The sequence below is a fragment of the Ruegeria sp. N11 genome (genome assembly GCF_056531525.1).
This window is the reverse complement of sequence record NZ_JBQFLX010000015.1, coordinates 57,672-113,593: the sequence shown is the minus strand read 5'-3', so window position 1 is coordinate 113,593 and position 55,922 is coordinate 57,672. Positions and strand designations below refer to the sequence as shown.

The following is a 55,922-nucleotide window of genomic DNA, read 5'->3' as shown; positions in this document are numbered from 1 at the left end:
AGGCACGCGACGTGCAAACCCGCGATCTGTCCCTTTCGCCGGTTTGGTCCAACCGAAACAATGTGCCGGGGCAGAACCCGGAAATCACAGGTTTTGCTGCGTCGAACCGGGTTTTTGTTCGGGTGCGTGACCTGACCAAGCTGGGTGAGATCATGGATGCGGTCATTCAGGACGGTGCCAATGACTTTGGCGGCCTGAGTTTCGATGTTCAGGACCCCAAGCCGCTTGAAGCAAAAGCTCGAGCGCAAGCTGTCGCCGAGGCAACCGCCAAGGCCGAGCAACTGGCCCAGGCCGCGGGCGTGACACTTGGCCCGGTTCAGTCAATTGACGAACAGGGCGGAGGTGTGCAGCCCATGCCACATATGCGCCAGATGAGCATGGCCGAAGCAGGAAACGTTCCGGTTGCCGGCGGTGAAGTTTCAATCTCGGTTAATGTGTTGATGGAATTCGAAATTTCCGAATAAAGTCAGACCTCTGCGCGGGCTTGCAGCGGTTGTCGTTGCTTGCCCGCAGCGTCGAAATTCTCGGGTAGCAACCAGGCTTCAAAGGCATTTCGGATGCGCGGCCATTCGCTGTCGACTATCGAATACCATGCCGTGTCACGATTGCGCCCTTTATAGTGGGTCGCCTGCCGGAACACGCCTTCAAAAGTGAACCCAAGGCGTTCGGCCGCGCGTCGTGACGGTGCATTCAACGCATCGCATTTCCATTCGTAGCGGCGATAGCCAAGCTCATCGAAAACGCGGCGCATCATCAGGTACATCACCTCGGTCGATTGCGGCCTGCGCTGCAAAAGGGGCGAAAAGTGGATGTGCCCGACCTCAATCGATCCGGCAGCGGGCGTGATTCTCAGGTACGAGGCCATGCCGACCGGGACGTCATTGGCATCCAGAACCGAGTGAAACATAGGATCGGCATCGGAACAATTGTTCTGTGCCCATTCGATAAAGGCGGCTTCGGACTCAAAGGGTCCATAGGGCAGGTAGGTCCAGTTGTGGCCGTCCGCGTCGGTTGCAAACGCCCGGTACAAACTGGGCGCGTGCCTGTTGATATCCAGCGGTACAACGGAACAGAGCCTTCCTTGCATCGGCGTGTAAGGCGGTGTCGGACGCGGGAAGTCACCCGAGACGGGCCAGCCAATCGGCTGGCCAAGGTCGTTCGTTTCGCTGCCGGTTGCCATGGATCAGGCGCTTGCCTTGCTGAGCGCCTGGTCAAGATCGGCAATCAGGTCGTCGGCATCCTCGATCCCGATCGACAGACGTACCACGTTCGGGCTGGCACCGGCGGCTTCCTGTTGTTCGGGCGTCAGCTGCCGGTGTGTGGTCGAGGCCGAATGAATGATAAGCGAGCGTGCGTCACCCAGATTGGCCACATGGCTGAATATCTCCAGCGCATTGACCAGTTTGATGCACGCGTCATAGCCGCCCTTGACCGCGAAGGTGAACAGGGCACCGGCCCCGCGCGGATAGCACTTCTGGACCCGATCATAATAGGGCGACGACGGCAGGCCAGCATAGGTGACATATTCCACGCGATCATCTGCTTCGAGCCACGCGGCGATTTTCTGGGCGTTCTCTACGTGGCGCTCCATTCTCAGGCTCAGGGTTTCGATCCCCATCAGCGTGTAATGCGCAGCCTGCGGGTTCATCGTCATGCCCAGATCACGCAGCCCGATGGCAATTCCGTGGAAAGTATAGGCCAGCGGGCCAAAGGTCTCGTGAAATTTCAACCCGTGATAAGCGGATTCCGGTTCGCTGAGCGACGGGAACTTGTCATTTGCGGACCAGTCGAACTTGCCTGAATCCACGATGCAACCGCCAGTGACAGTGCCGTTGCCCGTCAGGTACTTCGTGGTCGAATGAACCACCAGCGTCGCACCCTGTTCAATCGGGCGGCACAGGTAGGGCGTGGCCGACGTGTTGTCGACAATCAGCGGAATGCCAGCGGCGTCCGCCACATCCGCAAGCGCGCGGATATCGGTGACATAGCCGCCCGGATTGGCGATGGATTCGCAGAACACCGCCCGAGTGTTTTCGTCGATGGCGTCCTTGACGGCGTCCAGATCGTCGGTGTCGACGAACTTGGCGGACCAGCCGAAGCGTTTGATGGTCTGGCTGAACTGCGTGACGGTGCCGCCATATAGGCGTGTCGATGCAACCACATTGCAACCCGGTCCCATCAGCGGAAACAGCGCCATGATCTGCGCGGCGTGACCCGAGGAACAACAAACCGCACCCACACCGCCTTCAAGCGTCGCGACACGCTCTTGCAAAACAGCCACGGTAGGGTTGGTCAGCCGGGAATAGATGTAGCCGACCTCTTGCAGGTTAAACAGCGCGGCGGCGTGGTCCGCGTCGCGGAATACATAAGCGGTTGTCTGGTAGATCGGCGTCTGGCGCGCTCCGGTCGCCGGGTCGGGCCGGGCACCGGCATGAATTTGCAGCGTGTCGAAACCATAAGTGGGTCCATCAGACATCTGGAACATCTCCTGTTGGTATTTGTGTTGCAGAATCTCTAGGGCATTGGCCGCGTGCGCACAACGATCCAGTCAGCGCATCCACAGTCCTTTGCTCTTGATCTGGTTGCGGATGACCTGCTCGCGCTGGGGCAGGTTCTCGCGGTCGAACATATTGCGGATCTTCTCGCCCTTGCGCTGAATCACCAGCTTTTTCAGCGGGTCGTAGTTCTTCAGAACCTTCTTGATCCGGTTCGGCGCGGTTACTGTTTCCAGAACTTCGATGACATGATCCGGCTCGCGCGCGTAAAGCAGCGGGAACAGCCGGTAGTGGCAACTTACGGTGCCATCCAGCAATCCGTCCGGCAGGGCGTCGCGCCCGCCGCCAAGCGCGTGGATCACCAGCGGCAACGCGGCCTGATCCAGCCAGGGGTCAAGGTTCTGGCCAACAAGCTCTGGGATATCCTCGTCGCGGATGGCGAGCGCGTATTCCAGAAACCGTTTTCCGAAAGCGTGTGGGCAGGAATAGAAAAAATACCCTGCATTGAAGTACAGATAGCGCCGCCAGTGATCCAGCGGTTGGTCTGTGTCGATCGAGCTTTCGAAGTCCAGCCCGAACCGTTGATAGAGCGCGCGCCAGATGCCGTCGAAACCGGGGCCATACAGCGTAGGTTTTGGCCATGTTCCTTCGACCTTCAATGAAGCGCCGGGGCGGTCGAAATCGAACGGTACTGTGTTCAGATCGCCCGTGATTAGGGTGTCGCTGTCAAAGAACACAAATGGCTCACCCTCGGGCATGGCCAGCAATGCTTCGATCTTGTTGCCAAAAGGATAGCTTTCGCCGAAGGCATGGTTGTCAAAGGGCAGAATCTCGGCGTCCAGTTGTCGCAGAACTTTGAGAACATCCTCGTTCTGAATGCTGGGGTTTTGTTGCCAGCGTGGGCCGGGTTGGGGAATCGCAACAAACAGTCGGCCTGTGAATCCCGGTGAACAATGTCGAAGCGAGGCGGCAAACAGCACAGCCTCGTATTGCAGGCGGTTGTTCTGTCCGATGATGACAATATTGAACTTGGGGGCCTTGGCCTGCATCGATAAACTCACGGATTTTCGCCGTTGTCCGGCGCTGCTCTGGTTCTGGTGCCGCACTGTAAGCGGCAGACGACGCCAAAACCAGATGCGAGTTTGGAAAACCGCCGCGGCGCGCCCAATTCTGAACGCGACGCAGGAACTCAAACAGGCCTGGACATGTTTGTCATCAATGGCGGCTGGTAGGAAGCCGTCGAGTCATTTGGCGCCTGGGACTGGCCGCGCTGTCCGTCGAATACCCGCTGTCCCACCGCTGCAGGTGATTATTGGACCATGCACGGAGTTTAACTCGAAGATTTTCTCGAATAGTTTAATTTGACCAAAAGCAAATAAAAACAAAAAATTATACGGTGAAGTTGAGGTCGTTCCCTCAGCTTTTTCGACTTTTTGGTGATTTTATAAATTTTACCAATTGATAAAAAATTAGTTTGTGGCAAGCTGAGGTCACAATAAACATATCTACAGGGAGTAGAGTGATGGCACAGGGCCAGATGGTCCCCGGTATTGTCGCCGGGCGGCTTTCCAGCGATGAGCTGACCTCGAATTTCACAGATCTGCACCCGCCGCTGGCCGCGCATGAGGCGGCTGTGGCGGCGGATCGGTGCTATTTCTGCTATGACGCGCCATGCGTTACCGCTTGTCCCACGGACATCGATATTCCGTTGTTCATGCGCCAGATTCAGGCCGGTCAGCCGGAAGCGGCAGGCCAGACCATTCTGGAACAGAACATTCTGGGTGGCATGTGCGCCCGGGTCTGTCCGACCGAAACATTGTGCGAGGAGGCCTGCGTACGCGAAACCGCCGAAGGGTCGCCGGTCGAGATTGGTCGACTGCAGCGTTATGCCACGGACAGCGTCATGGCGACCGGGGTGCATCCATTCGAAAGGGCGCCATCGACCGGCAAGACAATCGCCGTGGTTGGCGCGGGCCCTGCGGGACTGGCTTGTGCCCATCGTCTGGCCATGCATGGCCACGACGTGGTGATCCACGACGCCAGGCCCAAGCCGGGCGGGCTGAACGAATATGGTATCGCGGCCTACAAATCGACCAACAATTTTGCTCAGGCCGAGGTGGACTGGCTGCTGAAAATCGGCGGTATCGTGATCGAGACGGGTTCCGCACTGGGTGACACCATCTCGCTGGACGGGCTGCGCCAAAATTACGACGCGGTTTTCCTGTCGATCGGTCTGGCCGGGGTGAACGCACTTCGCGCACAAGGGCATGATCTGGACGGAGTGCGCAATGCGGTCGACTTCATCTCGGACGTGCGACAGGCAGATGACCTTGCGCATTTGCCGGTAGGGCGCAATGTCGTAGTGATCGGCGGCGGCATGACTGCCGTGGATGCGGCAGTGAAGTCCCGCCTTCTTGGCGCCGAACATGTGACCATCGCATATCGTCGCGGTCGCGACGCGATGGGAGCCAGCCGGTATGAACAGGATCTGGCGGCCTCTCATGGTGTTCGAATTCTGTGCAACGTTCAGCCTGTGGCCATTCATGGAAATGGCTCAACCGCCGAGATCGAGCTTGAATATACCGAATCCCGAGAAGGCAAGCTGAGCGGAACCGGCGAAACCATTCGTGTTCCGGCGGATCAAGTCCTCAAGGCAATTGGTCAGACACTGGAAGGGGCACCTGAAGGTTTGGATCTGGACGGCAACAAGATCGTCGTTACGGGCGCGGGCCGCACATCCATCGAAGGTGTCTGGGCCGGGGGCGACTGTGCAACCGGTGGCGAAGACCTGACCGTGACCGCGGTGGCCGAGGGCAGGGATGCCGCGATGGACATCCATGCAACGCTTGTTTCGTGATATAGTGAGGCATTGATCTTTCAATCGCATTGCTGAGGTGTTGCCATGTCCCGGATCGAAGAAGCCGTTGCCCGCCACTATACGACAGGTGAACTGACAGAACGCGTTCGCGATGCGCTACGGCAGAGCGGTATCGACCCGGACGCGGCCACGGTTGCCGATCTGAAAGCGGGCGACGAATTCCACACAGGCGGAGTTGCTGCGACGGATCATCTGTTCGCGCAGCTTTCGCCGACCCACGCAACGCAGGTGCTGGATATCGGTTGCGGTATCGGTGGAACGTCGCGCTACATTGCGGACCGCTACACCTCGACCGTTACGGGCATCGATCTGACCCCTGAGTTCGTCGAGACGGCAACCGCCCTCAGTGCAATTGTCGGTCTTGAAGGCAAGGTGCGTTTTCTGACCGGAAGCGCTTTGGACATGCCGGTGCCGAACGCCAGCTTTGACCTTGCCGTTATGCTGCATGTCGGTATGAACATTCAGGACAAACAACGCCTGTTCGCCGAAGTGGCTAGGGTGCTGGCAAAAGGTGGCACCTTTGCGCTGTTTGACGTGATGGGCGGTGCGGTGGATGAACCGATGGTCTTTCCATTGCCCTGGTCGACGACGCCCGACACCTCGTTCGTGGACACGCCTGGTGCGTACAAAGACGCGGCCTCGGCTGTTGGATTTGAACTGATCACGGAAAACGACCGCTCGGAATTCGCGAAAGCGTTCTTTGAAGAGGTCTTTGCCCGCACGGCCGAAAGCGGCCCCGCACCGCTGGGGATCCATCTGATGATGGGTGATACTGCCCCTGAGAAGTTCAAAAATTATGTCGCAAACCTTGACGCCGGGCGCATCCGCCCGACCGAGATGATTTTCAAGAAAACCGGTTAACCCGGTAAGGAGAACCCATGGCCAATCTGACAACTGACTTTCTGGGAATTTCCAGCCCCAACCCTTACTGGCTGGCATCCGCGCCGCCGACGGACAAGGAATACAACGTACGACGCGCATTCGAGGCTGGATGGGGCGGTGTCGTGTGGAAAACGCTTGGTGCCGAAGGGCCGCCGGTCGTGAATGTGAATGGTCCGCGCTACGGGGCCATTTACGGCGCGGATCGTCGCCTGCTGGGCCTGAACAACATCGAACTGATCACCGACCGCCCGCTTGAAGTAAACCTCGAGGAGATGGCGCGGGTCAAAGCAGACTATCCTGACCGGGCGCTGATCGCCTCGATCATGGTGCCGTGCGAGGAAGAGGCATGGAAAGCCATCCTGCCGCGCGTCGCAGAAACCGGAGCGGACGGGATCGAGCTGAACTTCGGTTGTCCACACGGGATGAGCGAGCGGGGAATGGGGTCGGCCGTCGGACAGGTTCCGGAATATATCGAGATGGTTACCCGGTGGTGCAAAAAATACTATGACCGCCCGGTCATCGTGAAGCTGACACCGAATATCACCGATGTCCGCAAACCCGCTGCTGCGGCAAAGAACGGTGGTGCGGATGCCGTATCGCTGATCAACACGATCAACTCGATCACCAGCGTCAATCTGGACACGTTCAGCCCCGAACCCTCGATTGACGGTAAGGGCAGCCACGGTGGTTATTGCGGGCCGGCGGTCAAGCCGATTGCCTTGTCGATGGTGTCCGAGATTGCGCGCGCAGAGGCAACCCATGGGCTGCCGATTTCAGGCATCGGTGGCGTGACCACCTGGCGCGATGCTGCGGAATTCATGGCGCTGGGGTGCGGCACTGTTCAGGTCTGCACGGCGGCGATGACCTATGGGTTCAAGATCATCGATGAACTGACGGCCGGTCTGTCCAAATGGATGGATGAAAAGGGCTATTCCGACGTGTCCGAAATCGTTGGTCTGGCGGTGCCGAATGTCACGGACTGGCAATACCTGAACCTGAACTACGTCGCCAAAGCCAAGATCGATCAGGACCAGTGCATCAAGTGCGGCAGATGCTATGCCGCCTGCGAGGACACCAGCCATCAGGCGATTTCGATGTCCGCCGATCGCGTTTTTGAAGTGATGGATGATGAATGTGTGGCCTGTAACCTGTGCGTCGATGTCTGTCCGGTCGAAGGATGTATCTCGATGGAGCCGATGGCAGCAGGGGAGATCGACCCACGCACACAAAAGGTCGTTGAGCCCGGTTATGCGAACTGGACCACGCATCCGAACAACCCAATGGCTAAAGCGGCTGAATAATCCAGTATCTTTTGGACGAAAACCTGATCCGAGAAAACGCATCGAGTTTCTTCGGATCAGAAAATCGGTCGGCCCATTGTGACAGGTAAAGGTTCATTGGTTGGCGGTGCGGATAAGATGATACCCGCACCGCCTAATTTCTCCTACAAACCACGCACGGTCAGCTTGTCGTTCAATTCAGAGATCTGCCTTCGGTCTGGTTGCAAGAACAAAACCATTCATCCAATCGGTTAACTTCTTCTCAAGGGGTTAACAGTTTGCGGTACAAGGTTTCCATAAAGGGCGCTGCGCCTTCGAACGGGTCCTCCTCACCAAGAATTGCCCGGACCTGCACTTCAAAATCGGCGTAGTGCTGGGTCAGGGACCAGATGGAAAATATCAGATGATAGGGGTGAAGACGGGCAATTTTGCCCTGATCCATCCAGGTAGTCAAAACAGCAGTTTTTTGGTCGACCAGAGACTTCAGGTCATTGGACAGATTATCCCGGATACGAGGCGCGCCCTGAACCAGTTCATTGGCAAACAGGCGGCTTTCACGGGGTAACTCCTGGCTCATCTGGAGCTTGCGGTTGATGTAAGACAGGATCTCTTCCAGCGGATCGCCGTTTTCGTCCAGATCGTGAAGCGGGGCCAGCCACACGTCCAGAAGCCCGGACAGAAGGGCGGTGTGAATCGCCTCCTTCGAAGGGAAGTAATACAGAAGGTTCGGTTTGCTCAATCCGGCTTCGGCTGCGATTTGGTCCACCGTCGCACCGCGGAATCCATGGGCTGAAAAAACGTTCAGCGCCGCCTCGAGAATCGCTGCGCGGTTCTTTTTCTGAATTCGGGTAGGCGCACGGTCTTTTGGCATTGATCCCAGTTACCCCAATTTTTGTCCGACGGGTGCTGATTATGCTTAAATTTCCGTCGACGCGATGCAATTTCTTGACTGATGTCGAACCCGTGATAGCGTGAGTTTGACCAGATGGTCAAATCAAGACACCAAAAGCGAGCCAAATCGCAAGCAACAGGGGAAAACAGATGGCAGCTCCGGCGCAGAATCTCAGAATTAATGGAGACAGGCTGTGGGATAGTCTGATGGAGATGGCAAAGATCGGCCCCGGCGTTGCGGGCGGCAATAACCGCCAGACATTGACGGACGAAGATGCCGAAGGGCGCGCGCTGTTCCAGAAATGGTGTGAGGAGGCCGGTTGCACCATGGGACTGGATCAGATGGGCAACATGTTCGCCCATCGCGAAGGCTCTGACCCTGATGCTCTGCCGGTCTATGTTGGGTCGCACCTGGATACGCAGCCGACCGGCGGGAAATACGACGGTGTGCTGGGTGTGCTGGGCGGGTTGGAGATCATCCGGACACTCAATGACCTGGGGATCAAGACGAAGCACCCGATCGTTGCGACCAACTGGACCAACGAGGAAGGCACCAGATATGCGCCGGCCATGTTGTCCTCGGGCGTGTTTGCGGGAATGCACACGCAGGACTGGGCCTATGACCGGGAAGACGCGGAAGGCAAGAAGTTTGGCGATGAGCTGAAACGCATTGGCTGGCGAGGAGACGAGGAAGTCGGTGCGCGAAAAATGCACGCCTTTTTTGAACTGCATATCGAACAGGGCCCCATCCTGGAGGCCGAGGAAAAGGACATCGGCGTTGTCACGCATGGCCAGGGCCTGAGCTGGACCCAGATCACGGTTACCGGCAAAGACGCCCATACTGGCTCGACCCCGATGCCGATGCGCAAGAATGCGGGTCTGGCCATGGCGCACATCCTTGAGAAAGTGGACGAAATTGCGTGGTCCCACGCGCCCCACGCGGTTGGGGCGGCAGGGCATATCGACGTCTACCCCAATTCCCGAAATGTGATCCCGGGCAAGGTGGTGTTCACGGTCGATTTCCGCTCGCCCGAATTGGACGTGATCACCGACATGGAAAACCGGCTGCGTGTTGCTGCCGAGGACATCGTGGATGAAATGGGGCTTCAGATCGAATTTGAGAAAGTCGGCGGTTTTGACCCGGTGAAGTTCGACGAGACCTGCGTTGCAGCGGTTCGAAGCGCGGCTGATCGTTTGGGGTATTCCCATACAGATATCATATCCGGCGCCGGGCACGACGCCTGCTGGATCAATCGCGTTGCCCCGACGGCGATGGTGATGTGTCCGTGTGTAGATGGCCTGAGCCACAACGAGGCCGAAGAGATCAGCAAGGAATGGGCTGCTGCCGGGGCGGATGTTCTGTTTCACGCGGTCGTCGAAACTGCGGAGATTGTGGAGTAGGGGGCTCTGCCCCCGTCGCCCGCTGGGCGTCTCCCCCGGGATACTTTTGGCCAGATGAAGCAAGCGGCGCAGACCGCAACAGGGAGTTTGACATGAGCACTGTTATCAGGAACGGAACAATCGTCACCGCCGATTTGACGTACAAGGCTGACGTAAAGATCGAAGCCGGTGTAATCACGGAAATTGGCCCAGATTTGAAAGGCGACAAGGAACTGGATGCAACCGGGTGTTATGTCATGCCCGGTGGAATTGACCCGCATACGCATCTGGAAATGCCGTTTATGGGAACCTATTCCAGTGACGACTTCGAAAGCGGCACGCGGGCGGCGCTGGCCGGCGGGACCACCATGGTCGTCGATTTCGCATTGCCGAATCCAGGGGAAAGCCTGCTGGATGCCCTGAAACGCTGGGACAATAAATCGACGCGTGCAAACTGCGACTATTCCTTCCACATGGCAGTAACATGGTGGGGCGAGCAGGTCTTTGACGACATCAAGACCGTGATCGAGACGCGGGGTATCAACACGTTCAAGCACTTCATGGCCTACAAGGGCGCGCTGATGGTGAATGATGACGAGTTGTTTGCATCCTTCAGGCGTCTGGCCGAACTGGGCGGGACTGCGTTGGTGCATGCCGAAAACGGTGATGTAGTCGCGGAACTCAGCGCCAAACTGCTGGCTGAAGGAAATACCGGCCCCGAGGCGCACGCCTATTCCCGACCGCCTCAGGTCGAAGGCGAGGCGACCAACCGTGCCATCATGATCGCCGACATGGCGGGCGTGCCGCTCTATGTCGTGCACACCTCGTGTGAAGAGGCGCATGAGGCCATCCGCCGGGCCAGAATGCAGGGCAAGCGCGTATGGGGCGAGCCGCTGATTCAGCATCTGACGCTGGATGAAAGCGAGTATTTCAACCAGGACTGGGATCATGCGGCGCGCAGGGTGATGAGCCCGCCGTTCCGCAACAAGCAGCATCAGGACAGTCTGTGGGCGGGTCTGCAATCGGGATCGCTGAGCGTGGTGGCAACCGACCATTGCGCCTTTACGACCGAGCAGAAGCGGTACGGTGTCGGCGATTTCACCAAGATCCCCAATGGGACCGGCGGGTTGGAAGACCGGATGCCGATGCTTTGGACCCATGGTGTTGAAACAGGGCGGCTGACGCCGAACGAGTTTGTGGCGGTTACATCAACAAACATCGCCAAGATATTGAATTGCTATCCGAAAAAGGGTTCGGTTCTGGTGGGCGCGGATGCCGATCTGGTGGTCTGGGATCCCGAAAAGACCAAAACCATCAGCGCGGGCACGCAACAATCCTCGATCGACTACAACGTCTTTGAAGGCAAAGAGGTCAAGGGTCTGCCACGTTTCACGCTCAGCCGTGGGCATGTCGCGGTGCATGATGGCGAGATCAGGACTCAGGAGGGGCACGGTCAGTTTGTTGCGCGTGAGGCGAATACCCATGTGAACAAGGCGCTGAGCACCTGGAAAGACCTGACTGCCCCACGACCGGTGGAACGCACGGGTATTCCGGCGACAGGTGTGTGATTTGCGCGGACTACTTTGTTCAATGGCTTCGTTGCTATGTAGCGGAACTGTCGCGTATGCGCAGTCAGGTTTTCCGGTATATGGCAACAACTCGGGATGCGACGTTCACTTTGAACGCAGCACCGCCGAGGCAACAGACATGGCCTTGTTGAAAGAAGGGCGGTTGCTGTTTTACGAAACCGCCTGCGATGTCTTGGTTGTTGGAAATCAAGATGGACAGATATCGACACTGACGGCGAAATGCATCGGCTATGAAGAAACCTATGACTTTACATGGGATTTCTACAGTGATGGACACGAGGGGTTTGTCCTTGCAAACCCTGACCAGACCTACGCGACGGTTTTGAGCGTTTGTCGGTGAAAGGACAAAAATGACAAGTAATGAACAGCCCGTCATTCAGGCAAAACAGCTGGACCTCACCTTCCAGACAAATGACGGGCCGATCCACGCCCTGAAAGATGTAAACCTGTCGATCGACAAGGGCGACTTTGTCAGTTTCATCGGCCCCTCGGGCTGTGGCAAGACCACCTTCCTACGCTGTATCGCGGCGCTTGAAACCCCGACCGGGGGAACCCTGACAGTAAACGGCATGACCCCGGATGAAGCGCGGCGGAACCGGGCCTATGGCTATGTGTTTCAGGCGGCGGGGCTGTATCCCTGGCGGACCATCGCCAAGAACATCAAGCTGCCGCTTGAGATCATGGGGTACTCGGCGGCCGAGCAGGATGAGCGTGTGAAGAACGTTCTGGAACTTGTTGATCTTGAAGGGTTTGGTGGCAAGTTTCCTTGGCAGCTATCCGGTGGGATGCAGCAACGTGCCAGTATTGCCAGGGCGCTGGCTTTTGATGCCGATATCCTGCTGATGGACGAACCTTTCGGCGCTTTGGACGAAATCGTGCGCGACCACCTGAACGAACAGCTTCTTGCGCTGTGGGCGCGGACGGAAAAGACAATCGGGTTTGTGACCCACTCGATCCCCGAGGCGGTGTATCTGAGCACCAAGATCGTAGTGATGAGCCCGCGTCCGGGACGGATCACGGATGTGATCGACAGCCCGCTGCCCAAGGAACGGCCTTTGGACATCCGGGATTCTCCGGAATTCATTGAGGTGGCCCACCGCGTGCGCGAGGGGCTGCGTGCCGGTCACGGGGATGACGTCTGATGCCGGGTGAATCTATCAGACGGGCAGAGCGGGACGATGTCCCGGCCTGCGCACAAGTAATCTCGACTTGGATGAAGGCAACATGCTGGATGCCCGAAGAACTGCCCGTGGAAAAGCTTGCCGGATTGATCAATGAGGCCTTTCCGCAACGCGAAATCTGGGTCGTGGGCGACCCGGTAGACTGCTACATGTCCGTTGATCCCGTGGCGTGCAAGGTCGGCGCATTATACTGCCTGCGAACCGGCAAGGGGATTGGTAAGCGGTTGTTGGACAAGGCCAAGGAAAATCGCGATTTTCTGTGGCTGACAACACATGAGCCGAACAAGGCAGCGCAAAGGTTCTATCGCCGGGAAGGGTTTGTCGAGGCCGGAACGGAGCCGCCCGTGCCGCCCGAAACCCTGCCAGTGATCCGGATGGAGTGGCGTGCATGAAGCAGATTGTTGCCGTGTTGACAGTCGTGGCTGCTATCGTTGCCATTTGGTACGCCGCCTGTGTTCCGATGAACATCAAGGGTGTGCTGTCCGAGCTTGAGCGCGGCGGGGCCGAGGTTCAGCCGCCGACCGCCAGCGCGCGCCGCGACATGGGAGAGGCCAGGCTGGTTTTGAGCAACAGCTTTGCGATCCCCGCCACGTGGGAGCAGAAAAAACCGCGCCTGCCATCCCCGCACCAGGTCGCGATCGAGCTGTGGGAGACCACGATAGGCAAGAATATCACCTCCAAGCGGTCGCTGGTGTATCATGGTTGGGTAACCTTAAGCGCCACGATTCTGGGTTTTGTCATTGGTACCGGGCTTGGCATTTTGCTGGCCGTTGGGATTGTCCATAGCCGGGTCATGGACCTGTCTGTTATGCCCTGGGCCATTGTCAGCCAAACGATCCCGATCATTGCGTTGGCACCGATGATCATCGTCGTTCTGTATTCGGTGGGTGTTCAGGGGATTATTCCCAAGGCGATCATCTCGGCCTACCTGAGCTTTTTCCCGGTTGTTGTCGGCATGGTCAAAGGCTTGCGCAGCCCGGATGCCATGCAACTTGACCTGCTGCGGACCTACAATGCCAACACGTCGCAGGGGTTCTGGAAACTGCGCCTGCCCGCATCGATGCCGTACCTGTTCGCTTCGCTAAAAATCGGCATCGCAGCATCGCTGGTCGGCGCAATTGTCGGAGAACTGCCGACAGGTGCGGTTGCCGGTCTGGGCGCGCGGCTGCTGGCAGGCAGCTACTACGGTCAGACGGTTCAGATCTGGTCAGCCCTGTTCGCGGCGGCCATTCTGGCGGCTTGCCTAGTGGGTCTGTTGGGTCTGATTGAACGGGCGGTACTGAAACGCATGGGGATGGCGCAATGATACTGGTTTTTGGTGCAGTCCTGTTGTGGGTGTTCGGCTGGTGGCTGAACAGCCGGCTGGCCAGTGGTCCCTGGGCCGACACGCGCATGGTCAGGTTTCTGGCCCCTCTGGTTTTCGGGCTGACGGTTGTTGGCATCTGGGAAATGCTGGTGCGTGGGCTGGATGTTCCTCTGGTCATTCTGCCCGCACCGTCGGTTATCGCGCTGCGGTTTGCGGACAGTTTGCCGATCCTCTGGGCCGATTTCGTGCAGACGATCATCAAAGGCGCCTTCAGCGGATATGTGATTGGTTGCGGCGCGGCGTTTCTGATGGCGATTGCCGTGGACCGGTGGGATTTCCTGCGCCTGGGTCTGCTGCCGGTTGGTAACTTCGTTGCTGCGCTGCCGATCGTGGGCACCGCACCCATTCTGGTGATGTGGTACGGGTTCGACTGGCATTCCAAGGCCGCCGTCGTGGTTGTGATGGTGTTCTTTCCCATGCTGGTCAACACCGTGGCTGGCCTGCGCGAAGCGACAACCATGCAGCGCGACCTGATGGAGACCTATGCGGCGACCTATTGGCAGAGCTTTGTGAAACTCCGCCTTCCTGCGGCGATGCCATTCATTTTCAACGGACTAAAGATTTCTACCACCTTGGCCCTGATCGGCGCTATCGTGGCCGAGTTCTTTGGTTCGCCCATAGTCGGGATGGGCTTTCGAATTTCGACCAGCGTCGGACAATTGTCGCTGGATATGGTCTGGGCCGAGATTGTCGTGGCCGCGCTGGCTGGAACGGCTTTTTATGGGCTGGTGGCTATGATCGAAAAGGCGGTGACATTCTGGCATCCGTCACAACGAGGATAACGCAGGAAAGAATTCAACAGACCCCGAAAACGGGGCACCAATAGCAACTAGGAGAAATGAAGATGAATAAGCTACTCAGCGGGGCGGTTACAGCCTTCAGCCTGGCAGCCACTACGGCGCTGGCGGCGGACGAGGTGACGCTACAGTTGAAATGGGTCGGTCAGGCGCAGTTCGCGGGCTATTTCGTGGCCGAAGCAAAAGGCTATTATGACGAAGAAGGGCTGGATGTCACGATCAAGCCCGGCGGCCCGGATATCGCGCCGGAACAGGTCATCGCAGGGGGCGGGGCTGACGTCATCACCACATGGATGGCAGCCGGACTTGCGGCGCGTGAGCGGGGTGTACCCTTGGTCAACATCGCGCAGCCCTTCAAGACCGGCGGATTGCAGGTCAACTGCCTGAAGTCGACCGGGGTTGAATCTCCGGAAGATTTCCCGGGGCGGACGATGGGTGTCTGGTTCTTCGGGAACGAGTATCCGTTCTATGCATGGATGGCATCTCTGGGAATCGAGACGGACGGTGCGGATGAAAACGGTGTTACGGTTCTGAAGCAGGCGTTTTCGGCAGATCCTCTGATTCAGGGGCAGGCTGATTGCATTTCGACCATGACCTACAACGAGTACCGCCAGATCCTGCAGGCCGGTATCACCCCGGAAGAACTGGTGACCTTCAACTACCTGCAGATGGGCTTTGGTATGCTCGAAGATGGTCTGTACGTCATGGAAGAAAACCTGGACGACCCGGCCTTTGTCGACAAGATGGAGCGCTTTGTGCGGGCTTCGATGAAAGGGTGGAAATACGCTGCCGAGAACCAGGAAGAAGCAGCCGAGATCGTGCTGGAGTTTGACGAAACCGGCGCACAGGAACTGGATCATCAGGTCTATATGATGGGTGAAATCGCAAAGCTTATCGAAGGATCGGATGGCGCGCTTGACCCCAGCGATTATGAGCAGACCGTGAAGACGCTTCTGTCGGCCGTGTCCGCGGAAAACCCCGCCATCACGAAGGAACCGGAAGGGGCATGGACTCATAAGATCACGGATGCAGCATTGAACTGACAACCGGATTACCCGAAACAAAGAAACGCGGCTCGGAAACGAGCCGCGTTTTTGGTTTGAGGTGCCGCAAAAGTGTCTGTACTTACAATCATTTCCGATTAGTATTTCGTTGTGAATCGATGCAATTCGTACGAGTTGGCGTTCAAGTGGGATGAAATGCAGGATTTTGCATCAGAATTCAGCAAGGCGATGGCTCTGATCCTGAACGGGGATACAGAGCTTTGGGCGATCGTCCTGCTATCCCTGCGCGTTTCGATCTTTGCCGTGTTGATTTCAGCCGCCATCGGCATGCCCTTGGGTGCTGCTCTTGCCGTGGCTCGGTTTCCGGGACGCCGAGTGCTGATTGTTCTGATGAACGCCCTGATGGGTTTGCCGCCCGTGGTGGTGGGGTTGCTTGTCTATCTGATGCTGTCACGCTCGGGGCCATTAGGAGTCTTGCAGCTGCTTTACACACCAACCGCGATGATCATCGCGCAGGTGGTTCTGGTCACGCCCATCGTCGCAGCATTGACACGACAGGTGGTCGAGATGCTGGCCGAAGAGTATTCGGAGCAACTGCGCTCGCTTGGCGTGTCGCGACTGGCCTCGGTTCCGGTCTTGTTGTGGGATGCCCGGCTGGCACTTGTCACGGCGTTGCTTGCGGGCTTCGGGCGGGCCATTGCCGAGGTTGGCGCAGTGATCATCGTCGGCGGCAATATCAATCACGTGACGCGGGTCATGACGACCACCATCGCGCTTGAGACATCCAAGGGCAATCTGGCGCTTGCGCTGGCCCTTGGGGCGATCCTGATCGGAATTGCGGTAGCGGTAAATGCAATGGTCAGCGCGCTGAGCCTCAGGGCTGAGCGGGAAGGATTACGCCATGCGTGATCTGGCTAGTGAAATGTATAGAAAACTGCAGGTAAAGGATCTCAGGATCGCGCGCGATGGCAAAGATCTGCTGAACGTGCGGGAACTGACTTTGGACGGGCCTGGCCCGACGTTGATCCTCGGGCCGAACGGGGCGGGTAAAAGCCTTCTTCTCAGGTGCCTGCATGGGTTGATCGCGCCGGACGGCGGCCGGGTGTTTCATGACAACGTGCCGCTGAATGCCGAACACAAGGCGCGTCAGGCGATGGTCTTTCAACGGCCGGTTCTGTTGCGCCGCTCTGTTGCGGGCAATCTGGGCTTTGTGCTGAAACGACAGGGGCTGAACCACGCTCAGCGCAGGGACCGAATTGCAGAGTTGCTGACCGAGGGCGGGCTGGAAGCCAAGGCGCGTCAAGCGGCACGATCCCTTTCCGGAGGTGAGGCGCAGCGATTGGCCATTCTTCGGGCACTGGCTACATTGCCCGATACCTTGTTTCTGGACGAACCGACCAGCGCACTTGACCCAGGCGCGACGCAGAAAATCGAACAAATGATCTTGCGGGCTTCCATGCGGGGCGTTCGCATCGTGATGGTGACGCACGACATCGGTCAGGCCCGGCGATTGGCGGCAGATGTGGTCATGATGCAGGCCGGTCATGTGGTTGAACATGGCGCCGACAATCAGGTACTTGAGGCGCCGACAAGCGAAGCCTCGCGACGCTACCTTGATGGCGGACTGGTCACTTGAAAACTCGACGGAGAACTGAATGATCCGAAACTTCATTCGGGCAGCGGTTGTAGCGTTTGGCCTGCAGCTTGCCCCCGCGCAGGCGGAAGCGCCGTTTATCATCGTTCAATCGACCACATCGACGCAGAACTCGGGCCTGTTGGATTACATCCTGCCGGGTTTTGAAGCGGAAACCGGAATTGATGTTCGGGTCGTGGCAGTCGGCACAGGGCAGGCGATCAGGAATGCGATCAATGGGGACGGCGATGTCCTTCTGGTGCACTCAAAGCTCGCCGAAGAGCAGTTCGTTGCTGACGGCTGGGGCGTCGAACGCTTTGACGTCATGTACAATGACTTTGTGCTTGTAGGCCCCAAGTCGGATCCGGCCGGTATTCGCGGCGGCTCCGATGTTCTGGCCGCCCTGTCTGCGGTGGCCGAGGCCGAGGCCCCTTTCGCCTCGCGCGGGGATGACAGCGGAACCCACAAGGCCGAAATGCGTCATTGGGCCAGTGCAGGGATTGATCCGACCAAAGCGTCGGGTAGGTGGTACAGTGAAACGGGATCGGGAATGGGGGCCACGCTTAATGTGGCAAGCGGGTTGCAGGCCTATGCGCTGACGGATCGGGCCACCTGGCAGTCATTCGGAAACAAGGGCGACCTTGAAGTACTCGTCGAAGGTGATCCGCGCCTTTTCAACCAATACGGCATCATTCTGGTTAACCCGGAAAAGTATCCGGGTGTCAGGGCCGCTGCCGGGCAGCGTTTTATCGACTGGTTGACAGGGCCTGACGGGCAGGCCGCCATCGAGTCCTACCAGTTGGACGGACAACAGCTGTTCTTCCCAAACGCCAGATGAAAGCAGGCGCTCAGCCGCTGGCCCCGTTATGATGGACTGTTCCCATGCGGGACAGATCGTATCCGCCGAATTCGGTTGCTCGAGTGGAAAATCGTTCTGATCGCAGGAATCCCAGCAGCTTTTGCAGGGGAGCGTCAAAATAAGCGCGTCGCCAGATTGCAAGGTCCAGCCTCTCGGTATGCGTCGGGACAAAACCAAGATTGTAAAGCCCGGCCAAGGCCCCCAATCCGAATCCGACCTCGGCTTTGGCATCGTGCAGGGCCACAGCCAGTTCTTCCTCGGTTCGGGCGCAGGATGGCAGCGCGTCCAGATCATCCCGAGTGAGGCCGCAGGCGGACAGTTGTACGTCGAACAGATGTTGGCTTGCCGCACTATCCTGACGGAGTATGACCCGCCGCGCTTTCAGGTCACCAAATTCCCTGATGCCCGACACGCCTGGGGCCAGCAACAGACCGCGCTGTCTTTGCGCGATCTCGATAAGGACAACCGGTGCTTCGCCGAAGGTGTTGCGCATCGCCTGGGTGTTGAACCCGTTTTCTTCGTGGATATGCAACACGGCAGCCTGCGCGCTGCGACCTTTCAGGCGGTTCAGGCCGTCGAAAGACCCATCGTAATATGTTGCCAGACCCGATCCGCTTTCCCGCAAGGCCCAGTCCAGTAGGGGATCGTGACTTCCTGCGACAATCGGGGGAAGCGGCGGTTCCGCGACCTGCGGCCCGGATCGCGACGCGTTCAGCCAGGCGATGACCTCGGCCCGGGGGAACAGCAGCTTGCCCATCGCGCGCACGCAAGGCACTTCGCCCGAGGAGGCCAGATCATAGGCCTTCCGCTCACCAATGCGCAGCAGGTCGGCCAGTTCTTTTGTGGTCAGGTAGTGGGACATTCAGTCGAGGCGCACCGCGGAACCGGACCCTGCATCCGCAGCACTGAACCCGGCCTGTTTCAGAGCATAAGGCGCGCTGACAGTGATAACGACCATCGCCGCAACAGCGGCAAGAAAGGCTTTCATGGTTCCCTCCGGCTCAGTTTTCCGGTGCGGTGGCGTGGCGCAGAAAGTCGATCAGATCCACTCTGTCCTGTGACCCGGCGATCCGTTGCATCGGCATCTTCGATCCCGGAATGTAATGGTCCGGACCCTGATCGAACAAGGCATTAATTGTGTCCTCATTCCAAACGATATCAGAGTCTTGCAGCGTGTCCGAGTAGAAATATCCGGGCAGGGTGCCTGCCTGCCGGCCAAACACGCCGTGCAAAGTCGGTCCGGCCCGTCGTTCACTGTCGGGGGTCAAGCTGTGGCAGATCGAGCATTTTCGGGCAAACTGGCGTTCGCCATTGCTCATCTCATCCGGGTTTTTTAGGAAGCTGGGTTCGGCTGCCGCCATTTGTTCCTGATCCCCAAGGGCGGCGACGGGCCAGCTGTACATCGCCTCGTCAATGCCGCCGGCATGGATGTTCTGACCGTCCGACGAGAAGGCCAATGCCCAAACCGGCCCGCGCAAGGTTGCACGGAAATCCTGTGCGATGCGCCATTCGACCGTGTCGATCACCATGATGTAACCTTCGCCGTCGCCGACCGCCAAAAGGTTGCGATCGGGACTAAGCGCCAGCGCAAGGATTGGACGGCGGTCGAGCGTAAAGTCGCGTTCTTCGTCGGTTGTCAGGTCCAGGATGCGCGTCACACCGTCCACGGCGCCATAGGCGATCCAGTTGTCAGTGGAGTTCAGAACCAGTTCGTTAATACCGAACCCGTGTTCGACCATCCGGTCAGTTTCCTGTCCACTGGCAACGTCCCAAACGCGCAATGTACCGTCCATGCCCGCCGAGTATAACGTGGCCCCATCCGGCGAAAAGGTAACGGCATTCACACCGCTTCCTGCCTGAAGTGTCAGCGAGGCCGAACCATCTTCTGGCCAAATCCCGATGGTTCCGTCCCAACTGGCCGTGGCCACATGCGTCTTCGAGGCGGCAAGCCCAACGATCTTGCCTTTGTGTTGGCCGACGATCTCTCCGTCTGGCCACCGACGCAGCGTGAAATCGTCCCCGGCGGAATAGACAGCACGGCCGTTGAAGGCGACGGAATTGACGGCGGCCTCGTGCCCTTCAAGCCATTCCGGCTTGCGGTCCGACCACAGCCCGACCGAGTTGTCGAAACTGGCAGTCGCAATCCGTCCGTCCGGCGCAGTGGCGATCCCCATGATCGGCCCGCCGTGACCCTTGAGCGTGAAAAACTCGGCCAAAGCCGGGAAGGGGATCAGGGCCAGTGCTATGACCAGCTTGCGCATCTATTCCGCGGGCGAGGCCGCTGCCTTGCCAGCCTCTTTTTCCTGGACGTCTTCCAGCCACAGCGAATGATGCTCGCGGGCCCATTGTTCCTCGACCTCGCCCGTGCCCATGGCGTCGAATGCGCCCTCCATGCCGACCGAGCCCAAGTAGATATGGGCGATGATGATGGCGATGAACACATACGCGACCATCACGTGCCAGACTTGGGCATACTGCATTTCTTCCTGCGGGGACATCTGCTCGGGCAGGGTCAGGCCCAGCATTTGCGGAAGCCCGGTCGCGTTGGCGACCGAGAAGGTCTTTGCGAACATCGGCAGTTCAAAGGGGAACAGAAGCGACAGACCGGACAAGCTGATTGAGACGCCAAGCAGGATACAGGTCCAGAAGATGATTTTTTGGCCTGCGTTGAACTTCCAGGCGGGCGGGTGACTGCCTTTGGAAAACAGGCCTCCTCCGGCAGCTAGCCATTTCAGGTCGGTCCGGTTGGGGATATTGTGGGCGATCCAGTTCACCGTGACGATGATCAGGCCAAGCATGAAAGCCCAGGCGAGGTTGTTGTGCAGCCATTTGCACCCTTGAGCAATCGTTGCAAACCCTTCCTTGCCGACAAGCGGGATCAGGAAGTCGCGGCCATATAGAGTCAGCAGACCCGTAACGCCAAGGATCAGGAACGACCCGGCAAACAGCCAATGGCCAAACCTTTCAAATCCATTGAAGCGCGTCACCGTGCGGCCGGTCCTTTCGCCGTCGATGCGGATTTTCCCGCGGATCAGGAAAAACAACACGATGACCGCCAGCATTCCGCCCACGATATAGGTTCCGTATTCGCGCAGCGGTCCGGTTCGAAAGTTCAGCCACCACATACCGCCGTCCTGGATCAGTACTCCGGCTGCAGGCCCTTTGGACGACACCGTCACGTCTGCCGACCCATAGCGAAGGGCGCGATAAACATCGCTGTCCGAGGCGACGCCGCGCGTTCCCAACTGGCCAAGCAAGCCTTCGGCGTTGCCTTGGCCGGTATTGTCCGAGCGATAGCTGTTATCCACCTTTTCACCGCGCTGACGCGCCAGGATGTCTTCAAGCGTTGTCGCGCCGCCAGTCTCTGACCTGTCGGCAGGGGCAGGGGCTTCGGTTTCACTTGATTGGGCGACGACGATCTGGGCCATCGAGAATGTCAGCAGCAATACGGTGAGCAAGCGGAACATCTGAACCTCGGTCAAAATCCCTAGTCAGACGACCCGGCGCAGCGGGTCGTCTGTTTGGTTCAAGAAAACGGTTTTATCCGTCTTTCTGGTCGTAGGCCGTGCCCCAACCCCAGGCGCCCGAGCCAAAGCCACGGGCGACGACGCGCTCGCGGTAGATGGCCGAGACCACATCGCCGTCACCGGCGAGCAGGGCCTTGGTGGAACACATTTCGGCGCAGATGGGCAGTTTGCCCTCGGCGATCCGATTGCGACCGTACTTGGCGAACTCTGCGGTCGAGTGCGTTTCCTCGGGGCCGCCGGCGCAGAAGGTACATTTGTCCATCTTGCCGCGCGATCCGAAGTTGCCAGCCTGCGGGTATTGCGGCGCGCCGAACGGGCACGCGTAGAAGCAATAGCCGCAGCCGATGCACAGGTCCTTGGAGTGCAGGACGACGCCTTCCTCGTTCTGATAGAAGCAGTCGACCGGGCACACCGCCATACACGGTGCATCCGAACAATGCATGCAGGCAACCGAGATCGAGCGTTCGCCCGGATTACCGTCATTGATCGTCACCACCCTGCGGCGGTTGATGCCCCACGGCACCTCGTGTTCGTTCTTGCACGCGGTCACGCAGGCGTTGCACTCGATGCAGCGTTCAGCGTCGCAGAGAAACTTTGCTCTAGCCATTATCGTCCTCCTTACGCTGCCCAGATCTTGCAGAGAGTACACTTGGTCTCCTGCATCTGGGTCACTGAATCATAGCCATAGGTCTGGGCGGTGTTGGAACTTTCACCCAAGACATAGGGATCGGCACCAGCAGGGTATTTCGCCCTGAGGTCTTCGCCCTGGAAATGGCCGCCGAAGTGGAAAGGCATGAAGGCCACGCCGGCACCGACTCTGTTGGTCAGCATCGCCATAACCTTGACCTTGCCACCTTCGGGACCTTCGACCCAGACCTGTGATCCGTCACGAATACCAAGGTTGTTGGCATCGCGCGGATTGATCTCGACGAACATGTCCTGCTGCAGCTCGGCCAGCCACGGATTCGACCGCGTCTCATCACCGCCGCCTTCATATTCGACAAGACGACCTGACGTCAGGATTATCGGGTAATCCTTTGAAAAGTCGTTCTTCTGGATCGAAGCATAAAGGGTGGGCAGGCGATAGGCATGCCGGTCTTCGTAGGTTGGATAGTCCTCCACCAGATCGCGCCGGTTCGTATAGAGTGGCTCGCGATGCAGCGGGATCGGATCCGGGAAGGTCCAGACGACAGCGCGGGCCTTGGCGTTCCCGAAGGGCGCACAGCCATGAGCGATCGCGACCCGCTGGATACCGCCGGACAGGTCGGTCTTCCAGTTGGTCTCTGGTCCCGCAACGGCGTCGATAGCCGCGCGTTCCTCAGCGGTGAGGTCACCGTCCCAGCCAAGGTCCATCAGCATCTGCATCGTGAACTCGGGATAACCGTCCTGGATTTCCGATCCAACGCTATAGACACCTTCGGCCAGCAGGTTATCGCCGTCGCGTTCTACGCCAAAACGGGCGCGGAAGGTCAGGCCGCCTTCGGCCACCGGTTTGGACATATCATACAGGTTCGGTGTCCCCGTATGACCCATTTCCGGTGTTCCCCAGCAGGGCCAGGGCAGGCCATAGTACTCGCCGTCGTTGGGTCCGCCAATGGCTTGCAGCGTGGTTCTGTCGAACGTGTGCTGGTTGGCCATATGGCTTTTCAGACGTTCCGGCGACTGACCGGTGTAGCCGATGGTCCAGAGGCCCGAGTTGAACTCACGGGTGATGCTTTCAACATTCGGCGTTTCCGGGTCTTCCATCTCGATATTGCGGAAGAACCGATCCGCCCAGCCGAACTTGTTGGCGAACTTGGCCATGATGACCTCGTCCGGAAGGCTTTCGAACAGCGGATCAACCACCTTGTCGCGCCACTGCAGCGAACGGTTCGACGCCGTGACCGAGCCACGGGTTTCGAACTGCGTGCAGGCGGGCAACAGGTAGACCCCATCGGTGCGGTCATGCAGAACGGCCGAGACGGTGGGATACGGGTCGATCACGACCAGCATGTCCAACTTCTCCATCGCCGTTTTCATCTCCGGGCCTCGCGTTTGCGAGTTCGGAGCGTGACCCCACAGAACCATGGCACGGACGTTGTTGTCCTGATCCATGTTCGCCGGGTCTTCCAAGACACCGTCGATCCAGCGGGAGACCGGGATGCCACGTTCGTTCTGAAGTGGTTTGTCCTTGCCTTCCTTGTCCTTGATCGTGGCGAACTGGCCAGCCAGCCATTCCGGTTCTTCACCCCAGACGCGGGCCCAATGGCCCCAGGCGCCGGCTGACAGGCCATAGTAGCCGGGCAGGGTGTGTGACAGAACACCCAGGTCCGTCGCGCCCTGCACGTTGTCATGGCCGCGGAAGATGTTGGTCCCACCACCCGAGGTGCCCATGTTACCCAAGGCAAGCTGCAACACGCAGTATGCGCGTGTGTTGTTGTTGCCGTTGGTGTGCTGCGTACCGCCCATGCACCAGATCACGGTGCCGGGACGGTTGTTGGCCATGGTCCGCGCAACGCGCTTCAACTGCGAGCCCGGAGTACCGGTGACGCGCTCGACCTCATCCGGGTTCCACTTGGCAACCTCTTCACGGATCTGGTCCATGCCCCAGACACGGGTGCGGATGAACTCTTTGTCTTCCCAGCCGTTGTCGAATATGTGCCACAGGATACCCCAGATCAGCGCAACGTCTGTGCCGGGGCGGAAGCGGACATATTCATCTGCATGCGCCGCGGTGCGCGTAAAGCGCGGGTCGCAGACGATCAGCGGCGCGTTGTTCTGCTCTTTCGCGCGCAGAACGTGCAGCAGCGAGACTGGGTGCGCCTCGGCCGGGTTGCCGCCGATGATGAAGATGGCCCGGGAATTATGGATGTCGTTATACGAATTGGTCATGGCGCCGTAGCCCCATGTATTCGCAACACCCGCAACAGTGGTTGAGTGGCAGATACGGGCCTGATGGTCCACGTTGTTCGTGCCCCAGTAGGCGGCGAACTTGCGGAACAGATAGGCCTGTTCGTTGTTATGCTTCGCGGACCCCAGCCAGTACACGCTGTCCGGCCCGGATTCCTCGCGGATGCTCATCATGCCGTCGCCGATCTCGTTGATCGCTTCTTCCCAGCTGATGCGCTTCCACTCGCCGCCTTCCTTTTTCATTGGATACTTGAGGCGACGCTCGCCATGGGCATGCTCGCGGACCGAGGCCCCCTTGGCGCAGTGCGCACCCAAGTTGAACGGGCTGTCCCAACCGGGTTCTTGCCCGATCCAGACACCGTTCTGCACTTCGGCGACGACTGTACAGCCGACCGAACAGTGGGTGCATACGGATTTGATATTCTCAACGGCCTGGTTTGCCGCTGTCTGGGCGCTGGCTGGCGTCACGGTTCCACCCGTGGCGCTGATCGCGGCAAGGCCGCCGATCGTCAGGCCCGAGCCACGCAGGAATGCGCGGCGATCGACGGTTTTTTCGCCGACCTGGGACAGGATACTTGTCCGCTGGGGGCGTCTCGCAACCCCGTTGGTCTTTTTCCTAAGCATTGTTTTCCTCCCTTGCTGGCCATGTGAGCCATGGCTGGCTTGGTACTGCTGAAGCCGACGTCAGGGCCAATCGCAACCGTCAGTCGGGTGTGACGTCGTCCGGATCAGACCCGGGCGCTGTCGTCGCGGCTCAGAAGCGCGCGCTTTTCAAGTATGCGCGCGTATGCGCTGTGTCCTGAATCCGGGTCTCGTCCGTCGGCAGCTCGGCTGCCTCGGCTTTCCCGGTCAAGCTGGCGGCGGCAACGGCAGCGGGTGCTGCGGTACCAGCCAGTTTCAGGAAATCGCGGCGTGTGGCGCCGTCTTCCTTGGTCTTGCTCATGGGCTCCTCCTTCCCAATTGCGATTTAGCGCCGTTTGGGGCGCTGGCGAATGGCAGCAAGCTACGCCGCCATCATCCGGAAAGCCTCCCGCTCGATCTCCATGAAAATCCGGCCGGCTGTCCCGACCGAGGCATAGAGAACCGAAGCTTCGGCGGCTTCGAGATCCGAATAGAAATGCATGGCCCATGGGCCGATGTGCTTGTTCCAGAACACCTTCTGGTCCTCCAGCGTGGCGGGCGCGCCAAAGCGTCCGACAATCATGCCCGCCATCATCTCCATCAGCGACGCGATGTTGTCTTCGGGTTCAAACACATTTTGCGCCCGCGTAATCCCACGCGCTGCCATGTCGTTGCGCAAATGGGCCAGTGGTTTTTCGTTCAGGAAACCTGTCAGATAGAAGCTGGCATAAGGCAGCAACTCGCCCCGACCCAACCCGATGAACAGCGCATTGAACTCCCGTTCCGCCGCTGCGGGTTTGGTGACTTTGGCAACCCTTGCCATGGCCTGAATGGCCTTGCCCAGTTCAGTGTCGTCGCCACCCAATCCGGCCATCTGATCCAGCAGCAACTGATCCGGCGGGCCCGCCAACAGCAGACCAAGAAAGTTGTAGAAATCCGCGCGCAGTCGGTCTTCGGCCGAGACATCCAGGTTTTGCGCGTTGCTTGCGGTCATTGGGTTATCCTTCGAATTCAAACGTCATACGGCGCGGGGCAGGGGTTAGTTCGGCATCGTCGGGCGTATCGCTTTGTGCGATCTGCACAGGTTCCGGTCGCGTGTCGTCATCGAATGCGGGTTCGTCCCGGACCTCGGTGATCACCTCGTTCTCGCCTTCGGGTGGACGTTCTTCTTCTTCATCATCTTCGGCGGCCAGCGCCTCGACATGGGCCAGCATACCTTTGCCGACCTGATAGGCCGTCTGAATATTCTCGATGACGCATGCGGCGTCCGTATAGTCCTCACCGTAGTCGACCAGCCCGTCCACATTGGCCAGAACCGGATTCAATCGCCACAGGCGTCGCAATGCACGTCGGCGGAGGCGGTCGGGGACGGCCTGGGCCATGAACCCTGAAATGTCGTCACCGGGTTTCAGATCATCCGGGTCCGGCAGATCGAATGCGGCAAGAATCTCCGCATCTGACTTATCTTCCAGCTCTGCCTGCTGTTCTGCCACTTTCTGCGCTTCGGACGAGATGCGTTCAGCCTCGGCTTCAGCCTGAACGGCAGCCTTGCGGCGGGACCAGAAATCGCGCACTTCCGTCATTGCACGATCCTCCGCGGCGCACGATACACGTCCGAGGCCTGCCGAATGCGCGCATCCCCTTTTCCATCTTCCACCAGATCGGTCCGTTTCTTGTCGCGGCGGCGTTTGACGAACACCTCATCCCGGTGATGTTGCAGCGTAAAGTCGCGCACCCACGCAATCAGACCCTCGCTCATGGGGATTTTTTCGACGATCTCTTCTCCGGTATCTGCATAGTCCTGACCTTCAAAAGGAGAAGCCGTGATCAGAACCGCATTCAACGGATGATCTCCGTCAAGCTCGTCCCGCAAGACCAGATAGACGGACGGTTGAATGTCAGACAGGTTCACCATGTAGGATTCGGTTTCGTCTGCCCAGAGCGTCAGCGGAAGGGTGGCTGCGTGGTACTCCACTGCTTCCCCCTCGCGGCGCAATTCCTTCCAATCTGCAGGTCCTGCTCCGGGCAAAGCCGCCACAGCACGCCAACTCCACCGCGCCCAACGGGTCACACCCGGTGTTTTGCGCACAACAACGCCAACCGGCATTTCGATCTGATTTGCGGCCCTGGCCACCTAATCCTCCCCGAAAGGCTCTCCCCTGCCTTCCTTGGTGTCCACTATGGTACACAATACGGCTTTTCGCCAAGCATCTTATTGGAGCGAAACATGACAATTGATCACCACAAGTCTATTTTTTAACCAATTGGTAATGAATTTTGGTGTCCGGGCGAGGTTTATGCGGGGTCGATCCGTCGAATAAACCTTTCTTTGGTGCCGTGGACGTTGCCTCACTGCGCATACGGCTTAATGTGCTGAGGGTGGGAAAGCGATGGGGATGGACATGGCCATAAAGATGCTGCTTTGCGATTGCGCGAGAACCCAGTCGCTGGATGCGGATAAGGTGGCCTCGGCCTGCGATGTGTCGTGTTCCAAAATTCACAGCGCGCTGTGCACGCGGGAACTGGAAGCCGCCGCCTCTGCGCTGAAAGGCGACGATACGACAATCATAGCCTGCGGGCAGGAGCAGGACGTGTTTCGTGACCTTGCCGACGATCTGGGTGTTGAAACGCCCGGCTTTGTCGATCTGCGCGATCGCGCAGGATGGTCCGAACAGGGGCAGGATGCGGCACCCAAGATGGCCGCGCTGGCCGCCGAAGCACTGCTGCCGCAACCGATCACTCCCAGCGTCGATGTCGTTAGCGAGGGTACCTGCTTTGTCATTGGACCGGGCGAGGCCGCTTTTGCGCTGGCCGGGCGCTTGTCAGATACTTTGGCGATCACGGTGTTGGCCACCGATGACGCTGTACCGGTCTCCAGATCGTTTGACGTCGTGCATGGGGAATTGCGCACGCTGAATGGGGCGCTTGGTGCGTTCTCGCTGAAGCTGGACAGGTTGAGGCAGTTGAAACCCGGCGGGCGGGGCGCGTTCGGTTGGACCGACGCAAAGGATGGCGCGCGATCGGTCTGCGACATTGTGATCGACCTGACCGGCGGCACCCCATTTGTTCAGGCCCCGGCCAAGCGCGAAGGCTACCTGCGCGCCGATCCGCGCGATGCGCTGGCCGTCGAAAGGGTGGCGTTTGATGCGGCGCAATTGGTTGGAACGTTCGAAAAGCCGCTCTATGTTCGTCTCGATGAAACCCTTTGCGCCCATTCCCGGGCGGAACAGGTGGCTTGCACGAATTGTCTGGACATTTGTCCGACGGGTGCAATTACTCCGGCCGGAGAACACGTCGCAATAGATCCGATGATCTGCGCCGGATGCGGCGAATGTTCATCGGTTTGCCCGTCGACGGCGATCACCTACGAGGATCCGCCCCTGGCCGCTTTGCTGTCCCGGATGAATGTCCTGGCGCGCACCTACCGAAGGGCCGGAGGCATCGCTCCGCGTTTGCTGGTTCACGATGCCCATGGGGCCGAGATGATCCGGCTTGCTGCCCGGTTCGGTCGGGGCTTGCCTGCGGATGTGATCCCGCTGGAACTGAACGTGATCTCGGGCTTTGGTCATGCGGAAATGCTGGCCGGTCTGGCCCACGGTTTTGCACGAGTCGATGTCCTGCTTTCGCCAACGACCGAAAAGGACGCGCTGGACAAGGAACTGATGCTGGCGCAGGCCATTGCCGATCCCGAGTGTCTTGGTGTGATTGATGAAGCTGACCCGGATGCACTGTCTGACCGTCTTTACGATCAGCATGTCCCGCAGGCTTTGACCGATCCGGTCCTCCCCTTGGGAAATCGTCGGCAGGTCGCGCGACTGGCAGCGCAGGCGCTGAACCCTGGCGCCGATGAGCCGATCACTTTGCCACAGGGCGCGCCATATGGGGCCATTGCTGTTGATACGGATGCCTGCACGCTGTGTTTGAGCTGCGTGTCGCTGTGCCCGTCCGGCGCATTGGTCGACAACCCGGATATGCCGCAACTGAATTTCCAGCAGGACGCGTGTTTGCAGTGTGGCCTGTGTCGGACGATCTGCCCCGAAAAAGCGATTGCTCTGGTCCCGCAGCTGGACCTGAGTGACAAGGCCCTGTCTCAGCAGGTGTTGAACGAGGAAGAACCCTTTGCCTGCGTCGAGTGTGGAGCGTTGTTCGGTGTGAAGTCCACGGTCGAGCGTATTATGGACAAACTGTCGGGAAGCCATCCGATGTTTGCCTCATCCGAACAGGCGCGGATGATCCAGATGTGCGACAATTGCCGTGTAAATGCGCAGTTTCAGCACCAGGACAATCCCTTTCAATCCAGCCCAAGGCCGCGTGTTGTCACCACCGAGGACTACTTCTCGAAGCGAAAGGATCACTGATGCTGCAGTGGCGCGCCCAGATCGGCCGCGCGGATGTTCGATACGAAGGCGAGGATGGCCTCCAAGTCCTCCAGCGTGATTTCGACCGGGTGAATGGGCGAGGGCCGGGTCGGATCGAAAGGAGGTGTCAGCCCTGCGATCTGGGTGAACGAAGGGTGCGGGTTCAGCGCAAAGAAGGCTTCGAACCGCTCCGACCAGTCGGGCATGGCGCGCAGAACCGCAAAGGACGGAGTCGAGCCCAGACCGTTCATGCGGTTGCGCGGACCAATAACATGACACCTTCCGCAATGGGTAAACGACAGCTCGCGCCCGATTTCAGTGTTCGGGTTCGTTGCCTTTTCTTCTGCAGTTTCAACAGTGTCAAACTGCGTATCGAAAGGAGAGCCCTGATCCGGCACAAAGCTTTCGATCGTGCGCTTTCCAATGTCCGACAGCATCCAGTCCTCAAACCGGACCTGGCGGGGGTCATCCTGAATAAGAAGATGGTAGGTGACGCCATCCCGGGCAAAGACGGGCTTACCCGGCGGGGAGGCCGCCACAGACATTATCCCGTTTTCATCGGCGATAACCCGGATTCCGGTCTTGAGGGAAAAGCGCGGAAGAATATGTTGCAGTAGACCCGAGTCCCTCACCTGATCCGGAGCCGCAAGCCCAAGCGCCTCCTGCGATAACGAAGGGGTGGCAGACAGCGACAGGCTCAGGCACAAAAGGATGGCACGCATTCCCCAAGCCTAGCGGCGACAGGCGGATAGCGTCAAATAAACTGAAAAAGACGGAGACACATGCAATGACAGGCGATACCCACACTATGGGGCGGAACAAGGAAACAGATGCATGAGTGTTCGTGACGCGGTTCTGGCGAACCTGAAAAAGATCACAGATCCGGTTTCGGGTCAGGACATCGTCAGTGCAGGTGTGGTGCGTGCCCTGAATGTCGAAGGTGAAACCGTTCGTTTCGTGCTGGAGATCGACCCGAAACAAGCCGAGCGGATGGAGCCGGTGCGTGCCGCCGCCGAACAGGCCGCAAAGATGGTCGAGGGTGTTGAAAAAGTATCCGCGATGATGACCGCGCATTCCGAAAAGGCGCCGCCGGATTTGAAGCCGAAACCCAAGCCTTCGCAAACGGGGCCACAGCCGGTTGCGGGTGTTGACCGGATCATCGCCGTGGCATCGGGCAAGGGCGGGGTCGGTAAATCGACGGTTTCCGCCAATCTGGCCTGCGCACTGGCCGCCGAAGGTCGCCGTGTTGGACTGTTGGATGCGGATGTTTACGGGCCATCGCAGCCGCGTATGCTGGGGGTTTCCGGACGACCGGCAAGCCCTGACGGAAAAACGATCCTGCCGTTGCGCAATCACGGTGTCACCATGATGTCGATCGGCCTGATGACCAACGAAGGGCAGGCGGTCGTGTGGCGTGGTCCAATGCTGATGGGCGCGCTGCAGCAGATGATGAACCAGGTGCAATGGGGTGCACTGGATGTGCTGATCGTCGATCTGCCGCCCGGCACCGGCGACGTGCAACTGACGCTAAGCCAGAAATTCCGGGTGGATGGCGCCATCGTAGTGTCAACTCCGCAGGATGTGGCGCTGATCGACGCCCGCAAAGGCATCGACATGTTCAATCAGCTCAAAACGCCCATCGTGGGGATGATCGAGAACATGTCGACCCATATCTGCTCGAATTGCGGACATGAGGAGCATGTATTCGGACACGGCGGAGTGGCCTCCGAAGCCGCGGCGCTGGGCGTTCCGCTGCTGGGGGAAATTCCGCTGCATCTGGATATTCGCGTCGCAGCCGATGGCGGTGCGCCGATCGTGGTCAGCAAGCCAGACAGTCCGCAGGCCGAGGCGTTCCGCAAGATCGCTCGCGACATGATCGCCAAGGGCCAGGCATGACCGAGCCGGTCTTCCCCCCATTGCTGACCGGACATCCGGTTCAGGGCGGGGAAGACCCGTTTGAGCGCGCGCAGGCAATGGCTGCGCTGGGCTGTGACGCAGGCGCGGTCGTTTACAATATTCAGGAAGACCGTCTGCGGGTTGCGATTGTCTTCGCGCCCGAGGTGCCGCTGCTGGACGCAATGGCAATGCTTCCGTTGTGCGCGGTGGGTTTTCAGAACGCTTTGGGCGCGCTGGCCCCGCCCGAGGTTGCCGTACATCTGGGCTGGGACGGTTTGGTCTGCGTGAACGGGGCCCGGTGTGGACAGTTCCGGGCCGCTGCTTCTGCCAATAGTTCGGAAGAAGTCCCTGACTGGTTGGTGATAGGGTGGGAACTAGCCTTGTTGCAGACAAGCGATGCACCCGGGGAAAATCCTGATGTCACCGCGCTGTATGACGAAGGCTGTGCCGAAGTCGGCCCGGTGCAGTTGGTCGAAAGCTGGTCGCGTCACATGCTGACATGGCTCAATCGCTGGCAAGAGGACGGCAACGGCTCGTTGCACGCAGAATGGATGGGACTTCTGCGCGGCGTGGGTGAGTCGATTGAAGAACAGGGCGTGTTCCTTGGCACGGATGAAAGGTTCGGTATGCTGATCCGCAAGGGTTCGGACACTCAACTGCGCCCACTGACTGAGTTGCTGGAGGCATCCTGATGAAATTGGCCCGTGCCATTCACTTTGACGAAAGTGACATGAATGTCTTTCAGTCGCCTGCGCGCACCGGTGAATGGTGCATTTCGGGCGGGTTCGAGTTTTCGAACTGGGGGTCGGCTGATCTGGCAGGCAAGGCGCGGCAGGCCTTTGCCAACGGCTGGCTGGGGCTTGAGACATTCGGACGGGTGACATTCGTCGCCGTTACCAAGGTCGAACCATCCGAACTTGAACAGATCGCGCAGAGCCTCGCGGATCATTTCGTTCGTTTCTACGGAGCCCCGTCAATCGATGCAGCCCTGGGCGTTGCACAGGCCGAAATTGACCATATGTCCGGCCTGTGTGAAGAGCACGCGCCCAACACGCTGCTTACCGTTGCACGCGAGCTGACCGATTCAAGTGTTCATGAAGCGTTTCGCGTCATCGTTCCCCAAGATGCTGAACTTGAGGCGCTTGCCGTTCATGGGTCTCTGGACGAATAGCGTTCAGATCGTATCGACAAAACCACCGAACTGACCGCGTTTGAAAATCAGGCCCTGACCGGTCCGGTACATCGCGGTTTCGACGCGGCCCACCAAGATCAGGTGATCGCCCGCTTCGTGCCGGTCATGCAGATGGCAATCAAACCGCGCCAGACAGCCGTGCAGCTGGGGACGACCTGCAGGATCCGCGCTCCAGTCTGCGTGCGAGAAATCAAAGCCGTTTCGGGCAAACTTCAAAGCCTGATCCTGCTGCTCCTGCGCCATGACGTGGATCGAATAGTCCGTGCACGTGCTGAAGGCGTCAAAGCGGTTGGAATCCTTGGCAAGGCACCACAGAACCAGCGGGGGATCCAGCGACACCGAGGAAAAGGAATTCACGGTAATGGCGCGCGGCCCTGCGGCCTTGTTGGTCGTGATGACCGTCACACCTGTGCCGAAACAGCCCAACGCCTGGCGAAAGGCGTTGCTGTGATCCGGGCCGGGGGTGAAGGTTCTATCCGTCATTGCGCGCTCGTGTTTCAGACGCGCATCAGGTGCCATGAGCGGTCGGGTTTGTCCATGGAAAGGTGAAAATGGCGTGAATATTTACGCGTCAGTTCAGATCTTCCAGCAATCGCCCATGTTTGCGTGTTTCGACCAGAACATCGCCAAATGTCACCATCCCGCGTGCCCGAAGCATGGGCAGCATCTTGACCAGAGCCTCGGCCGTCGCGACGGCGTCGCCCAATGCCGTATGGCGCAGCGCCTCCGGGATTGTGATGTCCAGTCGCTCGCATAATGCATCCAGGGTGTGTGTGTCGCTGGCACCGAACAGCACAGCCGACAGCAGGACCGTGTCCAAAATCAGGTGGTTCCATTCCACACCCATGCGTTTCTCATGCCGGCGCATAAACGCCATATCGAACGGAGCGTTGTGGGCCACAATGACCGCATCATGAGCGAACTGATGAAAGACACGCCCAGCCTGGGCAATGTCCGGAGCCCCCTGGACCATGTGGTCGCTGACCTTGTGCACCTTGGTCGAAGCCAGAGGGATCGGAATTCCGGGGTTGACCAGCAAATCCAGATGCTCACCTTCGACGATCCGGCCCTTAACCACCCGGACTGCGCCGATCTGCACAACTTCATCCTTGTGCGGCAGCAGGCCCGTGGTCTCGGTATCGAACACCACGAAACACAGATCGGTCAGGGCGCGATGTTCGAATTCTACATCGGTGGCTCCGTCCAGCAGATCGAAATTGAAAACCAGCGGGCGGGCGGCCTCGGGCGGGATATTGGCGGCGCTGTCGTCGAAGATCAGCATGTAGCCGGGCGCATGGCCCAAGGGTTTCATACGCGCGGCATAGCTTTGGTTGCCATCAATGCTGGTCAGCGTACATGCGACCTCGAGCCCGGTCTTGCACATCTTCTCATACGCCGCTGTCAGCGGGTTCGGCTGCAGATACTCGAAAAGAGAGGCGTTCAGCCTAGGATGGGAAATCTGGGCCAAAACCTCGGCGGCCTGCGCGTCGTAGAGAACGATTTTATGGGTCGGACCAGCCAGCAGCATTGCCACCGGAATTTCCGTCAACAGCGCCGTAAGCTTCTGCTTTTCAGCCGCGAGATGAGCAGTTTCTGCAGCGACGGCTTCGGCGATATCAAGGGTTTTGTCAGTGAGCCGATCCGCAAGTCCTGCCGCTGCCGGGGCCAAATCCCCCAAATACCGCGCGGCCTGAAGGTCAAGGTCGCTGCTGACACCGGCATGCGCACGGGCGCGCAGCTCAGCCGACAAGCGCTCGATCGGTTTCGCGACATTGTCGTCAAACAACAGCCAGACGCCGACACTTAGCGCCAAAAGGCCAAAGGCGATAAGAATACCGGCAAAAACAAACGCATTGGCCAGGTCCGGGTTGCCCGTTCGTGCGTATCCGACCCACAGGGCTGCAATGCAGACGGTCAATCCGCCAAGTGCCAGCAGACAGAAGAACAGGAATACTCTCAGGCGCAGGCTCAGCCGGGTCAGCATGATCAGACCTCGCAGGTGGCTTCTATGACCGGGTCTCCGGAACCCGCCGCGATCCAGGTGGCATTCAGCAGCCGTCCGTCATCGGCGAATTCTGCACCGTCTGCCAGGTTGGCGCGGCTGTTTTCGGCGCAATTGACTGCAACGGGCAGTTTCGAAACCGGGGCCCAGCGACCGAAGAAGTATAAATCCACCAGGCGTTGCTCGGGAACCTGCGCGTTGGTGCGTACCGATACGGTATCGATCGCGGCAAAACGATCCACGAAGGGCACGGCATAGGTCCAAGGTCGATAGAAGGCGCGGCTTTCGACCACCTGCACGATTTCCATTCCTTCAGGCAAGGTTTCAAGCTGGCGCCCATACCACGAATATTCGCTGGCGATGGTCACTCCGATCATCCCGGCACCGGCGGCAACCGGCGCGGTCCAGCGGGGCAGACGGCCACCGGAAAGCTTGTTCAACAGCATTGCGATGCCTGCAAAAGCAAAACCTGCAAAAACCGTACCGATCAATTCAAGAAACATGGCTAACCTTTCTGACTCAGGCGCGTCTCGCCTCTTCTTCTTGTTCCAAATACGGTCGCCGAAAGCGATCCCATCGTACTCGTCTAACTACACTTAACCCAACATGCCCTTGCCGTGGCCTACCGCCGACTGCATCGTTTTTACCACGACAAAGGCATCGCGCAGATGACTTCGCTCAAAGTCGGACAAATCCGACGGGGGCAGGTAATTGTCGGGATCTTTCGCAGCCTTGATCTGCCGAACCTGATGTTCAAGCCGGGTTTCGGCAATCAGATCGTAGGCGTCCAGTAGATCCCGCGCACCAGCGGGGCTCAGCACGCCGCCGGCCTCGGCGGCTTTCAGGCGTGCACGTGTGTTGGCTTCGGTGAATTGCCCCTGCAGACTGTAAATCCGGGCCAGATCCACCACAGGCACGACTCCGTTGTGTTTCAGATCCAGCGTGTTTCTATGCTCGCCCGAACGGATCGTCGCAAAGCCGCGGAGCAGGCCCAATGGCGGCGTGTGCTTGAGCGAGTTGGAAATCATGTGGGCGACAAAGATTGAATTTGCGCTGGCCGCGCCGAGCGTATCTGCCTGAAGATCCGAGAACAGCTCGAACGCGCCGCCGATGGGGCGCAGGTCGAACATAACCGAGGCCAGCATCTGTGCCTCGGGGTTGGGTTTGGCGATCCAGCCCTTGAAATAGTCGCGCCAGACGCGGACTGGCTGACACCAGCGCGGGTTGGTGGCCATCATGTCGCCGGGGCAATAGAAATACCCGCAGGTGTCCAGACCGTCCGAAACAAATTTGGCCAGATCAGCAAAATATGGCATCTGCGCGTCCGTCACCTGATCATCCAACATCAGGCAGTTGTCCTGATCTGAAACACCCGTCTGTTCCTGCCGCCCTTGCGACCCGCACGCCAGCCACAGATAGGGAACGGGTGGCGGCCCAAGTTTGCCTTCGGCCAATACCAGCAAGCGCCGGGTGGCAGTATCGGCAATGTCGGTGATCAGACGGGTCACGATCTCGTGCCGGTTCCCTCCGGCAACCAACTGCACCAGAAGTTGAGGGATTTCGGCCGTCACCAGCGCCATCTCCTCGGCGGATTGGGCGCGGGCGATCCGACGCACGAGTTCGGCGGAATTGACGGCCTGATAGTGGGTCAGGTCCGTTTGCGTGACGATGCCGACAAGACGTCCGCCTTCGGAAATGGGAATGTGGCCGATGCCGCGCTCCATCATCACATGCAGAACGTCCGAGCCGATATCCGAGGGCGAAAGTGTGACCGGATTTACCGTCATGATCGACGAAACCGGCGTTGCTGCGGGCATTCCGTCTGCCACGAACTTGCTTGCAATGTCCCTAAGCGTGGCAATGCCCAGAAGGGTCTCGCCTTCGGTTACGCAAAGCGACGAGATATGCCTTTCCCGCATCAACTGCGCTGCCTTTTGAACCGGGGTGGAAGGTGGGCAAGTCGCAGGATCGCGTGCCATCAAAACGTCAATGGCGGTGGTTGCCAGACTTTGCGGAGTGGAGCGGTTGCCCCGGGTTCGGTTGAAGAATCTCGAGACCACATCATGATCGTCGATCAGTTGGCGCACCAGGGCGGGCGGCAGCAGAATCAGAACAGACGGCGTGTCCGCGCGCGCATGCGTTGCTGCCTTGCCGTCTTTCAGCAGCCCCCGCTCGCCGAAGGAGTTGCGTAGACCAAGGTGGGATACGACCGCGCCGTTTTCATCCGTGATTTCGACCTGTCCTTCGTAGATTACGAAAACACCAGGCAGGTGGGCGCCCAATGCGTAAACCGGGCTATTTGCTTCGACCTCATGAACCTCGATCTGCCGGGCAACGGCGTCCAGCGTATCCGAGGGCAAGGCGTCATAGGGGTGAACGGATTTCAGAAACCGGGTGATCTCATCATGGGACAGGGGCATAGGGTCGTCCTTGGCTTCTGAATGAAAAGCCCCGCCCGGTGGAATGCCGGGCGGGTACAGTGGATCGAAAGATGTGGTCAGCCATGGAGGGTACCGACCACATCAGGCTCACTTGTTCTGAGCTGCGCCCGCACCACGGGGAATGCGCACGCTTTCGACCAATTCGACGATCTCCGGCGGAGTCTCTTTGGTCATACCGGCGACGACGTAGGCAACGCCGAAGTTGATCATTGCACCAATGGCACCGAACGATGTCGACTTGATCGGACCCAACAGCGGGTCAGCATCGGTGAACGAGTTGGTGTCCGGAATGAACAGCCAGCCCTTGTGCAGGAAGATGTAGACCAAGGTCACGGTCAGACCTGCCAGCATACCAGCAACTGCGCCAGTGTTGTTGATGCGGGTCGAGAAGATCCCCATCATCAGTGCCGGGAAGATCGAGGCCGCCGCCAGACCGAAGGCAAGTGCCACGGTTTGCGCTGCAAAGCCCGGTGGGTTCAGACCCAGATAGGTTGCAACGACGATGGCCACGGCCATGGCGATACGAGCCGCCAGTAGTTCTCCTTTTTCAGAGATCTGCGGGTTGATCGCACCTTTGACAAGGTCGTGGGACACCGCCGACGAGATCGCCAGCAACAGACCCGCAGCGGTCGACAGGGCAGCCGCAAGACCACCGGCCGCGACCAGACCGATCACCCAACCCGGCAGGTTGGCGATTTCGGGGTTGGCCAGAACCAGGATGTCGCGGTTGAACTTGGTCAGTTCGTTACCGACCCAGCCTTTTTCTTCCGCAATGGCCTGCATGTCGGCATTCGCGTCATTGTAGTACTGGATCTTGCCGTCGCCGTTCTTGTCTTCCCAGTCCAGCAGACCGGTTTTCTGCCATGTCTGCATCCAGTCGTAACGTGGATCGGTGTCGATGTCTTCAACCGAAACAGCGCCACCTTCGATGCCACCGTTGGGCCACATCATGTCGGTGATGTTCAGTCGCGCCATTGCGCCAACCGCAGGGGCAGTCAGGTACAGCAGAGCGATGAAGACCAGCGTCCAGCCAGCCGACCAGCGGGCGTCAGACACTTTCGGTACGGTGAAGAAGCGCATGATCACGTGCGGCAGACCGGCGGTACCGATCATCAGCGACAGTGTGAACAGTACCATGTTCAGCGTGTTCGAGTGGTGGGCGGTATATTCGTTGAAGCCCAACTCGGTCACGATCGCGTCCAGCTTGCTCAGCAGAGGCTCTCCGCCTGCGGTGTCGCCAAACAGACCCAGCGCCGGGATCGGAGTGCCGGTCAACTGCAGCGAGATAAAGATCGCCGGGATCGTGTAGGCGGTGATCAGCACGCAGTACTGAGCGACCTGAGTGTAGGTCACACCTTTCATCCCACCGAAAACCGCGTAGGCAAACACGACACAGGCACCGATCAGCAGACCGGAAGTGTTCGACACTTCAAGAAAGCGGCCGAAGGCCACGCCAACGCCGGTCATCTGGCCGATAACATAGGTCACCGAAGCCACGATCAGACAGATCACCGCAACGATACGGGCGGTCTGGCTGTAGAAGCGGTCGCCGATGAATTCCGATACGGTGAACTTGCCGAACTTGCGCAGGTAAGGTGCAAGCAGCAGTGCCAACAGCACGTAGCCACCGGTCCAACCCATCAGGAAGGTCGAGTTGTCATAGCCGGTAAAGGCAATCAGGCCCGCCATCGAGATGAACGAGGCCGCGGACATCCAGTCCGCCGCTGTCGCCATACCGTTGGTGACCGGGTGAACGCCGCGACCGGCGGCGTAGAATTCGGATGTGGAACCCGCACGGGCCCAGATCGCGATGCCGATGTACAACGCGAACGACGCGCCGACAAACAGCAGGTTGATGGTAAACTGGTCCATGGGGGTTACTCCTCATCCACGCCGTATTCGGCGTCCAGCTTGTTCATGCGCCAGGCGTAGTTGAAGATCAGCACCAGAAAGACCAGAATTGATCCCTGCTGAGCGAACCAAAAGCCCAGGTCGGTGCCGCCAACAGCGATACCCGACAGCAGCGGACGCAGCAGAATGCCGAATCCGAAAGACACCAGCGCCCAGATCACGAGGCTGATGTAGATGAGGCGCAGGTTGGCCTGCCAATAGCCCTTATCGGCCTCGGCAGCCTGCGCGGAGTTTGTAGATTGATCCGCCATCGCGGGTTCCTCCTTCGCTTCGTCGTTGAGCGGCCCCTTGCCCAACTCCTCCAGTGCGTTGGGCCGCCTCTCGAATGCGCCGAACGCCGGGTGGCGTTTGGCAAAACTTCTCCGGTCCGCCAAGGCGGGTCCGTTGAAGTATTCTTTTGTTGGATCAGAGCCCCAAATTGGGCTTCACTTATCCCCTTAACTCATCACGTCGCCGACGATCTGTTCCAGATTACTGGCGATGTCTTCGATCCGGCCCATGGCGTTGGTCCGTTTCAAAACCTCATGACTTTCGTAGTAGTCGATCAGCGGAGCGGTCTGCGCATGGTAGGCTTCCAGCCGGGACGCAACGGTTACCGCATTATCATCGGCGCGGCGCTTGAACCCCGTGTGACCGCATTTGTCACACTTTCCTTCGACCGCCGGTTTCTTGAACTGATCGTGGTACCCCTCACCGCAGCCGGCACAGGTATAGCGGCCCGAGATGCGGGTGATCATCTCGGCATCCTCCACCTCAAGGCTGATCGCGGCGCTGACCTTCTGACCGTTTTCGGCCAACAGTCCATCCAACGCTTCGGCCTGAACCGTAGTCCGCGGGAATCCGTCCAGAATGACACCCTTGGCGCAATCCGGTTCCACCATCCGGTCGCGCAGGATGGCTATGACGATCTCGTCACTGACAAGATCGCCGGCTTCCATCACGGCCTTCGCGGCCTTGCCTGCCTCGGTTCCGGCAGCAACGGCGGCCCGAAGCAGATCGCCGGTGCTCAGTTGAACCAGCCCGAACTTTTCTTCAAGCATGCGGGCCTGTGTGCCTTTCCCGGCGCCCGGAGGGCCGAGAAGGATCAGAACGGCGGGTGTGGTGATCGTGGCAGCGTCCATCACATCCTCACTTGTTCGCGCGGTTTTCGATCAGGTCTTCGACGACCGACGGATCAGCCAGTGTCGAAGTATCACCCAAGCTGCCAAAGTCGTTTTCGGCAATCTTGCGCAGGATACGGCGCATGATCTTGCCCGAGCGTGTCTTGGGCAGGCCAGGCGCCCACTGGATCACATCCGGGCTGGCGATCGGGCCGATTTCGGTCCGGACCCAGGTCCGCAGTTCTTTCAGCAGTTCGTCGCTGGGCTCACGATCATTCATCAGGGTGACGTAGCAATAGATGCCTTGCCCCTTGATTTCATGGGGATAGCCAACGACAGCGGCTTCGGCGACGGCGGCATGCGCAACCAGAGCACTTTCTACCTCGGCCGTGCCCATACGGTGCCCGGATACGTTGATCACATCGTCAACGCGACCAGTGATCCAGTAATCGCCATCCTCATCACGGCGGCAGCCGTCACCGGTGAAGTAATAGCCCTTGTAGTCCGAGAAATAGGTCTTTTCGAACCGCTCATGATCGCCCCAGACGGTGCGCATCTGGCCCGGCCAGCTGTCCTTGATGCACAGAACGCCTTCGACCCCATTGCCCTCAATCTCAACACCGGATTGCGGGTCCAGAACCACCGGCACAATGCCGAAGAACGGTTTCATGGCCGAGCCGGGTTTCATCGCGTGTGCGCCGGGCAGGGGGGTCATCAAGTGGCCGCCGGTTTCGGTCTGCCACCAGGTATCAACGATGGGGCATTTCCCTTTGCCGACAACTTCGTTGTACCAGTTCCAGGCTTCGGGGTTGATGGGCTCGCCCACTGTGCCCAGAACGCGCAGGTCGCTCAGGTCGCATTTGTCGACGAATTCATTGCCTTGCCCCATCAGGGCACGGATTGCGGTCGGCGCGGTGTAGAACTGGTTCACCTTGTGCTTTTCGCAGACCTGCCAGAACCGCGAGGCGTCCGGAAATGTCGGCACACCCTCGAACATCAGCGTGGTCGCTCCGTTGGCCAGTGGGCCGTAAACAATATAGCTGTGGCCCGTGACCCAACCCACGTCTGCAGTGCACCAGTACACGTCACCATCGTGATAATCGAAAGTGATCTCATGGGTCATGGCTGCATAGACCAAATAGCCGCCGGTCGTATGCACCACGCCTTTGGGCTGACCGGTTGAGCCCGAGGTATAGAGAATGAACAGCGGGTCTTCTGCGCTCATCTCGGCGGGCGCGCAGTAGTCATCCGCTTCAAGCGCCATTTCGTTGTAGTCGTGGTCACGCCCATCCACCCATGTGGTTTGGCCACCGGTCCGCTTGACCACCAGACATTTCACGGTGTCCTTGCAGTGCAGCAAAGCCGCATCGGCATTCGATTTCAGTGGCGTCTTGCGGCCACCGCGCGGGGCTTCGTCGGCAGTGATCAGGACCTTGGCGTCGCAGCCATTGACCCGCGCTGCCAGGGCGTCCGGGGAAAAGCCTGCGAAAACAATCGAATGGATCGCTCCAATCCGCGCGCAGGCCAGCATGGCATAGGCGGCTTCGGGGATCATCGGCAGATAGATCACGACCCGGTCGCCCTTGCGCACACCCATTGATTCCAGAATGTTGGCCATCCGGCAGGTGCGGCGGTGCAATTCGGCATAGGTGATGTGCTGCGCTGCGTCGTTTGGATCATCCGGCTCCCAAATGATCGCGGTTTGATCGCCGCGTGTCGCCAGGTGACGGTCCAGACAGTTTGCCGAAACATTCAGCGTGCCATCGGCATACCAGTTGATCTTCACCGAGCCAAAGCTGTAGTCCACATCCTTGACCTGAGTATAAGGCTTGATCCAGTCGACGCGCTTGCCCTGTTCATCCCAGAAGGCAGCAGGATCACTGACAGAGGCTGCATACATTGCCGCGTATTTGTCAGCATCGATATGCGCACGGGACACGATTTCTGCGGATGGCGGATATGTTTTGGCATCTGCCTGGGCAGCGGTTGTCATACTGAGGCTCCTCCCTCTAGGACTGGATATTGATGAACCGATTTTGCCCGTCAAACAGGCAATGTCGACCCGTTTCCTCCCGATTGCGAATATACGGGGTTCTGAAAACAAATAAATAAATTGCCGTAGTTCCACGATTTGTTTGTAAACAAATTTCGCTATATGGTTAAAAAATGTAAAGAAACATGAAAAAGATAAAAAAAAGGTAAAAATAACAATGCCTACCGTGTAACTGTTTTCGAACTGCAGTTTTCCGGAAATTCCTGGATGCCTTTTGGATTCCCAATTCTTCTTTCGATTGTACCGGCAGGTCGCGCCCTGAAGGCGGCAACTCATCAGCGTCTGCGGGGTTGGCACATCCGGATGTTGGCGCTAGCTTTATGTCCAAGCGCTCTGACCAAGGGGCGCATCACAGGGAGAGATCACTATGAACAGGATGTTAAGCGCCGCCGCCGTCGCGGCCATTGGCGTGGCCTTTGCAGGCGAAGCCGTTGCGACCGAATGGAACGCCTCGGTCTGGGGCAAGCGCCGCGCATTTACAGAGCATGTTGAAAAGCTGTCCGAACTGGTTGCCGAAAAGACCGGCGGCGAGTTCACGATCAACGTCAGCTATGGCGGCTTGTCAAAACCCAGGGAAAACCTGGACGGGATCGAGATCGGCGCATTTGAAGTGGCGCAGTTCTGTGCGGGCTACCATAGGGACAAGAACAGGGCGATCACCGTTCTCGAACTTCCGTTTCTGGGCGTGAACAATCTGGACGAGGAAGTGGCGGTCAGCCACGCGGTTTATGACCACCCGGCCGTCAAAGAAGAAATGGCGCGGTGGAACGCCCGGATCATCATGACGTCGCCCATGCCGCAGTATAACCTTGTCGGCACGGGCGAGCCGCGCGACACTCTTGCCGCTTTTGATGGTATGCGCGTGCGCGCGACCGGTGGGTTGGGCAAAGCGTTTGAAGCCGTAGGGGGCGTGCCAACATCCGTGCCCGCCACAGAAGCGTTCAATGCGATGGAATCCGGGGTTGTCGATACTGTGGCATTTGCCCAGCACGCACACCTGTCCTTCGGCACCATCAACGAAGCCGACTGGTGGACGGCCAACCTGAACCCTGGCACCGTAAACTGCCCGGTCGTGGTGAACATCGACGCTTATGAGGCGCTTCCGGCAGAACATCGCGAAGCACTGGACAGTTCGATTGACGAGGCGATCGATCATTATCTGGCCAATTACGGGGCCCTGCTTGAAAAGTGGGACGGTGTTCTTGAGGAAAAAGGCGTTCAGAAAGTCATGATTGACGATGCCGTCCTGCAGGAGTTCCGCGCCAAGGCGGCAGATCCGATCCGCGAACAGTGGATTGCCGACATGACCGATCAGGGTCTGCCTGCGCAGGACCTGTACGATCTTGTTCAGTCGACACTGCAGCAGCAACGCGGCGGAAACTGATGTTATGAACCGGATGCCATCGGGCGTCCGGTTCTCTTCAACGACAAGGAAAAAGCAGGATGGCGGGACAGGCCACCGTGCTGGAGGATGGCAGCCGTCTCAGCCGTCTGGACCAGCATCTTCTTCGGGCAGAAAGACTGCTGGCCCTGATCAGCGGTCTGGCGGTTTTCTCGCTGATGGTTCTTGCCGTTGTATCGGTGAGCGGCCGGAATGCGCTTAACGCGCCATTGCCGGGCTATGTCGACTGGATTGAACAGGCGATGCCACTGATCGCATTCCTGGGCGTTTCCTACGTACAGCGAGATGGCGGGCATATTCGCATGGACATCGTCATCGCGCGTCTTCGCGGCCGGGCGCTTTGGTTCTTCGAGACGATTTCCGTCGTCTTGATCCTCGTCCTGATGATGGCCCTTGTCTGGGGCAGCTGGTCCCATTTCGAGCGGTCGTTCGATTTTGCCGCGCCGATGTGGAGCAGGGACAGTTCCATCGACATTGGTATCCCTCTGTGGCCGGCCAAACTGTTGGCTCCGGTGGCGTTCTCCGTTCTGTGCCTGCGTCTAGTTTTGCAGATCTGGGGATATGGGCGCGCGTTTGTTCTGGGGCTGGATCACCCGGTCGCTGTGCCTCTTATTCAGGACGCGGCCGCACAAGCCGCAGCCGAGGCCGATCAGTTCGAAGGGCAAGGCTGACTCATGGACACGATTGAAATCGGATTGTGGGTCACAGGCGGCCTGTTGTTTTTGGTGGTCACGGGAATGCGCGTCGCCTTTGCGGCGGGGCTGGCAGGGCTTGTTGGGCTGGTATGGATTTTCTGGGCCAAGTTCGGATATGACCCCAACCGCTTTGGCAAGGCGCTGACGGTGGCAGTGAAAACGGCCGGACAGGTGCCGCATTCCAAGGTGGCCTCGCACACGCTCAGCCTGATCCCGACATTCATACTCATCGGCTATCTGGCCTACTATGCCGGGCTGACCCGCGCCTTGTTCGAGGCGGCAAAGCGCTGGATTGCCTGGGTTCCGGGTGGCCTGGCGGTATCGACCGTATTCGCCACCGCAGGCTTTGCCGCCGTTTCGGGCGCGTCCGTCGCCACGTCTGCCGTTTTCGCCCGTGTTGCAATCCCCGAGATGCTGGAGGTCGGGTACAACAAGCGATTTGCAGCCGGCGTTGTCGCCGCCGGCGGGACATTGGCTTCCTTGATCCCTCCGTCCGCCATCCTTGTAATTTATGCAATCATCGTTGAACAGGACGTTGGCAAGCTTTTGCTGGCCGGGTTTATTCCCGGCGCGTTCTCGGCGGTCATCTATGGGGGCCTGATTGTCGGCATCGCCGTTGTGTTCAAATCAGTCGGCCCGCCGGTCACCGGCTTTACCTGGAAGCAACGTTTCGCATCGCTGCCTGGGGCAATGCCAATCGTCGCGGTGATCCTGATCATCATCTGTTTTGTCTACAACCCATTTGGCGAAAAAGCCTGGGGCACGCCGACTGAAGGCGGAGCAATCGGAGCCTTCATCGTTTTCTGCTTTGCCATCTATCACGGCATGCGCTGGGGTGAATTGAAGTCGGCGCTGCTGGAAACCGCCAAGCTGACGGCGATGATCTTTTCGATCATCTGGGGCGTTCTGATCTACGTCCGTTTTCTGGGTTTCGCCGATCTGCCCGGAGCGTTCTCCGACTGGATCACGTCGCTTGAAATGTCACCCATGCTGATCCTGATCTGCATCCTGTTGGCCTATGCCGTGCTTGGAATGTTTATGGACGCGATCGGCATGCTGTTGTTGACATTGCCTGTTGTATACCCTGCGGTAATGGCACTGAACGGCGGCGAAGCTGTCAGCGCTGCCGAGAGTGCTTTTGGAATGTCCGGCCCGATGTGTGCGATCTGGTTTGGAATTCTGGTGGTCAAAATGGCCGAGTTTTGCCTGATCACGCCGCCAATCGGGCTGAATTGCTTTGTTGTGGCTGGAGTGCGTCCTGATCTCAGTGTTCAGGATGTCTTCAAGGGCGTGACACCGTTCTTTGTGGCCGATGCCGTTACCATCGCCCTGCTTGTGGCCTTTCCGGGTATCGTACTCTATCTGCCGTCCCTGGCTGGTTGACCTGGGTTTTTGCGAGGCTCTGCCTCGCGCTCCGGGATATTTTTGGCCAGATGAAGTAACGGATCTTTAATCAAATTGTCGGATACGGGATTGGCGGTACAGGCAGGGATGCCGATGACCGCGCCAGGTGAAGCTCTCCGGACCAATGGTCGGAGAGCGGATCCCTTGTTCATCTGGCCAAAAATATCCCGGGGGAGTCGCCCGAAGGGCGGCGGGGGCAGCGCGCCCTTGACCATTGAAACCCCCAGCTGGTTTCAGGTTTCGGCGCGCATCAACATGCCATAGAGGTCACGTGGATCGTCGGGGTCCGCCAGCATGTCCAACGGCTCGAAGAAGTCTGTCTCTTCGATGGCGCGTTTGATGTAACGAAGGGCAGAAAAATCTTCGATCGCAAAACCGACACTGTCGAATAGTGTAATCGCCCGTTCATCCGTGCGCCCCTTGGCCTGGCCTGTCATCACCTGCCAGATTTCAGTCACGGGGTGGTCTGAGTCCAGGGCCTGAATTTCGCCTTCGATCCGCGTTTGCTCGGGGTATTCAACAAATATTTCCGAACGCAGCAGGATATCCTTGTGCAACTCGGTCTTGCCCGGGCAATCACCGCCGATTGCGTTTATGTGAACGCCGGGACCGACCATGTTGTCCGTCAGAATGGTGGCGTATTTCTTGTCAGCTGTACAAGTGGTGATGATCTGTGCGCCTTCGATGGCGTCTTCTGCCGTTTTGCAGGATACAACAGTCAGACCCTTGCCTTGCAGGTTTGCCGCGCATTTGGCCGTTGCATTCGTGTCGGTGTCATACAGCCGCACAGTGTCGATGCCGCACATTGCCTTAAACGCCAGGCACTGGAACTCGGATTGAGCGCCATTTCCGATCATGGCCATCGTCGTTGCGGATTTCGGTGCCAGATAGCTGCCGACCAAGGCAGAGGTTGCTGCCGTTCTCAGGGCCGTCAGCATGGTCATTTCAGTCAAGAGGGTGGGATAGCCCGTGTAGACATCCGCCAGCAACCCGAAGGCGGTCACGGTCTGCAGACCCTCGGACGTGTTTTTTGGATGCCCGTTCACATACTTGAAACCGTATGCCTCACCATCCGAAGTTGGCATCAATTCAATCACGCCATGGGGGGAATGGGCGGGGATTCGGGGCGTTTTGTCGAAGCTTTCCCATCGCTTGAAATCAGATTCGATCTGCGCGGCAATCTGCGTGATCATCTTTTCAAGGCCGATATGATGGACGAGGCGCATCATGTTGTCGACGGAAACAAAGGGCACAAGCGCCTTGTCAGAAGGTTGCATCGGGGTCTCCTATCGGCGGGACAGGTGAATGCCTGCGATCATGCAGCGCACGGATCCACCCGCTGTTTCAATTGTGGGAACCGAAAGCGGCAGTGGTTTTGCACTGGCTTCGATTATGGAAATCTGTTCGGGCGTCAGCGCTTCCAGCGCCCGGCTGGACAAAGCCAGGACCAGACCGTCTTGGCCAGCCAGCTCAATGGCGTTGCCCGCGAATTCCGCGATCTGATCGTGGGTAAGGTCGATGACTGCACGACCGGTTTCCTCCAGCCTGGCTTTGACTGTCGCGCGTCGCTCGGGGTCGGTGATCATGTCTAGGCAGATCAGCGCGTATTCGGTGCCGATACCCATCAGAACGTTGGTGTGATAGACATCGCGCCCTTGGGCATCTTTCGCTTCGAAAACAATAGGCTCATAGTTGAAGTGAGTGCAGAACCGTTCGAGCAGAACGGGGTCGGCGCGGTTTGATTTTACCGTGTAAGCAACCCGACCAATGTGATCCAGGACCATCGCGCCGGTGCCTTCCAGCGCCAGCTTGTCCTGTTCCAGTCCGGAATAGTCGATCACGTCCTGAACCCGGTATTCCTGTTTCAGCATCTCGATGACGTCGGAACGGCGTTCGCGCCGCCTTGAGGGAACGTACATCGGATAGATCGCGACATGCCCACCGGGATGGGTCGAAAACCAGTTGTTCGGGAACACACTGTCGGGTGTGTCCAGTTCTCCGTGATCGTCAAAGACGTGAACCCTGACACCTGCGGCCCGCAGTTGCGCGACTGCCTGATCATGTTCATCGCGCGCCGCAGATGAGGTTGCGGTCGCCGAACGGCTGGCAAGTGTCTGGAACGCATTGTCCCCGTGCGTTTCCGGGTTCGAGGCAAATGCATGCGGCCGGATCATCACGACGGCCGAAGGGGCTTGAAGCGACTGCATCAGAAACTCCGGGTTGGACGATCGAAGATGCGGCGACCGAGTAACGAGGCGGCCAGATCGACCATAAGTTTTGCGGTTCGGCCGCGTTCATCCAGAAACGGGTTCAACTCCACCAGATCCAGTGAGCGGACGAGGCCGCTTTCATGCAGTAGTTCCATCACCAGATGCGCTTCCCGTTCGGTCGCGCCGCCGGGAACGGTGGTGCCCACGGCAGGTGCGATGGCGGGGTCAAGAAAGTCGACGTCCAGCGAGACGTGCAGGATACCGTTTTCTGCGCGGACGCGGTCTAGAAAGGCCATCAGCGGTGCTTTGATGCCATTTTCGTCAATGCTGCGCATATCGGCCAGCATGGCGCGGTCCTGTTCCAGCGCGGCCCGTTCCGCCGGATCGACCGAGCGCAGGCCGATCATGCCGACACGGTTGGTGGGCACAGGTGCCGTGAGTGGCGGAAAAGCGTCAAACCCCTGGCGACCGGTGAAATAGGCGACCGGGGTGCCGTGCAAATTGCCGCTGCCGGTGCTGTCGGGCGTGTGAAAGTCGCTATGGGCATCCAGCCACAGAACAAAGAGGGGCTGTCCGATGCTGTGCGCGTGGGTTGCCATTCCTGCGACCGTACCCATCGAAAGCGCGTGATCACCCCCCATGAAGATGGGCAAACCTTGGCGGGCGCTTTCTTGCGCCGCACGGCCCAGCGCCTGGGTCCAACCGACACATTCGGGCAAGGCGAACAGGTGAGGATGCTCGGCGGTTGCGACGTCGTCCGGGCGGACATCACCGAGGTCCGACACGTTGTGGCCCAGATCCAACAGGGCCTTCTGCAAACCCGCGACGCGATAGGCATCAGGACCCATGCGGCATCCCTGCCGACGTTTTCCGGCGTCCATTGGGGCGCCGACAAGTATTATGTTTTCATTAGCCATGTGTTTGTCTAACCTTTCAACACGGCATCCCGGAAGATAGCAAAGTGCTCAAAAAGATACCCCGATACACAAACTGGTAAGGGACGATGGACGATTTGGATAGCAAGCTGCTGAACGCATTGCACCGGGATGCGCGCGCCTCGCTGTCGGAACTGGCGCAGATTCTGGGCGTGACGCGAACAACCGTCCGCAGTCGACTGCATCGCCTGAAACAGTCCGGAGAGATCGTCGGCTTTACCGTTCTGACGCGGCGCGATGTTGCGCAAAGCCCGGTTCGGGGACTGATGATGCTGGAAATCGAAGGCCGGGGAACCGAGCGGACCATGGCAAGGATCGCCGCCATGCGACAGGTAAGAGCAGTTCATACGACCAATGGCAGCTGGGACCTGATTGCCGAGATCGGGGCCGAAACGCTGGCGGAACTGGACGAGGTTCTGTTTCAGATCCGGCGGATGGAAGGGATCACGCGGTCCGAAACCAACCTCTTGCTTTCAACGCGGAAGGGGCGCGTCTGACCGGGTGGCGAACTTGCTGCCTGTAGCGCTTTGAATGGTAAGGAAATTGTGCCAAACTCCGCCTGGGCGATCGGGCAGGCTTTAGCGGCTTTAGTTCCGAATACGCGATTGGTTTGAAGCAGGGAATGTCGTGATGACCGTACAGGAAACAAGTGACGATTCCCGGGTTTTGCGGATGGCCGAGAAGGCTGCGGCCATGCTGGAAAGACCCTGGGTTCGTATCGCGGTTCCGATCCTTATCACGATCATTGCGCTGACCGTCCTGCACGAGTTGTCTTCGCATGTGAAATGGTCCGACGTTCAGACCGATATTGCGGGTACGTCCTGGAAGCTCATGTTTTTCGCGCTGTGCTGGACCGCATTCAGTTTTCTGTCGCTGTCCTTTTACGATGTGTTTGCGGTCAAAAGCTTGGCGGAAGACAAGGTTCCGCTGCCGGTCGCCGGAATGGCCGGGGCCAGTGGCTATGCTGTGTCAAACTGTCTGGGGTTTTCCTACATCACGGGAACCGCGATCCGGTATCGGATCTATGCGTCGCTTGGGTTGGATCTGGCCCGTGTGGCCGGGGTTATCGCGACCTCGTGGGTGGCCTTCTGGATGGGCATGGTCCTGATCCTTGGCATCTTGCTGACGTTGCATCCGGACGGGATATCTCAGGTTCTTCCGATCAGTGAAACGACCGAAACCGTAATCGGCCTGTGCCTGCTGGCCGGGTTGGCGGCTCTGTTTGTCTGGCTTGCCAGCGGCGGGCGCCGTCTGGCGTATGGTGGGTTTGGCTTCAACCTGCCCGGAGGAAAGCTGGCCAGCCTTTTGACGCTGGCGGCAGTAGGGGATCTGTTTGGCGCATCAATGACTCTGTATGTTCTGATGCCAGACGATCTGGGCGTCGGGTTTCCGTATTTCTTTGCCATCTATGTGGCGGCAATTGCCGTCGGTATCCTCAGCCACGCACCCGGCGGGATCGGTGTGTTCGAGGCTACACTGATCGCGGGTCTCGGCGCCTCTGGCCGATCGGATGTGATCGCAGCCTTGTTGCTGTATCGCGTGGTTTACACGTTTTTGCCCTTCGTCATCGCCAGCCTGTCCATTGCAGTGGCCTATGCGCTGACACAGCGCGACAGGATTGGCGGAGCAGCCAGTTGGGTCTACCGCGCTTTTCGCCCGATTGTTCCAATGGTTGCAGCTGGCGTTTCAGCAGTGGCGGGCGTTGTATTACTGGTGTCCGGCGCGCTGCCGTCCAATTCCCAAAGCCTTGGCGCGTTACGCGAGGTATTGCCGCTTTCGTTCGTCGAAGCCTCGCATCTGGCGGGCAGTGTGGTTGGGGTTCTGCTGATCCTCGTATCACGCGGCTTGTTCCGTAAGCTCTATCGCGCCTGGGTCGTCGCGATGGTTCTGATGGTGGCCGGGTTCATCGCTTCGCTCACCCGCGGCCTGGATATCCATGAAGCGCTGAGTATGGTGGTGACCATTGCCGTTCTTGCCGTGTTTCGCAGCGCGTTTTACCGGGTCAGCGGCGCGTCGGTTTTCCGTCTGAATATTCCATGGCTGGTCAGTGTGCTGGCACTGATGGCGGTGATTTTTTGGATCGGTTTGTTCGCGTATTCGCACGTTGAATATCAAAACGCCCTGTGGTGGGAGTTCGCCTGGAACGGCGATGCCTCGCGTTTTCTCAGGTCCAGTCTGGTGGTCGCGGTTATCCTTGGGGTGGTGGCTGTCAATTCCCTGTTCGGGCGCGAAATCCCGGTTCCGGTGCGAACCGAAATACCGGAGGCGGTGGAACGGCTTGCGTTGCAAAGCGAAGACACCGAAGCCCAGATTTCATTGACTGGCGACAAGCAGTTCCTGATTTCGCCGGATGAAACCGCGTTTCTTGCCTATGCCGACACCGGAAACGCGTTGATCACCAAGGGCGAGCCTGTGGGCGATGAGACCGCGGGTCAACAACTGATCTGGCAATTGCGTGAACGGGCGGACCGCGAGGGCAAGCTGTGTGCTTTCTACAGTGTTTCGACCAAATACTTGCCAACCTTTCTGGATCTGGGCCTTTCGATCCTGAAAATTGGCGAGGTCGCGCGGGTTCCGCTGCAAGGGTTTTCGCTGGACGGCAAGTCACGTAAGCGGTTTCGTCAGGCCAAGAATAGGGCCATACGTGATGGCTATGTGTTCGAGATCATTCCGAAGGAAGACCTGAAACCGGTCTTGCCGGAATTGCGTGAAATCTCGGATCACTGGCTGGCCGGTAAGGCAGGCGAAGAGAAGGGCTTTGCCTTGGGAGGTTTCGACGACGATTACCTTTCGTATTTCGATCACGCCGTTCTGCGCAATGCCGAGACGGGCAGGATCGTGGCCTTCGCCAATCTGTTTCAGGGCGGGAACAAGTCTGAACTGTCGTTGGACCTGATGCGTTATGAGCCTGACAGCGCCAGTTTCGTCATGGATGCTTTGTTCGCCGAGATGATGGTGTGGGGGTCCGAGCAGGGGTTCCACTGGTTTTCGCTCGGGGCTGCGCCGTTTTCAGGGATCGAAAACCGGCAACTGGCTTCGCTCTGGAACCGGATCGGGGGGTTTGTTTACGAACACGGCGAGCAGTTCTATCACTTCGAAGGCCTGCGCGCGTTCAAACAGAAATTCGACCCCGAGTGGAGCCCGAACTATCTGGCAAGCCCCGGCGGGCTGGCGGCGCCACGCATCCTCTACGAGGTGAATATTCTGATCTCTGGCGGGTTGCGGGGGCTGACAAAATAGAACCTAGTTCAGGCTGACACCGGTCGGGGTCTTTTCCAGCAGATCACCCCAGTCGGTGCGGTATGCCATTTCGGCCAGAACGGTACCGGGCAAGAACTCCTGATTCTGCCGGATCTGCCATCCACCGCCCAAACCTTTGTAAACGGCGACCAGATTGCTGGACACTTGTTGACGTGCGCTGATCAGGTTGGCTTGCGACCGCAACAGGGCGGTTTGCGTGTTCAGAATCCGCGAATAACTGGCGATGCCATCACGGTATTGGCTGATCGCAATCTCGGCCGCCCGGCGTGAAGCCGTGACACTGTTCTGATAGAATTCGACTTGCTTGCGGGCCTGCGCATAGGCGACCATGGCGCTTTCAACTTCGGAATAGGCGGTCAGGACCGTGTTCTGATAGTTGGCGATCAGGGCCTGATACGCGGCGTCTTGCGCCCGCACGTTGTTCTTGATCCGACCATAGTTGAGTACGTTCCAGACGACACCCGCGCTGGCCAGCCCGGTGGTGCTGTTGGCGTTGAACAGGTCGCGCCCGCCCGATGCCTGCAGACCGATTGAACCCGAAAGGATGAACTGCGGATAAAGGTCGGCCATCGCAATCCCGACCTGCGCGGATTGCGTTGCCGCTGCCAGTTCAGCGGCCCGCACATCCGGGCGACGGCGCAACAATTCGGCAGGGACACCGACCGCGACATTGGACCGTGCCGAGGGGATGCGGCCAGAATTTCCAAGCAGGCTGGTCAAGTCCGATGGCGGCTGCCCAAGCAAGACGGCCAACGCATTCTTGGCTTGCTGCAAGTCGCTTTGCAGTTCAGGAACCAGCGCTTTTGTATTGTTCAGCAAGGCGGTGGATTCCTGTACATCCAACTCGGTCGTGACGCCGTTGTTGAACCGCAGCTGCGTCAGATCCGCAGATTCCTGCTGAAGTCGGATATTCTCCTGTGCAACGACCAGGGATTCCTGCAGGGCGCGGATATTGACGTAAAGGGCGGCAACGTCACCTGTCAGCGTCACAAGGGCATCGTCATAGTTGGCAACCTGCAACGCCAGATTGGACCGTGCAGCCTGAACGCCGCGCCGCTGCGCGCCCCAGACATCCAGTTCCCATTGCGCGTCGAACCCGACCTGCGAAGTCGAAAACTCCGTGTCCAGCGGGATGATGCGGTTGATATCGGACACTGGATTGAGGTTGTCGCTGATCTGCCGCCTTTCAAGCGAGGCACCGACTGCCTGCGATTGCGGATAAAGCTCTCCAAACGCGATGCCCAACTGCGCCCGCGCCTGCAGCACACGTGCCCCGGCCACCTGCAAGGTCAGGTTTTGCGCGTAGGCCTCGGCGATCAGTCTGTTCAGGGTGGGGTCGTTGAAAGTTTCCCACCATTTTACCACGGGCGCGCTGCGCGAGGTCAGTCCGCTTTGCCCCGTGTTGGGATTGTTCACTTCGATCCATTGTTTGACGACCGGAGAGTTCGGGCGCACAAAGTCCGGGCCAACCGGAGTGCAGGCTGCAAAGGTCACGACACAAAGCGCGCTGCCCATCAGTCTGCGGAAGGTTCTGGCCCGTATCATGATGCGCGTCCTCAAATATCCAGCGGTCGGATGAAGTTGGCGAAGGAATAAAGGCGGATGTTGATGCGCCTGAGAAACTCAAAACTCTTGCCCTGACCGGTATAAATCGCCACTGCCGCGTGACCGCCCGCAGGGAAGGTGTGCCCTTCAGGGATATCGACCGAAATCTGTACGGCGATCCGTCCGGGCAATTTGGGCAGTTCAAAGCCCGGCAGGCGGCCTGAAGGCAGGTATTGACCTTGCCGGGTTGCCCACCAGATCGCCTCGACCTTGCCGGTCAGGATTTCGCCGGGATACAGGTCAAGCGCCACCTCAACCGGCTGACCGGGTTCGACGAATTTCAGGTTCTGCTGACGGTAGGTGGCCAGGACATAGGGATTGTCTTTTGTTACAAAGCTTGCAATTGCACCCAGACGGATATCCCCGACAACCAGGCCGGGCCGGGCCTGCTGAGAAACAATCATGCCGTCTTCGGGCGCGTAGATCGTCGTGTTATCAAGGAAATACTTGGCTTCGTCCAACTGCGACTGGGCCTGCAGGATACCGGTATTAACGCCGTCAATCTGCGAGGCTTGCGCCAGCTTTGCTTTTTCAAGATTGGCTTCGGCTTCGTGCACCTGGGCCTGATCCTCAGTGACCTGCTCGTTCCATCGGTCAAGCTCATCCTGACGGGCGCCGCCCGCAGGAACAAGATTCTCGTATCGGGCCTGTTGGGTCTTCGCATAGGCCAACTGCGCATTTGCACGCTCAATTGCCTCGGACGCGGCTATGACATCCTGTTCAAGAATTTTCGCATTTTGTTCAGCGGCAACAAGCTGGGCTGTCGCGTTGTCCACCGCAAGCGAGAACACCGTGTCGTCAAAACGATAAAGCGGGTCGCCCTTTTTGACATCGGTGTTGGGTTCAACCAGAACCTCGGTCAACACCGTTGGTTGCGTCAAACGGGGAACGATCTGGATAGTTGACCTGACAACATGACTGTCGATCGAGAATGGCTGAAAAAACCGCAAGGCGACCAGAAAGATCAGCAGCAAATGTGCGCCGACCCAGAACGAGACGATGCCCCAGACGATATTGAATTTCAGCCATTGCGCCTTGAAGAAAATGAACCAGACGAAAATGATGTAAAACAGCGTGATGCCAAGGGCGACGAACATGTGTTTTGACTTCCTTTGGCCTTAGCTTTTCTGCGCGTCGTCTGTATCAAGCGCGTCGCGGTATTCCGGTTTTACGACGCCGCCCAACCGTTTGATTTCATTCCGGATAGCATCTTTTTCTTCATCTGGTCCGCGGCGAAAATCAACGGTTACACCGTCGTGGAAAGCCCAGATAAAGGCGTGAACCCAGGGCACGATGGCCAAAAAACCCATCCAGCCCATGATCTTGACGGCTTCGGCATGAGGGTGATTGCGCTTGATCGCGATGCGACCGGGCAAACCCATGATGAACAGGAACAAGCCCATGACCGCCGCAAGCAGCAATATCAGCGCGACAAATGTCAGGTAGTCATAAAATTCCAGCGGCTGACCCAGTAACCCCATGCTCGTGCCTCCATTTTGGGAAGGTACCCCATCCTCAGGCGTAGGTGCCCGGTACGTCAATCGAATTGTCTCTGCCCGGCGGGATCAGGCCCAAATCAAGTGACCCCAAAGGCTAGAACAACCGTAAATTGTCCCGATACTGGCAGGCGATTGGATATCTGGCAAGGAATGGGCAATGAAACCGGCAGAAATGTAGTCTGTACCGCAGGTTAAAGGCAGAGCTTCACCTGAGTCTCCCATTCCTCACATTTAGCTTTCAGATCATTTGGCAAAGCGTGGTCCGTGAAGAACATCCCGATATCGGCAAGCGACGCGATTCGCGCCGGGGCGGTGCGTTGAAACTTGGACTGATCCGCCACAAGAAACGTCTGCCGTGCCTGTGCGATGATCGTCTGGCTGACCTGAACCTCCTGAAAGTCGAAATCCAGAAGATCGCCATCGGCATCCAGTGCTGAACATCCGATGATAGCGTAATCGACCTTGAACTGCCGGATGGTCGAGGCCGTCAAATCTCCGATCAGGCCGCCGTCAGAGCGGCGCAGGACCCCACCCGCCACCACGACCCGGCATTCTGGGTTTTTAACCAGTATGTTGGCAACATTCATGTTGTTGGTAACGACCATCAGGTTCTTGTGGTCCAGCAGATGCCGGGCGACAGCTTCGGTCGAGGTTCCGATGTTCATGAATACCGATGCCCCGTCCGG

Annotated in this window: 54 protein-coding genes (2 of these 54 cut by a window edge); 24 read left to right on the top strand and 30 right to left on the bottom strand. The window is 58.6% G+C overall.

What is annotated here, in order from left to right:
- Positions 1-464, top strand: partial view of an SIMPL domain-containing protein gene (locus tag ACR0J8_RS16460; RefSeq protein ID WP_170616146.1) — the 3' portion only. It extends 232 nt beyond the left edge of the window; the window shows 464 of its 696 coding nt (coding positions 233-696); the start codon falls outside the window, past its left edge; it ends in the stop codon at positions 462-464.
- 2 nt (positions 465-466) lie between these two features.
- Here the strand turns inward: ACR0J8_RS16460 and ACR0J8_RS16455 are convergent, their stop codons facing one another.
- The 3 genes from ACR0J8_RS16455 to ACR0J8_RS16445 all read right to left on the bottom strand — a co-directional run bounded on the left by ACR0J8_RS16455 (position 467) and on the right by ACR0J8_RS16445 (position 3,544).
- Positions 467-1,180, bottom strand: a complete 714-nt coding sequence (locus tag ACR0J8_RS16455; protein WP_480525969.1) for a GNAT family N-acetyltransferase — start codon at positions 1,178-1,180, stop codon at positions 467-469.
- Positions 1,181-1,183: 3 nt separating this feature from the next.
- Complete coding sequence (locus ACR0J8_RS16450; protein ID WP_170616150.1) at positions 1,184-2,476, bottom strand: O-acetylhomoserine aminocarboxypropyltransferase/cysteine synthase family protein; 1,293 nt, start codon at positions 2,474-2,476, stop codon at positions 1,184-1,186.
- A 72-nt stretch (positions 2,477-2,548) separates the two neighbouring features.
- Positions 2,549-3,544 carry a hypothetical protein gene (locus tag ACR0J8_RS16445; RefSeq protein WP_480526094.1) on the bottom strand — a complete coding sequence of 332 codons (996 nt, stop codon included), beginning with the start codon at positions 3,542-3,544 and terminating at the stop codon, positions 2,549-2,551.
- A 473-nt stretch (positions 3,545-4,017) separates the two neighbouring features.
- Between ACR0J8_RS16445 and ACR0J8_RS16440 the strand changes: the two genes are divergently transcribed.
- The 3 genes from ACR0J8_RS16440 to preA are packed head-to-tail and all read left to right on the top strand — an operon-like array spanning position 4,018 to position 7,556.
- On the top strand, positions 4,018-5,352 hold the full coding sequence (locus tag ACR0J8_RS16440) for an NAD(P)-dependent oxidoreductase (RefSeq protein WP_170676669.1): 1,335 nt from the start codon (positions 4,018-4,020) through the stop codon (positions 5,350-5,352).
- 45 nt (positions 5,353-5,397) lie between these two features.
- Positions 5,398-6,234, top strand: a complete 837-nt coding sequence (locus tag ACR0J8_RS16435) for a class I SAM-dependent methyltransferase (protein ID WP_480525973.1) — start codon at positions 5,398-5,400, stop codon at positions 6,232-6,234.
- A 17-nt stretch (positions 6,235-6,251) separates the two neighbouring features.
- Entirely contained in the window at positions 6,252-7,556 is a 1,305-nt protein-coding gene (gene preA / locus ACR0J8_RS16430; RefSeq protein ID WP_170616156.1) for an NAD-dependent dihydropyrimidine dehydrogenase subunit PreA, read from the top strand.
- Positions 7,557-7,797: 241 nt separating this feature from the next.
- Here the strand turns inward: preA and ACR0J8_RS16425 are convergent, their stop codons facing one another.
- Entirely contained in the window at positions 7,798-8,406 is a 609-nt protein-coding gene (locus ACR0J8_RS16425) for a TetR family transcriptional regulator C-terminal domain-containing protein (protein WP_170616158.1), read from the bottom strand.
- Positions 8,407-8,576: 170 nt separating this feature from the next.
- On the opposite strand from ACR0J8_RS16425, the gene ACR0J8_RS16420 reads away from it, so the two are divergent.
- From ACR0J8_RS16420 to ACR0J8_RS16370, 11 genes are all read left to right on the top strand, one after another.
- Positions 8,577-9,827 (top strand): Zn-dependent hydrolase, encoded by a 1,251-nt coding sequence (locus ACR0J8_RS16420; RefSeq protein WP_480525975.1) that lies wholly within the window; start codon positions 8,577-8,579, stop codon positions 9,825-9,827.
- 92 nt (positions 9,828-9,919) lie between these two features.
- Positions 9,920-11,374: a dihydropyrimidinase gene (gene hydA / locus ACR0J8_RS16415; RefSeq protein WP_480891184.1), complete on the top strand. Its 1,455-nt coding sequence runs from the start codon at positions 9,920-9,922 to the stop codon at positions 11,372-11,374.
- Between the two features lie 139 nt (positions 11,375-11,513).
- Positions 11,514-11,735 carry a hypothetical protein gene (locus ACR0J8_RS16410; protein WP_170619039.1) on the top strand — a complete coding sequence of 74 codons (222 nt, stop codon included), beginning with the start codon at positions 11,514-11,516 and terminating at the stop codon, positions 11,733-11,735.
- A gap of 10 nt (positions 11,736-11,745) precedes the next feature.
- Positions 11,746-12,537, top strand: a complete 792-nt coding sequence (locus tag ACR0J8_RS16405; protein WP_170616166.1) for an ABC transporter ATP-binding protein — start codon at positions 11,746-11,748, stop codon at positions 12,535-12,537.
- A complete protein-coding gene (locus ACR0J8_RS16400) occupies positions 12,537-12,968 on the top strand; it encodes a GNAT family N-acetyltransferase (protein WP_170616168.1) in 432 nt (143 codons plus the stop codon). Before ACR0J8_RS16405 ends, ACR0J8_RS16400 begins: the two co-directional genes overlap by 1 nt.
- The gene (locus ACR0J8_RS16395; RefSeq protein ID WP_480489694.1) at positions 12,965-13,882 is read left to right on the top strand and encodes an ABC transporter permease; all 918 of its coding nucleotides are present in this window, start codon (positions 12,965-12,967) and stop codon (positions 13,880-13,882) included. The genes ACR0J8_RS16400 and ACR0J8_RS16395 overlap by 4 nt, the downstream gene beginning before the upstream one ends.
- Complete coding sequence (locus tag ACR0J8_RS16390) at positions 13,879-14,724, top strand: ABC transporter permease (RefSeq protein ID WP_170616172.1); 846 nt, start codon at positions 13,879-13,881, stop codon at positions 14,722-14,724. Before ACR0J8_RS16395 ends, ACR0J8_RS16390 begins: the two co-directional genes overlap by 4 nt.
- A 62-nt stretch (positions 14,725-14,786) precedes the next feature.
- Complete coding sequence (locus tag ACR0J8_RS16385; protein WP_170616174.1) at positions 14,787-15,782, top strand: ABC transporter substrate-binding protein; 996 nt, start codon at positions 14,787-14,789, stop codon at positions 15,780-15,782.
- A gap of 156 nt (positions 15,783-15,938) precedes the next feature.
- Complete coding sequence (locus ACR0J8_RS16380; protein ID WP_170676683.1) at positions 15,939-16,652, top strand: ABC transporter permease; 714 nt, start codon at positions 15,939-15,941, stop codon at positions 16,650-16,652.
- Entirely contained in the window at positions 16,645-17,379 is a 735-nt protein-coding gene (locus ACR0J8_RS16375; RefSeq protein ID WP_480525979.1) for an ATP-binding cassette domain-containing protein, read from the top strand. Before ACR0J8_RS16380 ends, ACR0J8_RS16375 begins: the two co-directional genes overlap by 8 nt.
- Positions 17,380-17,398: 19 nt before the next feature.
- Positions 17,399-18,214, top strand: a complete 816-nt coding sequence (locus ACR0J8_RS16370) for an ABC transporter substrate-binding protein (protein WP_321253460.1) — start codon at positions 17,399-17,401, stop codon at positions 18,212-18,214.
- Between the two features lie 10 nt (positions 18,215-18,224).
- On the opposite strand, the gene ACR0J8_RS16365 is transcribed toward ACR0J8_RS16370, so the two are convergent.
- The 10 genes from ACR0J8_RS16365 to ACR0J8_RS16320 all read right to left on the bottom strand — a co-directional run bounded on the left by ACR0J8_RS16365 (position 18,225) and on the right by ACR0J8_RS16320 (position 27,406).
- Positions 18,225-19,097, bottom strand: a complete 873-nt coding sequence (locus ACR0J8_RS16365; RefSeq protein WP_480525982.1) for a substrate-binding domain-containing protein — start codon at positions 19,095-19,097, stop codon at positions 18,225-18,227.
- Positions 19,098-19,223, bottom strand: a complete 126-nt coding sequence (locus ACR0J8_RS16360) for a hypothetical protein (protein ID WP_321253456.1) — start codon at positions 19,221-19,223, stop codon at positions 19,098-19,100.
- Between the two features lie 13 nt (positions 19,224-19,236).
- Positions 19,237-20,496 carry a c-type cytochrome gene (locus ACR0J8_RS16355; protein ID WP_480525984.1) on the bottom strand — a complete coding sequence of 420 codons (1,260 nt, stop codon included), beginning with the start codon at positions 20,494-20,496 and terminating at the stop codon, positions 19,237-19,239.
- Positions 20,497-21,702, bottom strand: a complete 1,206-nt coding sequence (locus ACR0J8_RS16350; protein WP_480525986.1) for a formate dehydrogenase subunit gamma — start codon at positions 21,700-21,702, stop codon at positions 20,497-20,499.
- Between the two features lie 73 nt (positions 21,703-21,775).
- Positions 21,776-22,369, bottom strand: coding sequence for a formate dehydrogenase FDH3 subunit beta (gene fdh3B / locus ACR0J8_RS16345; RefSeq protein WP_037307340.1), 594 nt, complete (start codon positions 22,367-22,369; stop codon positions 21,776-21,778).
- A gap of 11 nt (positions 22,370-22,380) precedes the next feature.
- Positions 22,381-25,275, bottom strand: a complete 2,895-nt coding sequence (locus ACR0J8_RS16340) for a formate dehydrogenase subunit alpha (protein WP_170806187.1) — start codon at positions 25,273-25,275, stop codon at positions 22,381-22,383.
- A 130-nt stretch (positions 25,276-25,405) separates the two neighbouring features.
- Positions 25,406-25,594, bottom strand: coding sequence for a ubiquinol-cytochrome c reductase iron-sulfur subunit N-terminal domain-containing protein (locus tag ACR0J8_RS16335; RefSeq protein ID WP_170676697.1), 189 nt, complete (start codon positions 25,592-25,594; stop codon positions 25,406-25,408).
- A gap of 60 nt (positions 25,595-25,654) precedes the next feature.
- Positions 25,655-26,266 (bottom strand): TorD/DmsD family molecular chaperone, encoded by a 612-nt coding sequence (locus tag ACR0J8_RS16330; RefSeq protein ID WP_480525989.1) that lies wholly within the window; start codon positions 26,264-26,266, stop codon positions 25,655-25,657.
- 4 nt (positions 26,267-26,270) lie between these two features.
- The gene (locus ACR0J8_RS16325) at positions 26,271-26,855 is read right to left on the bottom strand and encodes a DUF3306 domain-containing protein (protein WP_480891174.1); all 585 of its coding nucleotides are present in this window, start codon (positions 26,853-26,855) and stop codon (positions 26,271-26,273) included.
- Positions 26,852-27,406 (bottom strand): DUF3305 domain-containing protein, encoded by a 555-nt coding sequence (locus ACR0J8_RS16320; protein WP_480891173.1) that lies wholly within the window; start codon positions 27,404-27,406, stop codon positions 26,852-26,854. Before ACR0J8_RS16320 ends, ACR0J8_RS16325 begins: the two co-directional genes overlap by 4 nt.
- A gap of 268 nt (positions 27,407-27,674) precedes the next feature.
- On the opposite strand from ACR0J8_RS16320, the gene ACR0J8_RS16315 reads away from it, so the two are divergent.
- Positions 27,675-29,630, top strand: coding sequence for a 4Fe-4S binding protein (locus ACR0J8_RS16315; protein ID WP_480891170.1), 1,956 nt, complete (start codon positions 27,675-27,677; stop codon positions 29,628-29,630).
- On the opposite strand, the gene ACR0J8_RS16310 is transcribed toward ACR0J8_RS16315, so the two are convergent.
- Positions 29,624-30,352: a hypothetical protein gene (locus tag ACR0J8_RS16310; protein ID WP_480525997.1), complete on the bottom strand. Its 729-nt coding sequence runs from the start codon at positions 30,350-30,352 to the stop codon at positions 29,624-29,626. The genes ACR0J8_RS16315 and ACR0J8_RS16310 overlap by 7 nt on opposite strands.
- A 112-nt stretch (positions 30,353-30,464) precedes the next feature.
- Here ACR0J8_RS16310 and ACR0J8_RS16305 point away from each other — a divergent pair, with 112 nt between their 5' ends.
- From ACR0J8_RS16305 to ACR0J8_RS16295, 3 genes are read left to right on the top strand one after another with little or no spacing between them, the layout of a single operon-like run.
- On the top strand, positions 30,465-31,526 hold the full coding sequence (locus ACR0J8_RS16305) for an Mrp/NBP35 family ATP-binding protein (protein WP_480525999.1): 1,062 nt from the start codon (positions 30,465-30,467) through the stop codon (positions 31,524-31,526).
- Positions 31,523-32,218, top strand: coding sequence for a biotin/lipoate--protein ligase family protein (locus tag ACR0J8_RS16300; RefSeq protein ID WP_480526000.1), 696 nt, complete (start codon positions 31,523-31,525; stop codon positions 32,216-32,218). Before ACR0J8_RS16305 ends, ACR0J8_RS16300 begins: the two co-directional genes overlap by 4 nt.
- Positions 32,218-32,697, top strand: a complete 480-nt coding sequence (locus ACR0J8_RS16295; RefSeq protein ID WP_480526002.1) for a DUF6505 family protein — start codon at positions 32,218-32,220, stop codon at positions 32,695-32,697. Before ACR0J8_RS16300 ends, ACR0J8_RS16295 begins: the two co-directional genes overlap by 1 nt.
- 3 nt (positions 32,698-32,700) lie before the next feature.
- Here ACR0J8_RS16295 and ACR0J8_RS16290 read toward each other — a convergent pair whose 3' ends face one another.
- The 8 genes from ACR0J8_RS16290 to acs form a co-directional block, all read right to left on the bottom strand.
- Positions 32,701-33,201 carry a flavin reductase family protein gene (locus ACR0J8_RS16290; protein ID WP_480526004.1) on the bottom strand — a complete coding sequence of 167 codons (501 nt, stop codon included), beginning with the start codon at positions 33,199-33,201 and terminating at the stop codon, positions 32,701-32,703.
- A gap of 88 nt (positions 33,202-33,289) precedes the next feature.
- Complete coding sequence (locus ACR0J8_RS16285) at positions 33,290-34,702, bottom strand: 3'-5' exonuclease (RefSeq protein ID WP_480891165.1); 1,413 nt, start codon at positions 34,700-34,702, stop codon at positions 33,290-33,292.
- A gap of 2 nt (positions 34,703-34,704) precedes the next feature.
- A complete protein-coding gene (locus ACR0J8_RS16280; RefSeq protein WP_480526008.1) occupies positions 34,705-35,223 on the bottom strand; it encodes a hypothetical protein in 519 nt (172 codons plus the stop codon).
- Between the two features lie 93 nt (positions 35,224-35,316).
- Positions 35,317-37,140 carry a DUF294 nucleotidyltransferase-like domain-containing protein gene (locus tag ACR0J8_RS16275; RefSeq protein WP_480891162.1) on the bottom strand — a complete coding sequence of 608 codons (1,824 nt, stop codon included), beginning with the start codon at positions 37,138-37,140 and terminating at the stop codon, positions 35,317-35,319.
- A 108-nt stretch (positions 37,141-37,248) separates the two neighbouring features.
- Positions 37,249-39,033 (bottom strand): sodium:solute symporter family protein, encoded by a 1,785-nt coding sequence (locus ACR0J8_RS16270; protein WP_170616216.1) that lies wholly within the window; start codon positions 39,031-39,033, stop codon positions 37,249-37,251.
- Positions 39,034-39,038: 5 nt separating this feature from the next.
- Entirely contained in the window at positions 39,039-39,323 is a 285-nt protein-coding gene (locus ACR0J8_RS16265; protein ID WP_170348424.1) for a DUF4212 domain-containing protein, read from the bottom strand.
- Positions 39,324-39,509: 186 nt separating this feature from the next.
- Positions 39,510-40,193, bottom strand: a complete 684-nt coding sequence (locus tag ACR0J8_RS16260; protein ID WP_480526011.1) for an adenylate kinase — start codon at positions 40,191-40,193, stop codon at positions 39,510-39,512.
- Positions 40,194-40,200: 7 nt separating this feature from the next.
- Positions 40,201-42,165 (bottom strand): acetate--CoA ligase, encoded by a 1,965-nt coding sequence (acs, locus tag ACR0J8_RS16255; RefSeq protein ID WP_480526013.1) that lies wholly within the window; start codon positions 42,163-42,165, stop codon positions 40,201-40,203.
- Between the two features lie 427 nt (positions 42,166-42,592).
- Between acs and ACR0J8_RS16250 the strand changes: the two genes are divergently transcribed.
- The 3 genes from ACR0J8_RS16250 to ACR0J8_RS16240 are packed head-to-tail and all read left to right on the top strand — an operon-like array spanning position 42,593 to position 45,705.
- Positions 42,593-43,609: a C4-dicarboxylate TRAP transporter substrate-binding protein gene (locus tag ACR0J8_RS16250; protein ID WP_480526015.1), complete on the top strand. Its 1,017-nt coding sequence runs from the start codon at positions 42,593-42,595 to the stop codon at positions 43,607-43,609.
- 59 nt (positions 43,610-43,668) lie between these two features.
- Positions 43,669-44,298: a TRAP transporter small permease gene (locus ACR0J8_RS16245; protein ID WP_170616227.1), complete on the top strand. Its 630-nt coding sequence runs from the start codon at positions 43,669-43,671 to the stop codon at positions 44,296-44,298.
- 3 nt (positions 44,299-44,301) lie between these two features.
- A complete protein-coding gene (locus tag ACR0J8_RS16240) occupies positions 44,302-45,705 on the top strand; it encodes a TRAP transporter large permease (protein WP_480526017.1) in 1,404 nt (467 codons plus the stop codon).
- 254 nt (positions 45,706-45,959) lie between these two features.
- On the opposite strand, the gene ACR0J8_RS16235 is transcribed toward ACR0J8_RS16240, so the two are convergent.
- From ACR0J8_RS16235 to rocF, 3 genes are read right to left on the bottom strand one after another with little or no spacing between them, the layout of a single operon-like run.
- Positions 45,960-47,003, bottom strand: a complete 1,044-nt coding sequence (locus tag ACR0J8_RS16235) for an ornithine cyclodeaminase (RefSeq protein WP_480526019.1) — start codon at positions 47,001-47,003, stop codon at positions 45,960-45,962.
- 9 nt (positions 47,004-47,012) lie between these two features.
- A complete protein-coding gene (ctlX, locus tag ACR0J8_RS16230) occupies positions 47,013-47,933 on the bottom strand; it encodes a citrulline utilization hydrolase CtlX (protein ID WP_170806199.1) in 921 nt (306 codons plus the stop codon).
- Positions 47,933-48,853: an arginase gene (gene rocF / locus ACR0J8_RS16225; RefSeq protein ID WP_480526021.1), complete on the bottom strand. Its 921-nt coding sequence runs from the start codon at positions 48,851-48,853 to the stop codon at positions 47,933-47,935. Before rocF ends, ctlX begins: the two co-directional genes overlap by 1 nt.
- Before the next feature lie 86 nt (positions 48,854-48,939).
- Here rocF and ACR0J8_RS16220 point away from each other — a divergent pair, with 86 nt between their 5' ends.
- Positions 48,940-49,368: an Lrp/AsnC family transcriptional regulator gene (locus ACR0J8_RS16220; RefSeq protein WP_170676737.1), complete on the top strand. Its 429-nt coding sequence runs from the start codon at positions 48,940-48,942 to the stop codon at positions 49,366-49,368.
- A 133-nt stretch (positions 49,369-49,501) separates the two neighbouring features.
- Positions 49,502-52,111: a bifunctional lysylphosphatidylglycerol flippase/synthetase MprF gene (gene mprF / locus ACR0J8_RS16215; protein ID WP_480526023.1), complete on the top strand. Its 2,610-nt coding sequence runs from the start codon at positions 49,502-49,504 to the stop codon at positions 52,109-52,111.
- A 3-nt stretch (positions 52,112-52,114) separates the two neighbouring features.
- On the opposite strand, the gene ACR0J8_RS16210 is transcribed toward mprF, so the two are convergent.
- The 4 genes from ACR0J8_RS16210 to ACR0J8_RS16195 all read right to left on the bottom strand — a co-directional run.
- Positions 52,115-53,677 carry an efflux transporter outer membrane subunit gene (locus ACR0J8_RS16210; RefSeq protein WP_480526025.1) on the bottom strand — a complete coding sequence of 521 codons (1,563 nt, stop codon included), beginning with the start codon at positions 53,675-53,677 and terminating at the stop codon, positions 52,115-52,117.
- Between the two features lie 11 nt (positions 53,678-53,688).
- Positions 53,689-54,834 carry an HlyD family secretion protein gene (locus ACR0J8_RS16205; protein ID WP_480526027.1) on the bottom strand — a complete coding sequence of 382 codons (1,146 nt, stop codon included), beginning with the start codon at positions 54,832-54,834 and terminating at the stop codon, positions 53,689-53,691.
- A 21-nt stretch (positions 54,835-54,855) separates the two neighbouring features.
- Positions 54,856-55,218 (bottom strand): DUF3302 domain-containing protein, encoded by a 363-nt coding sequence (locus tag ACR0J8_RS16200; protein WP_170616246.1) that lies wholly within the window; start codon positions 55,216-55,218, stop codon positions 54,856-54,858.
- A gap of 209 nt (positions 55,219-55,427) precedes the next feature.
- On the bottom strand, positions 55,428-55,922 hold the 3' portion of the coding sequence (locus ACR0J8_RS16195; protein ID WP_480526031.1) for a DeoR/GlpR family DNA-binding transcription regulator. The gene runs 267 nt beyond the window's last position; the window shows 495 of its 762 coding nt (coding positions 268-762); its start codon lies off the right edge, out of view; its stop codon occupies positions 55,428-55,430.

What these genes read in the sequence shown, in the direction of transcription:
- ACR0J8_RS16455 (WP_480525969.1), bottom strand. Translation starts at nt 1,180, where the DNA reads ATGGCAACCGGCAGCGAAACGAACGACCTTGGCCAGCCGATTGGCTGG.
- ACR0J8_RS16450 (WP_170616150.1), bottom strand. Translation starts at nt 2,476, where the DNA reads ATGTCTGATGGACCCACTTATGGTTTCGACACGCTGCAAATTCATGCC.
- ACR0J8_RS16445 (WP_480526094.1), bottom strand. Translation starts at nt 3,544, where the DNA reads ATGCAGGCCAAGGCCCCCAAGTTCAATATTGTCATCATCGGACAGAAC.
- ACR0J8_RS16440 (WP_170676669.1), top strand. Translation starts at nt 4,018, where the DNA reads ATGGCACAGGGCCAGATGGTCCCCGGTATTGTCGCCGGGCGGCTTTCC.
- ACR0J8_RS16435 (WP_480525973.1), top strand. Translation starts at nt 5,398, where the DNA reads ATGTCCCGGATCGAAGAAGCCGTTGCCCGCCACTATACGACAGGTGAA.
- preA (WP_170616156.1), top strand. Translation starts at nt 6,252, where the DNA reads ATGGCCAATCTGACAACTGACTTTCTGGGAATTTCCAGCCCCAACCCT.
- ACR0J8_RS16425 (WP_170616158.1), bottom strand. Translation starts at nt 8,406, where the DNA reads ATGCCAAAAGACCGTGCGCCTACCCGAATTCAGAAAAAGAACCGCGCA.
- ACR0J8_RS16420 (WP_480525975.1), top strand. Translation starts at nt 8,577, where the DNA reads ATGGCAGCTCCGGCGCAGAATCTCAGAATTAATGGAGACAGGCTGTGG.
- hydA (WP_480891184.1), top strand. Translation starts at nt 9,920, where the DNA reads ATGAGCACTGTTATCAGGAACGGAACAATCGTCACCGCCGATTTGACG.
- ACR0J8_RS16410 (WP_170619039.1), top strand. Translation starts at nt 11,514, where the DNA reads ATGGCCTTGTTGAAAGAAGGGCGGTTGCTGTTTTACGAAACCGCCTGC.
- ACR0J8_RS16405 (WP_170616166.1), top strand. Translation starts at nt 11,746, where the DNA reads ATGACAAGTAATGAACAGCCCGTCATTCAGGCAAAACAGCTGGACCTC.
- ACR0J8_RS16400 (WP_170616168.1), top strand. Translation starts at nt 12,537, where the DNA reads ATGCCGGGTGAATCTATCAGACGGGCAGAGCGGGACGATGTCCCGGCC.
- ACR0J8_RS16395 (WP_480489694.1), top strand. Translation starts at nt 12,965, where the DNA reads ATGAAGCAGATTGTTGCCGTGTTGACAGTCGTGGCTGCTATCGTTGCC.
- ACR0J8_RS16390 (WP_170616172.1), top strand. Translation starts at nt 13,879, where the DNA reads ATGATACTGGTTTTTGGTGCAGTCCTGTTGTGGGTGTTCGGCTGGTGG.
- ACR0J8_RS16385 (WP_170616174.1), top strand. Translation starts at nt 14,787, where the DNA reads ATGAATAAGCTACTCAGCGGGGCGGTTACAGCCTTCAGCCTGGCAGCC.
- ACR0J8_RS16380 (WP_170676683.1), top strand. Translation starts at nt 15,939, where the DNA reads ATGCAGGATTTTGCATCAGAATTCAGCAAGGCGATGGCTCTGATCCTG.
- ACR0J8_RS16375 (WP_480525979.1), top strand. Translation starts at nt 16,645, where the DNA reads ATGCGTGATCTGGCTAGTGAAATGTATAGAAAACTGCAGGTAAAGGAT.
- ACR0J8_RS16370 (WP_321253460.1), top strand. Translation starts at nt 17,399, where the DNA reads ATGATCCGAAACTTCATTCGGGCAGCGGTTGTAGCGTTTGGCCTGCAG.
- ACR0J8_RS16365 (WP_480525982.1), bottom strand. Translation starts at nt 19,097, where the DNA reads ATGTCCCACTACCTGACCACAAAAGAACTGGCCGACCTGCTGCGCATT.
- ACR0J8_RS16360 (WP_321253456.1), bottom strand. Translation starts at nt 19,223, where the DNA reads ATGAAAGCCTTTCTTGCCGCTGTTGCGGCGATGGTCGTTATCACTGTC.
- ACR0J8_RS16355 (WP_480525984.1), bottom strand. Translation starts at nt 20,496, where the DNA reads ATGCGCAAGCTGGTCATAGCACTGGCCCTGATCCCCTTCCCGGCTTTG.
- ACR0J8_RS16350 (WP_480525986.1), bottom strand. Translation starts at nt 21,702, where the DNA reads ATGTTCCGCTTGCTCACCGTATTGCTGCTGACATTCTCGATGGCCCAG.
- fdh3B (WP_037307340.1), bottom strand. Translation starts at nt 22,369, where the DNA reads ATGGCTAGAGCAAAGTTTCTCTGCGACGCTGAACGCTGCATCGAGTGC.
- ACR0J8_RS16340 (WP_170806187.1), bottom strand. Translation starts at nt 25,275, where the DNA reads ATGCTTAGGAAAAAGACCAACGGGGTTGCGAGACGCCCCCAGCGGACA.
- ACR0J8_RS16335 (WP_170676697.1), bottom strand. Translation starts at nt 25,594, where the DNA reads ATGAGCAAGACCAAGGAAGACGGCGCCACACGCCGCGATTTCCTGAAA.
- ACR0J8_RS16330 (WP_480525989.1), bottom strand. Translation starts at nt 26,266, where the DNA reads ATGACCGCAAGCAACGCGCAAAACCTGGATGTCTCGGCCGAAGACCGA.
- ACR0J8_RS16325 (WP_480891174.1), bottom strand. Translation starts at nt 26,855, where the DNA reads ATGACGGAAGTGCGCGATTTCTGGTCCCGCCGCAAGGCTGCCGTTCAG.
- ACR0J8_RS16315 (WP_480891170.1), top strand. Translation starts at nt 27,675, where the DNA reads ATGGCCATAAAGATGCTGCTTTGCGATTGCGCGAGAACCCAGTCGCTG.
- ACR0J8_RS16310 (WP_480525997.1), bottom strand. Translation starts at nt 30,352, where the DNA reads ATGCGTGCCATCCTTTTGTGCCTGAGCCTGTCGCTGTCTGCCACCCCT.
- ACR0J8_RS16305 (WP_480525999.1), top strand. Translation starts at nt 30,465, where the DNA reads ATGAGTGTTCGTGACGCGGTTCTGGCGAACCTGAAAAAGATCACAGAT.
- ACR0J8_RS16300 (WP_480526000.1), top strand. Translation starts at nt 31,523, where the DNA reads ATGACCGAGCCGGTCTTCCCCCCATTGCTGACCGGACATCCGGTTCAG.
- ACR0J8_RS16295 (WP_480526002.1), top strand. Translation starts at nt 32,218, where the DNA reads ATGAAATTGGCCCGTGCCATTCACTTTGACGAAAGTGACATGAATGTC.
- ACR0J8_RS16290 (WP_480526004.1), bottom strand. Translation starts at nt 33,201, where the DNA reads ATGACGGATAGAACCTTCACCCCCGGCCCGGATCACAGCAACGCCTTT.
- ACR0J8_RS16285 (WP_480891165.1), bottom strand. Translation starts at nt 34,702, where the DNA reads ATGCTGACCCGGCTGAGCCTGCGCCTGAGAGTATTCCTGTTCTTCTGT.
- ACR0J8_RS16280 (WP_480526008.1), bottom strand. Translation starts at nt 35,223, where the DNA reads ATGTTTCTTGAATTGATCGGTACGGTTTTTGCAGGTTTTGCTTTTGCA.
- ACR0J8_RS16275 (WP_480891162.1), bottom strand. Translation starts at nt 37,140, where the DNA reads ATGCCCCTGTCCCATGATGAGATCACCCGGTTTCTGAAATCCGTTCAC.
- ACR0J8_RS16270 (WP_170616216.1), bottom strand. Translation starts at nt 39,033, where the DNA reads ATGGACCAGTTTACCATCAACCTGCTGTTTGTCGGCGCGTCGTTCGCG.
- ACR0J8_RS16265 (WP_170348424.1), bottom strand. Translation starts at nt 39,323, where the DNA reads ATGGCGGATCAATCTACAAACTCCGCGCAGGCTGCCGAGGCCGATAAG.
- ACR0J8_RS16260 (WP_480526011.1), bottom strand. Translation starts at nt 40,193, where the DNA reads ATGGACGCTGCCACGATCACCACACCCGCCGTTCTGATCCTTCTCGGC.
- acs (WP_480526013.1), bottom strand. Translation starts at nt 42,165, where the DNA reads ATGACAACCGCTGCCCAGGCAGATGCCAAAACATATCCGCCATCCGCA.
- ACR0J8_RS16250 (WP_480526015.1), top strand. Translation starts at nt 42,593, where the DNA reads ATGAACAGGATGTTAAGCGCCGCCGCCGTCGCGGCCATTGGCGTGGCC.
- ACR0J8_RS16245 (WP_170616227.1), top strand. Translation starts at nt 43,669, where the DNA reads ATGGCGGGACAGGCCACCGTGCTGGAGGATGGCAGCCGTCTCAGCCGT.
- ACR0J8_RS16240 (WP_480526017.1), top strand. Translation starts at nt 44,302, where the DNA reads ATGGACACGATTGAAATCGGATTGTGGGTCACAGGCGGCCTGTTGTTT.
- ACR0J8_RS16235 (WP_480526019.1), bottom strand. Translation starts at nt 47,003, where the DNA reads ATGCAACCTTCTGACAAGGCGCTTGTGCCCTTTGTTTCCGTCGACAAC.
- ctlX (WP_170806199.1), bottom strand. Translation starts at nt 47,933, where the DNA reads ATGCAGTCGCTTCAAGCCCCTTCGGCCGTCGTGATGATCCGGCCGCAT.
- rocF (WP_480526021.1), bottom strand. Translation starts at nt 48,853, where the DNA reads ATGGCTAATGAAAACATAATACTTGTCGGCGCCCCAATGGACGCCGGA.
- ACR0J8_RS16220 (WP_170676737.1), top strand. Translation starts at nt 48,940, where the DNA reads ATGGACGATTTGGATAGCAAGCTGCTGAACGCATTGCACCGGGATGCG.
- mprF (WP_480526023.1), top strand. Translation starts at nt 49,502, where the DNA reads ATGACCGTACAGGAAACAAGTGACGATTCCCGGGTTTTGCGGATGGCC.
- ACR0J8_RS16210 (WP_480526025.1), bottom strand. Translation starts at nt 53,677, where the DNA reads ATGATACGGGCCAGAACCTTCCGCAGACTGATGGGCAGCGCGCTTTGT.
- ACR0J8_RS16205 (WP_480526027.1), bottom strand. Translation starts at nt 54,834, where the DNA reads ATGTTCGTCGCCCTTGGCATCACGCTGTTTTACATCATTTTCGTCTGG.
- ACR0J8_RS16200 (WP_170616246.1), bottom strand. Translation starts at nt 55,218, where the DNA reads ATGGGGTTACTGGGTCAGCCGCTGGAATTTTATGACTACCTGACATTT.